The sequence below is a fragment of the Lysobacter soyae genome, from assembly GCF_019551435.1.
GTDB lineage: Bacteria > Pseudomonadota > Gammaproteobacteria > Xanthomonadales > Xanthomonadaceae > Solilutibacter > Solilutibacter soyae.
The window spans coordinates 1,885,210-1,940,378 of record NZ_CP080544.1 but is presented as its reverse complement, the minus strand read 5'-3'; the positions used below and the strand labels follow the sequence as shown (position 1 = coordinate 1,940,378).

Sequence of the window (55,169 nt, the reverse complement as noted above, 5' to 3'; positions counted from 1 at the left end):
TTCTCGCCTTTGTCGGTTACGCACTGGACCGTGCGTTTGAGCAGGCGGCCGAACAAAGCGTCAAAAGCCGTATGCAGGGCTATGCCATCGCTTACGCGGCCGGGATTGACGTTGACGTCACCGGCGCTTTATTGCCCCCCGCGTTGGCGCCGGACCGTCGCTTGGAAATGCCGGGCAGCGGGTTATATGTACAAATCGTCCAGCCGGGCGGCACGTGGAGTTCGATTTCCGCAATGCGGGTGAACTTGCCGCAAGGCAAGTTGCTGCCGCTGCAGGAAGAGGTGTTTGACGGTCCTTTGCGCATCACAGCCGATGGTGATGTGTTGGGTACGCAGGTCTATCGCTACGGCCGCAGCTTCGCCATGGAATATGGCAACGGCCAGCAAGCCCGGTACACCGTGTACGTGATCGAAGACACGCGACCATTCCGTGCGCTCATGAATGTCTTCCGACAATACATGTGGCGCTATTTGTTGTTGGCGGGACTTGTCTTGATCCTGCTGCAGATGTTGACCCTGCGTTGGAGCCTGCAACCCTTGCGGCGTGTGGTGGCAGAGTTGTCGAACGTGCGGCAAGGTCGCGCACGCCAAATGACCGGCGCCCATCCGCGTGAACTCGCGCCGCTCGTGGGCAGCATCAACGAATTGATTGAAAGCGAACGCAACAATTTGCAACGCCAGCGCAATGTCATGTCGGATTTGGCGCACAGCCTGAAAACACCTCTGGCGGTGATGCGCACGCAGTTGGAAGCCAATGATGATGAAGCCGCCTTGCGCGCGGGCTTCAACACACAGTTGAATCGCATGAATGACATCGTCGGCTATCAGCTCGGCCGGGCGCGTTCCGGCGGACATTCGCTGTACGCTGCGCCGATCGAAATCATGCGCTACGCCGAGGAGATCTCGCGCGGATTGGAAAAGGTCTATGCGCAAAAAGGCATCTTCTGCGAATTCGACGTGGACGAAAACGCGCGGTTCTACGGCGAGCCGGGTGATCTGCAGGAGTTGCTCGGCAACTTGCTTGAGAATGCCTTCAAGTGGGCCGAATCACGCGTCTTGCTGACCGTCGCCGGCATGGCCTCATCCAATGGCCTGCGGCCAGGTGTCCTGATTGCGGTGGAGGATGACGGTCCCGGAATCGAACAAGAGAAAATCCACCTTGTACTTCAGCGCGGCGTACGCGGCGACGAGCGGGTGCAGGGCCATGGCATCGGCTTGTCGATTGTGCAAGACATCATTCACAACTATGCCGGCCTGTTGAATGTGGGCCGTTCTCAAGAGTTGGGTGGTGCGCGCTTTGAAGCCAGAATTCCGCCGGAGGGCGAAGACTCAGCGAAACATGCCCGGTAGAAAACTCTGTGCGCGCGAAGCAGGGCGTGCAGTGGTGCGGGCAGGGCGGCGGGTGCGCGAATCCGTGCTTGTGCTGCGCGGTGCAGTTTGGCGTTCGCTACTGTCTTGCGACTCGTCCGCCGGATTACCGTTGTTTTGCACTTCACCTTGCGTATTCGTCGGCACCGCTTGCGCGGGCATCGCAAACGCGAACGCCGGAGCAATGGCCAAAACAAAGAGTGCGACAATTCGACGCATGGGTCAGTCGGCTGCACAAGGAACACCGAATATACATGGAATCCGGACGGCCGTGGGTGTCGGGACATGAATGGGGCGAACGAATCACGGGCCCTCTCCGCCGAGGACATCCTCGTCAAGCTGCAGCCGCATGCAAGCGAGGCGATCCACCGTCTGCGCGTCTTGGAAGAGACCGATTCGACGAATGCGCGGCTTTTGGCCGAGGCGCCGCGGTCGGGTTTCGACGTGTTGTTTGCCGAAACGCAAACCGCGGGACGGGGTCGGCGCGGACGCAGTTGGCACTCCCCCAAAGGCGCACATCTATATATGTCTTTGGGATACGTCTACGCCGGCAATCTGTCGCAGTTGCCTCCCTTGGCATTGGCGGTCGGTCTTGCCTGCGCCCAAGCCGTGACAGAGTTGACGGCGTTGCCGGTCCGGCTCAAATGGCCGAACGATCTGTATTTGGACGGGCGCAAACTGGGCGGCATATTGATCGAGACGCAACCGCTTGGGAATGGCCAAGTCCATGTTGTCGTCGGGATCGGACTCAACGTCCGCATGCCGGCAGAAGCCGCGGCAATGATCGATCAGCCTTGGAGTGATCTGCAGTCCGCGGCAACGATCGTCGACCGCAACAGGTTGGCGGCGCAGATACTGGATTCACTCGTGACCACCCTTTACAAATTCGCGTCCGACGGCTTTGCGGCATTCAGGGCCGACTTTGAACGCCATGATCTGTTGTTGAACAGGGAGGTCGACATCCACGATGCTAGCGGTGTTCAGCGCGCACGCGCACGCGGTGTCGATGCCAACGGTGCGTTACTGGTCGAGATGGCCGGCGACGGCGTGTTGCGCCCACTGCATGCAGGCGAAGTGAGCATCAGATTGTGACTGATTTTCTTTTCGATCTTGGTAATACCCGTTTGAAATGGGCAACGGCCGATGCACCGGGTGATGCGCGTGCCGTGGCGCATTCGGGTGAAGAAATCTCGCTGCCACCGGAAGTCAGTGGCGATGCGGCCTGGGTGGCCTGCGTGGCGCCGGAATCGCTTAAGGTGACGCTCCTCGACCAGCTGTCACGCCGTTTTTCGCGTGTGCACTGCGCGCAGGTGAGGCGACAACAGGCTTGCTTGGCAATTGCCTACCCGGATCCCCGTCAGATGGGTGTGGATCGATTTCTCTCCCTGCTGGCCTGCGTGCCCGTCAGCGAGCCTTCCTTGGTGGTTAGTGTCGGCACCGCGTTGACCATCGATGGCTTGATGCCCGATGGCCAACATGTGGGCGGTCTGATCGCGCCTTCGCCCGACTTGATGCGCTCAGCCTTGCGCGGCGTATCGTCGCGTTTGCCGTCCGACGGCGGGGCGGTTTTTGACTTTGCCGACAACACGCTCGATGCCTTGGCCAGTGGATGCGCGCACGCCGCCACCAGCTTGATTGAAAGTCGTTGGCGCGCACTCGAGGCGCAGTCCGACACAAAGGCGCAGTGCATTCTGCATGGCGGTGGTGCGTCTGCCCTTCATGGATTTTTGCCGCGGGCAATCCTTCAAACCAATCTTGTGTTGCGCGGACTCGGTGTTTGGCGCAAGTCGGCATCGACACCTAGAATGTCTGCATGATTGCGCGCCCGGTTTTGGTTTTTCTCATTGTCCTGAATTTGGGTGCCGCCCTTTGGTGGGCGTTGCACACGGCGCGCGCGCCAGCACCGGCACGAGCGGACGCGTTGCCGCCGCTGGAGATTGCGAAAGACGTCGGCAACGCACCCGCCGTCGTCCCGGACAATGTCGCCGTGACGCCGCAAACGTCGGCTGCCGGCCTCGCCGATGCACGTTGTGTCTTGCTTGGTGCTTATGGCGAAGCGCGGGATGTGCAGCGAGCGCTGACGGCGCTTCGAGGCATTGGCCTGCAAGCCGACGCGGTTACGCGCCTGAACTCGCCGCGCGGATTCAATGTGTTGATTCCGCCTTTGTCGTCGCCTGAGGCCGCAGCCGACGTGCAAGCCAAGCTGCGCGCAGCCGGATTCCAGGATCAATTTCTGATCCGCCAAGGTGCACAGAGCAATGGCATCGCGTTGGGACGCTTCGGCACCGAGGCGGCCGCGCGCGCTTTGCTGGCGCGATTGAAGGCGGCAGGGTTTCAGGCCCAGTTGTCGCCCGTGGGTGCCAGCACCACCGAGTTGTGGATTCGCGCACTGCACGGTGGGGAACAAGACGAAACGTCGCTACGCAAGCTGGCGTCTGCGCCCCAAGCCAAATCGATTGCCTGCGATCAATAGCCGCCGATCGGGGTTTTCGGACGCGTGAATTGATAGAATAGCGTTCGCGCCGCTTTAGCTCAGTCGGTAGAGCAACTGATTTGTAATCAGTAGGTCGTCCGTTCGATTCGGACAAGCGGCACCAACCCATGACCGGTCACGGCCTGGAGTGTCACTTGAATCGAAAAATTCCGTCCGTCGTCATTTACGGCGTTCCCACTGATATCGGCTGCGCACATCGCGGCGCGTCCATGGGCCCGGAAGCCTTGCGTGTTGCAGGCATTGTCGAAAAGATCGCGCGTCGCGGCATCACCGTGGAAGATGCCGGCAATTTGACCGGTCCGCACAACCCCCTGCAAGGGCCGGTCGACGGCTACCGTCATTTGCAAGAAGTCACGGCTTGGAATCGGGCCGCGTTCGATAAGAGCACCGAAATTTTGGCGGATGGCAAATTGCCGATCATGTTGGGCGGTGACCATTGCCTCGGGATCGGCGCGATCGCCGCGGTGGCAGACCATTGTCGTGCGCAAGGCAAGAAACTCCGCGTGTTTTGGCTGGATGCCCACGCCGATTTCAATACCAGCGAGGCATCGCCCTCGGGCAATATCCACGGCATGCCAGTGGCGGTGCTGTGTGGCCTCGGTCCTGATGCCTTGGTCAACATGGGCAAGACCGCACCGGCACTGACGCCCGATCAGGTTCGCCAAATCGGCATCCGCTCCGTGGACCGTGCCGAGAAGCAGTTGGTCAAGCAACACGATCTCGATATTTACGACATGCGTTACATCGATGAAATCGGCATGCGCCGTGTCATGGATGAAGCCTTGGAAGGTATCGACGACGACACACATATCCATGTGAGTTTCGATGTGGACATGCTCGACCCGTCGATCGCGCCCGGCACCGGCACGCGTGTGCCCGGTGGTGTGAATTATCGCGAAGCGCAGCTGATGTTTGAAATGTTGGCCGATACCGGTCGCGTGGGTTCGGTCGACATCGTCGAAGTGAATCCCGCGTTGGACAAGCGCAATGCCACGGCTCGCTTGGCGGTGGCGTTGATGGAAAGCCTGTTCGGTAAATCAACGTTGGTTCGTGAATGAAGTCCTAATGCGCAACTGAACGACGCACAAATTCTGGCCGCCCATCCACAAGGGATTCACGGCCGCGAACGTTTCATGGATCGCGTACGGGGTGCAGCTTGCACGCCGTCCTTCCCCCACAAAGGAGACTCCACATGAAGAAGCGTTTTGTAGTGCTGTTGATGATGACCTTGTTCTCGATCGGTCTGAGCGCATGCAACACCGTCGCCGGCGCCGGCAAGGATGTGCAAAAGGTCGGTGAAAAGGTTGAAGACAAGGCTGTCGACTGCAAGGACGGTCGCTGCTGATTCGCTTCAACACCGTGACAAAAAGAAGCCGGCGCATGCCGGCTTCTTTCGTTCGGGGGTTCCATCGCGTGATCAGCGCGGCGGATCGGGAACAAAGCCCGGGAAGGGTTGCGGCGCCTGATGGTTCACCGTGCCGCGCCGCGGCAGAATGCCAAGCGCGACCAGCCTTGATCGATTGTCATAGCGGATCGCAACGACCTCGTCCGGCCTTGTCGACGCGCGTTCGAAGCGGGTCCGGCTGACGGCGGAATAGCGCGTCTCTCCGTGCCCGGTGCCGATGCGCTGCACAGCGGCATCACTGGTGGATTTCGACATCTCCATTTGGGGCGCGGGCGGGGCCGCACGGGACTCAGCCATCGCGGGTGCGTGGATGCGAACAGGCGGCACATACTTTTCGGTAAACACAGCTGCACCGATCACCCCGACGTTGTCGGGACGCCCGGTGCGCCCCGCGTAGCTGTCCGGCACCGAGGTGAAATAGAACTGCGCGCTGTGCTGCATCGATTTTCGCCAGCCGTCGATTTCGGCGGTTTGGTAAGGCTCGAGCACATAGCCCGATTGGCCGTAATTGGCACGATCACCCGTGATCAGATTGACGCCGTCGACAGAGAGCACCACCAGGACGCGGCGATCGCTGCGATTGACGAGCTGGACGTTGTAAATATGGCCCGGTGTGCCTTGCACCCAGGTATCGCCGCGGTGCCGGTACTCAGGCAGGGTGCCTTGTCCGCTGCGGTCCACGATGTTGATGTCGACCAAATTGCCGGCGGTGGCCGACCCGCAGGCGAGAAGGGCAGCGAGGCCAAGGGCGAGCGGGGATCGGAAATGCGCGATGGACATGGATTTTCTCCGTGGGTTTTCTAGTGCAACGCGCCAACCGGGAAAACGGGGTCAAGCTAAAATGCCTGTTCATCCAGTCCGTTTCATTTCACATGTCTGACAAAGCCCTCCGGGTACTGACCGGAATCACCACCTCAGGCACACCCCACCTCGGCAACTATGCCGGTGCCATACGACCCGCGATTGCGGCGTCACGCATGCCCGGCGTGGAAAGTTTCTACTTTCTGGCCGATTACCATGCCTTGATCAAGGTCCAGGATCCGGCGCGTGTCCAGCGCAGCACCTTGGAAATTGCGGCGACCTGGCTTGCCTGCGGCTTGGATCCGGCGGCGGTCTGGTTCTATCGGCAAAGTGATGTGCCGGAAATCGCCGAACTGAACTGGTTGCTCACCTGTGTGGCCGGCAAAGGCATCTTGAATCGCGCGCACGCGTACAAGGCCGCGGTGGATAAGAACGCCAGTGAAGGCGTGGATGAGGATGCGGGCATCAGCGCCGGCTTGTTCATGTATCCGGTCCTGATGGCCGCCGACATTTTGCTGTTCAACGCGAACAAGGTGCCGGTGGGTCGCGACCAGGTCCAGCACATCGAAATGGCGCGTGATTTCGCCCAGCGCTTCAATCATTTGTACGGCGAACATTTCGTCTTGCCCGAGGCGGCCATCGAAGACAGCGTGGCCACGTTGCCCGGATTGGACGGGCGGAAAATGTCGAAGAGCTACGACAACACGATCCCGTTGTTCGTGCCCAAGTCGGAGTTGAAAAAACTGATCGCCGGCATCGTCACCGATTCGCGTCTGCCGGGTGAAGCGAAAGACACCGAAGGCTCGGCGTTAATGGATATCTTCCGCGCCTTCGCCAATGCCGAAGAAAGCGCCGCGATGGCGGAAGCGTTCAAGCAAGGCATCGGCTGGGGCGACGCGAAAACCAAACTCGTCGAGCAAATTGATCGCGAAGTGGCGCCGATGCGGGAGCGTTATGAGGCACTGATGGCCAAACCGCAGGACATCGAGGCATTGTTGCGTGATGGCGCTGCGCGCATGCGTGCGCAATACGCCACGCCGTTCATGGGGGCTTTGCGTGAGGCTGTCGGCCTGCGTGATCTGTCTCGAGCCACCGTCGAAAAAGCGGCCGCGACGGTCAAGCAAGACGTGCTGCCGGTATTCAAGCAATACCGTGAAGCCGACGGCAGCTTCAAATTCAAGTTGACCGACGGCGATCGGGTGTTGCTGCAAAGCGCGAGCTTCGACTCGCCGAAGGCTTGCGCCGAATGCATTGCCGCATTGAAGACGTCGCAGCATGTGTCAGATACGACGCTGCTGGCCGAGGGTGCCGATGTTGAAAGCGCCGATGCCGCCCTGCAACGATTGGTTGCCGCGGAATTGGCGCGCAAAGAGGCGAAGTCGTGAATCCGGCACAATTTCCGCTGCTAGCGCTGGTGCTGTTTGCCCCTTGGTTCGCCATTGTCGGCACCTTGTTCTGGAAATTTCCGAGGCAGCCGCGCAACGCGCGTCGGCGCGGTTTCGACGCGGCCGCTTTGGTGTTGGCGGCGGTGGTTTTCGTGGTGGCGACGTGGTGGGCATTCCATCATGCCGACGGCACGCACAACTTATGGAAGCAGGTGTTCGCCACCAGCGTCGGTTACGGCAGTTTTCTCGCCGTGATGGCGGTGGCGTTCGGCATTCGCCGCCGCTGGCTCAAAAGAACCTGACAAAAAACGGCGCGTCATCGCTGACGCGCCGGAGGTCTGTTCGCGCGCCACTCAGTTCGGACGCGCCAAATCGTCCAGTAAGGCTTTCAAGAAGCGAGCCGCTTCGCCGCCAGTGCAGGCGCGATGATCGAAGGTCAGCGAAATGGGCATGCGGCGGTGCACTTCAATGCCGCCCATCACCGCCACCACGTCATGGCACAACTTTCCGGCGCCGATGATGGCTACGCAAGGCGGCACAACGACCGGTGTCGCATAGCGACCGGCGAACATGCCGAAGTTGGAGAGCGAGATGGTGTATCCGGACAATTCGGTTGACGGAATCGAGCGATCCTCGACTTGTGTGCGAAGGCGTTTGATCGCGGCGCGAACACCGTGCGCGTCGAGCATGTCGGCGTTGCGCAGCGCCGGCACAAACAAGCCGTCGTCGGTGTCGACGGCGATGCCGATGTCCACATGCGGATGCAAGGTGCGCGTCAATGCCTGACCGTCGAACCAAGCGTTAAGTGCCGGCACCTCTTTGCATGCGGCGACAATCGAACGCACCAACCTGGCGGTGATGTCTTGCTTGCCGATCCATTGGTGCAGATCGGCATCATCCACAAGCGTGGTCGGCACAACATTGGCATGCGCATCCGCCATGACCCGCGCCATATTGCGGCGAACGCCTTTCAATTGCTCCGGCTGACCGCTCGCGACGACGCCCGGCGGCTGTGTCCGCATCGGTTTGCCGGCCTGCGACACGGTGCTGCGGCGATTTGCGTCGGCTGTCGGAAGCGTTTGCGCGGGTGCCGCGTGCGCCGGCGTCCCATTGTGTTGCGAGGCCTGCGCGGGCATCAACAATGACGCATCCGCGGCGGCGTTTTTGACATCCTGCATGGTGACCACGCCGTCCGGACCGGTTGCCCGCACGCGAGCAATATCCACGCCCAACTTACGCGCTGTCGCGCGCACGGCAGGCACGGCCTTGACGCCACCGACAGCAACAGCTGCTTCGCTACGAACGGCATCGCCGACCTGCATCGCGCCGACTACGGTGCCCGCATCCTTTTTGGCTGTGGCATTGGCATTGGCAGCTTCGGGCTGTGCTGCGTTGCTTGCCGCAATCGCCCCGCCTTCGCTTGATGCCACGACCTTGTTGTCGGGGGCAGGGTCCTGCGTGCCGACGCTGTGGCCGCCGCCATGATGGTGACCGGTGTCTTGTCCTTCCGCGCGTTGCGGCATGGACATGTCCATCTCGAACTCGGCAAGCATGTGACCGGTCACAACAATGTCGCCCGCCGCGCCGGCGAGTTTGAGCAACTTGCCCGACACGGGCGAAGGCACATCCACAACGGCCTTGGCCGTTTCCATCGACACCAGGTTGTCATCCAACTTGATGACATCGCCTTCTTTGACATACCACTCGACAATGGTGGCGTCCGGCAAGCCTTCGCCGAGATCGGGGAGATTGAAAGTCTTCTTCGTCATGCGTGATCCTCAGCGATGCGCCATGGCGCGCTTAGCGGCGGCGACAATCTTGTCGACGCTGGGCAGATATTTCATTTCAAGGCGGAACAAGGGAATGTGCGTGTCGTAGCCGGTCACGCGTTCCACCGGTGCCAACAAATCGAACAAGCATTCCTCGGCCACACGGGCGGCGATTTCCGCGCCGAAACCGGCGGTTTTCGCGGCTTCGTGCACGATGACACAACGACCGGTTTTGGCAACACTTTCCGCAATGGTTGCGAAGTCGAGCGGTGTCAGTGTCGCGACATCGATGACTTCCGCTTGGATGCCGTCTTTCGCCAACATTTCGGCAGCTTCCAGTGTTTCTTTCACTTGCGCGCCCCAGGTCACCAAGGTGATGTCAGCGCCGTCGCGCAGTACGTAACACACGTCGAGCGGCAGGGCTTCGCCGTCATCCGGTACCAATTCCTTGTATTGGCGATAGATGCGCTTGGGCTCCATGTACACCACCGGATCCGGATCGCGAATCGCAGCGAGCAAAAGTCCGTAAGCGCGCGCGGGCGACGAAGGCATCACCACACGGATGCCCGGCACGTTGGTAAAGATCGATTCATTGGCTTCGCTGTGATGTTCGGGTGCACGAATGCCGCCGCCCCACGGCACGCGCAAGACCATCGGGCAGGTCAGGCGGCCACGGGTGCGATAGCGCATGCGTGCCGCGTGACATACGAGAAAGTCGACCATCGGATACATGAAGCCGTCAAATTGGGCTTCGGCCACCGGCTTCATGCCTTGCGACGCCATGCCGACTGTGAGGCCGGCAATCGTGGTTTCGTCCAACGGGGTGTCGAGAACCCGCATGTCGCCGAAGGTTTGCTGCAGACCGGCGGTGGCGCGAAACACGCCGCCATTCACGCCGACGTCTTCACCCAACACCACGACATCTTTGTCGTGGCGCATTTCATAGGCCAGCGCTTGCGTGATGGCTTCGATCAAGCAGATCGGTTGTGCGGTTTGTTCGCTCATGCGCGTTTCTCCAAAGCCAGCGCCGCATCGCGTTGTTCGGCCAAATCGGCCGGCATGTCGGCATACAAATAATCAAACATCGCCTCGACCGGTTGCACCGGGGTTTCGAGGTAGGCGTTGATTTCGACGTCGACTTTCTTGCCGCATTCTTCGATCCAAGCCTTTTCTTTGTCCTCGTCCCAAAGCTTCAGGCCGGTCAGGTACTTGCGAAGACGGATGAACGGCTCACGCGTCCATGCGTCTTTGACTTCGTCTTCGCCGCGATAACGACGCGCGTCATCGGCGGTGGTGTGGTCGTGCAGACGATAGGTCATGAATTCGATCACCGATCCGCCATCGCCGTTGCGCGCGCGTTCGGTGGCGCGACGCATCGCTTCCAGCACGGCGACGATGTCATTTCCGTCCACCTGCAAGCAATGCAAGCCACCCGCCAAGCCTTTCTGCGCCAAGGTGGTGGCGCCCGTTTGCGCCTTACGCGGTACCGAAATCGCCCAACCGTTGTTGATGACGCACAAGACCAACGGCAGTTTGTAGGCGCCGGCGGAGTTCACTGCCGCATAGAAGTCGGTTTTGGAAGAGCCACCATCACCGCAACAGGCCACCGCGACGCTCGACTTGTTCTTCAATTTGAAACTCAAGGCGGCACCGGCGGCCATCAGCATCTGGGTGGAAATCGGCACGCACCAGGGATAGTCGTTCTTCGGTCCTTCGAAATCGTTGCCGCGTTCATCGCCACCCCAATACATCAACACCTCGCGCGGACGCACACCGCGCATGAATTGCGCGCCGTATTCACGATAGCTGGGGGCGAACACGTCTTCCGGCGCCATCGAGGCCCCGATGCCGACGTGTGTGGCTTCATGGCCGAGGCAGGCGGCATAGGTTCCAAGCTTGCCCGTGCGTTGCAGGGCGATCGCCTTGGTATCGAAGGTGCGCACGAACAGCATTTGCTTGAACAATTCGACCAAGCGTCCGGGATCCGGCACCGCTGGCGGCAAGGGTCCGGTCAGTACGCCCTCCGGGTTCAGACATTGCAGATATTCGATTTCGTAACTTGCCGCGAGGGTCATGGGCACGTCATTCCATATCAGGTGAAACGACCATGATAAGGCCGAAGGCGCCATTCACTTTTGCGCAGTGCGGCATGAAACCGCTGCGTGCAGTGCCATACAGGCGCCCGGCGGACGTGTGAAAATCCCCCCATGAGCATTGAAAAGAACACGCGCCCACTTGAGTCCGGCATCTACACCGATCTGGACGGACAACTGACGTATGCAGGCTATTTGGATTTGGGCCGATTGCTATCGGCCCAACACCCGCTGTCCTCGCCGCCGCATCACGATGAGATGTTGTTCATCATCCAACACCAGACAAGTGAGCTGTGGCTGAAACTGCTGATTCACGAGCTCACCGCGGCGATTGAGCACTTGCGCAACGATCGCGTCTGGCAATTCGGCAAGGTGGTGGCGCGCTGCAAGCGCGTGCTCGACCAATTGACCAACCAATGGTCGGTGCTGGAGACGCTGACCCCGTCCGAATACATGGAATTCCGTGAAATTCTGGGGCCGTCCAGCGGCTTTCAGTCATTGCAATACCGGCAAGTCGAATTCCTGCTCGGCAACAAGAATGCCGGCATGGTGAAAGTGTTCAAACACGACCCTGGCGCACAGCAAACCTTGCAGTCGGCGCTGGATGCGCCGAGTCTCTATGACGAATTCCTGCGCTATCTCGCCCGCTGGGGTCATGCCGTTCCTGCTGCGCATCTGCAACGTGATTGGTCGGAGCCGCATGCGCGCAATGATGATTTGCTCCCTGTGTTCGAACGCATCTACGAAGACACCAACAATTTTTATCGCGAGTACGCGCTTTGCGAAGACCTCGTCGATCTCGAGACGCAGTTCCAGTTGTGGCGTTACCGCCATATGCGCACGGTGATGCGCATCATCGGCTTCAAACGCGGCACCGGCGGTTCGAGCGGTGTCGATTTTCTAAAACGTGCGCTCGATCTCACCTTCTTCCCCGAATTGTTTGAAGTACGCACGAGCATCGGTCGGGATTGACGACTGCGCCGGCCTTCTGCTGAATGCGGGTCATTTGACGCCCGCCGACAAAATAAGGGATGCTCGCCGGAATGCGCAGCACGGGGTTGCGCTGCCAACTCGATTCACGGGAAGCATTTGATGAGTACACCAATTCCAAACCAAGTGGAACCGTCGGGCGCGTCTGTCGCCACGCCGGTCGATGGCAATCCGCCACCGTTCGACACGATGATGGGTCACCCCAAGCCGTTGTGGATGTTGTTCATGACGGAGTTCTGGGAACGCTTTGCGTTCTACGGCATCCGTTGGGCACTCGTGTTGTACGTCGTTGCCCAGTTCTATAACGGCGACGCCGGCGGTGAAGCCCCGGCGGGCAAGTTGTATGGCGCCTATTTGGCTTTGGTGTATGCGGGTGCGATTTTCGGCGGGTATGCCGCCGACAAGATTTTGGGTTACCAACGCTCGATCCTGATCGGTGCGGTCATCATGGCGGCCGGCTTGTTCATGATCGCGATGCCGAATCAAGAAGTCTTCAAGTTGGGTCTGGCCACCGTGGTGGTCGGCAACGGCATGTTCAAACCGATCATTTCAACCATGGTCGGCAAGCTGTATTCGACGGGCGATGAGCGTCGCGATTCCGGCTTCACGATCTTCTACATGGGCATCAACATGGGCGCGATGATCGCGCCGATCGTCACGCAAATCCTTGCGCAAAAAGTGTTCGGCTCGGATGCGATGCCGGCCTACAAAGTGGTCTTCATGGCGGCCGGTGTCGGCATGATCATCAGCTTCTTGTGGTTCTGGTTCGGCCGCAAGCAACTGAAGGGCATCGGCTTGCCGGCGCTTGACCAAGGCAGCATGGGCAAGACGCTGATGGTGGTTGCCGTGGCACTCGCCGCCATCCCGTTGGTGTACTTCCTGTTGACCATCGATGCGACCACCTTGCAATGGTGGGTGCTGACGCCGATGTTCGTCTTGCTGTGCATCCTGCTGTTGGTGGAAGGCATCCGTAACGGCATGGTCGCGCGCGACAAAGTCATCGCGATGTTGATCATTTTCACTTTCAACATCGTGTTCTGGATGTTCTTCGAACAAGCAGGTAGCTCTTTCACCTTCTTGGCCGACAAGATCGTGGACCGTGACCTCGGCTTCATGACCTTCCCGAATGCATGGTTCCAATCGGTGAACTCGGTGGCCATCATCACCTTGGCACCGATCATTGCGTGGCTGTGGGTGCGCATGGGCAAAGCCAATCCGTCCATTCCGCGCAAATTCTCGCTCGGCATCATCTTCAATGGTCTGGCGTTCCTGTTGCTGATGTTCGCCCTGTCCAAGCTGGTGGATCCGGGCACGAACAAAATTCCGTTCTGGACTTTGTTCGCCGTGTATTGGATTCAATCCATCGGTGAGCTGTGCTTGTCGCCGATCGGCTTGTCGATGGTGACCAAATTGGCACCGCTGCGTTTGGTCGGCTTCGGCATGGGCGGCTGGTTCCTGTCGACCGGCATCGGCAACAACTTGTCGGGCCTGTTCGCGAGCGAAGCCAGCGGCGAAGGTGGCATGACCGTGGTCAGCGCACTGGATGCTTACACCAAGGGCTTCTGGATCTTGCTGGTGTGCGGCGTGGTGTTGTTCTTGGTCGCACCCCTGGTGCAAAAACTGATGCACGGCGTGAAGTAAGGTCGCGATCATCAGGTTCAACAGAAAAGGCCCGCTGCGAAGCGGGCCTTTTTCTTTCGTTCGGCATGTGGGTGCTCAGGACAAGGAAGCCAGTCCGGACTCGAGCTTGTCGAACAGTGCCTCGAGCGCCTCATGTTCCAGGGTATTGAATCCGGATAGCAGGCGCGCTTCCAGTGCCAGGGCCAACGGCGCGATTTGCGCATGCAGGCGCGTTCCCGAAGCACTCAGATCCAAAATGGACTTGCGGCGATCACCGGCGTCGAATTTGCGCTTGAGCAGCTTGCGCTCGAGCAGTCGCGCGACCGTTCGGCTGACGGTGACTTTGTCCATCGCGGTACGGGCGGCGACCTCGTTGGCAGACAGGGCATGGAAGCGTCCCAACACCGCGATGATGCGCCATTCTGTCACCGACAAATCGAACTCGGCCTGGTACAGCTCGGCGATCCGTGCACTGATACGGTTAGATAGCACCGACAACCGGTAGGGCACGAATTCCTCCAGCACCAACGCCGCATCCGCATTCATTTTCCGAGGTTTTGCTGCCATCCGCCCGCGTCTCTTGAAATTGGTTTCATTTGAAACTATAAAGACTGTCTTCGCAACCATTTCTGGAGACCGCCATGTCCATCCAACGCGCCAAACCCGACCTCGACCTCGGCATGGTGCCGACCACCTTCGACAATCCGATGGGCATCGCTGGTTTCGAATTCGTTGAATTCGCCGCGCCCAAAGGTGAAGGCGCGCGCATGCGCGAATACCTGGAGGGCATGGGTTTCACGGCGATCGGCAAACATGCAACGCGCGACATCACCTTGTTCCGTCAAGGCGGCATCAACTTCCTGTTGAATGAAACACAAGACTCGTTCGCCTCGGACTTCGCCGAGAAGCACGGTCCTTCCGCCTGCGGTTTTGCCGTGAACTTCAACCAGCCCACGGAAACGGTCTTGGCCCATGTCATTGCCAACGGTGGCGAGGCGATGGATTTCAAGGCGGAGACCAAGGCGGTGGACGCGCCGGTGATCAAAGGCATCGGCGATTGCATGTTGTATCTGATCGATAGCAACAACGATGCCCTGTATGCCGACTTTGTAGCGTTTGAAGGTGTCGACACGCAGCCCAAGGGTTTCGGTCTGACCTTCATCGACCATCTCACGCACAATCTGTTCCTCGGCAACATGCAGAAGTGGTCGGATTATTACGAGAAGTTGTTCAACTTCCGCGAAATTCGCTACTTCGACATCAAGGGTTCGAAGACCGGCCTGCTCTCCAAGGCCATGACCGCACCCGACGGCGTCGTGCGTATTCCGCTCAACGAGTCTTCGGATGAAAAGAGCCAAATCAACGAATACCTGCGTGACTACAAGGGCGAGGGCATCCAACACATCGCCCTGTTCACCAACAACATTTACGAATCGATCGAAGCCATGCATGCCAAGGGCGTGAAATTCCTCGACACGCCGGACACCTATTTCGATGTGATTGACGTGCGCGTGCCGAACCACGGTGAAGACGTCGAGCGCTTGCGCAAGAACTCGATCCTGATCGATGCCGACATGGAAACCAAGCAACGCAAGTTGTTGCAGATCTTCACCCAGAACGCATTCGGACCGATCTTTTTCGAGATCATCCAACGCAAGGGCAACGAAGGCTTCGGTGAGGGCAATTTCCAAGCCTTGTTCGAGTCGATCGAGCGCGACCAGATGAAGCGCGGCGTGCTGTAAGCCATCGGGAGCAGCGGAATGGTGAAGCAAACGGGTTATATGAGCGGATTCGGCAACGAATTCGCCACGGAAGCCTTGGCAGGCACCTTGCCGGACGGCCGTAACAGTCCGCAACGGGTGGCGCACGGGTTGTATGCCGAACAGATCAGCGGGACGGCGTTCACCGCGCCGCGCAACAGCAATCGCCGCACCTGGACCTATCGCATCCGTCCGGCGGCGATGCACGGAAAGTTCACGCCCTTCACCCAAGCGCACTTCCATAACGACTTCGGTCAAGGGCCGGTGACGCCCGAGCAACTACGTTGGAGTCCGATGCCGATGCCGGCATCGAAGGTTGACTTCATCGAGGGTCTTTTCACGATGGGCGGCAATGGCTCGCCGGCTGCCGGCAGCGGTATCGGCATCCATTTGTATTCGGCTAACGCCGACATGTCCGGCCGTTACTTCTACAACGCCGATGGCGAAATGTTGATCGTCCCGCAGCAAGGGCGATTGGTGATCTGCACCGAGTTGGGCGTGTTGGAAGTGACGCCGCAAGAAGTGGCGGTGATTCCGCGCGGCATCCGCTTCAAGGTGAATTTGCCGGACCGGGAATCCCGTGGCTATGTCTGCGAGAATTTCGGCGCGTTCTTGCGATTGCCGGATCTCGGCCCCATCGGCAGCAATGGATTGGCGCAACCGCGTGATTTCCTGACGCCCTGCGCAAGCTACGAAGACCAGGAAGGCGACTTCGAACTGGTCGCGAAGTTCCAAGGCCACTTGTGGCGTGCCGACATCGGCCACTCACCGCTGGATGTGGTCGGTTGGCATGGCAATCATGTGCCGTACAAATACGATTTGCGCAAATTCAATACGATCGGCTCGATCAGCTTCGATCATCCCGACCCGTCAATTTTCCTCGTGCTGCATTCGCCGTCGGATACGCCGGGTGTCGGCAATCTCGATTTTGTCGTGTTCGGACCGCGCATTTTGGCGATGCAAGATACCTTCCGCCCGCCGTGGTTCCATCGCAATATCGCCAGCGAATGCATGGGCTTGATTCACGGAGCCTACGACGCGAAAGCCGAAGGCTTTGCACCGGGCGGCTGCTCGATCCATAACTGCATGACCGGTCACGGCCCGGATGCGGCCACCTTTGAAAAGGCGAGCCAAGCGGACACCACCAAGCCGGACTACATCCGGGACACCATGGCCTTCATGTTCGAGTCGCGCCATGTCATCCGTCCTTCGCAGCAGGCGATGGATGCCGCACATCGCCAAGCCGAATACATTGAATGCTGGGCGGGTTTGGAAAAGCACTTCAAGCCGGCCTGACATGGATGCGGAGATGAACGGTCTTGTCCGTCTGGACAAGCCGTTCATGTGCATTCCGCGAAGGTGTAAGCAAGTTCATGCACAGGAGCGCACGATGCGCCGACTGATTCTTGCCACCTTGGTTTCCGCCCTTGCGGCATGCACGCAACCCCAAGCCCCGGCACCGACCTCGGATGCCACCCCGTCACCGGCGACGTCGACCCCACCGGTCAATGCGCAGGATTCAACACCTGCATCAGATCTCCCTCCGGCAGACAGCACGCCCGCACCGGCGCCCGCCGAACCGGAGGCGCGAGGCCTGGCCCAATGGGGTGGCTATGGCGATACGCGTTTCGGAATGGACGAAGCCGCGTTTACCCGCGCGTGGGGCGGTGAGTTGAAAAACTTGAAGGAAGATCCGGCCTGCTTCCACCTCATGCCGAAATCCGCGAAGACCAGCGCGGCATTGGCCTTCATGTTCGTTGACGGAAAATTCGCCCGCTACAGCACCGAGAGTGCAAAAGAAGTCGCGCCCGGTGGCGGCAAAGTCGGCGCTTCCATGGCCGACATCGAGTCCATGTACGGCAAGACCATCGACGTTCAACCGCACAAGTACACAGACGGCAAATATCTGCGCATCAAGCACGGTGACGACGTCTTGATTTTCGCCACCGACAAGGCCGGTGTGGTTCAAGACTGGCGCGTGGGGCGTCCGCCCGCGATTGATTACGTCGAAGGCTGTGCCTGAGTCGCCAGCGTTGCGGTCGCAGACATCGCGGCCGCGGCATCAACATCCTGCGCATTCAAGGCGACCCAAGCTGCATTGACGCGATCCACATGTGCTTCAGGCAAAACTTCCATCAGACGTTCCGCGACGCGCACCGCCATGCTGACTTTGGTGTGACCGTGGATGAAACACATGCCGGCAATCATCGCGTCCACCAATTCGTCTTCCTGCGTGGTCGTCTGCATTTCGACCGCGATGGAAGACGCGTGCATGTCGCGTTGCAGTTGCAGCATGTCCACCATGTACATTTTCGCCGCCGCAATGGAACGGCGTTGCGCAGGGCGCGTGGTGTTCACGGGCGCGGTTGCTGCTGGTGCGGGCGTGGAATGCGCAGAATCGATCAGCGTGGTGACGGTCGTGGCGGATTTCGCTGCGCGGGCTTGTGCGATGGACTCGGTCGCCAAGGACACCTGTTTGGCGACTTCATCGCGTTTGCTGCGCAGTGAGCCGAGCAGTTGCTTGACGCCGTTTTCGGGGCGGCTACGAATCTGTTCGCCGGCACTTTGCGCATCGTGGGAAAGGAACCCCTGCTTCACCAGGCCGTCGATATCCGCGAGGGCGCCCATTCCGAGCATGCCGACGATGCGGTCGATCGAGCGCTCACCATCACAGAGGATCAGCACCCGCCGCTGCGCTTGAGACAGCTCGGCACCGTGACGCGCCAACACTTCTTTAGCAAGCGAGGTCTTGTGCAATTGCATAATGGCCACTGCCTTCTGAAAACAACCGGTACTCTTGAGGAAGGCGGTGACAGTGCGATTACGAAACTTTCGCAGTTTCAATTTTGATATGGCATCTGTGACGAAGCGCACAAAAGCATAGGAAGCTGGATGGAACAGAAAAACGCAGGCAACGAAACCCGTCTCGCCCAACGCGCAGCCCGATTGGCGGCAGATTTTCTACGCCTTGAGGCGGCCGGCGGCATTTTGTTGATCGGCGCGGCGTTGCTTGCATTGATTTGTGCGAATTCACCGCTTGAGCAGTTTTACGAACACTTCCGTGAAATGCCGTTGCAGATCCGGGTGGGTTCGCTCGATATCGCCAAGCCGATGTTGTTGTGGATCAACGATGGCTTGATGGCGGTCTTTTTTCTCTTGGTGGCCCTCGAAATCAAACGTGAGGCCATTTCCGGACAATTGTCGAAGAAGGGCCAATTGGTCTTGCCGCTGATGTGTGCGGCAGGCGGTGTCGCCGTGCCGGCATTGATCTACACGGCATTCAATCGCGGTGATGCGGCGCTGATGCGAGGTTGGGCCATTCCCACCGCGACGGACATCGCCTTTGCGCTGGGCGTGTTGTCCTTGTTGGGTTCGCGCGTGCCGAACAGCATGAAGGTGCTGCTGTCGGCCATCGCGGTGATCGACGACCTGGTGGCGATTTTGATCATCGCCATTTTCTATACCAACGAGCTCTCCATGCTGGCGTTGGGCTTTGCCGCCATCGCCGTGGCCACCATGATCGTGCTCAATCGTTGCGGCGTCCGTGCCATCACGCCGTACTTGATTCTCGGTTGTGTGGTTTGGGTGTGCGTCTTGAAATCCGGTGTCCATGCCACCTTGGCCGGTGTAGTCACCGGCTTGTGCATCCCGCACACGCGCGCGGATTCGGATCGTGCGGCATCGTCGCAAACCCCGCTCGAGTCCCTGGAGCACATCTTGCATCCATGGGTGGCGTATTTGATCTTGCCCCTGTTTGCATTCGTCAATGCCGGACTCATGATTGCCGACTTCAGCTTGGCGGACCTGGCAACGCCGCTGTCGCTCGGCGTGTTGGTGGGTCTCGTGTTGGGCAAGCCGATCGGCGTGGTCACGGTCGCCTTATTGTGTCATACCACCCGTATTGCGCGCTTGCCTTCGGATCTCAACTTCAGTGCTTTGTTGGGTCTGGGCGTTTTGTGCGGCATCGGTTTTACGATGAGCTTGTTTATTTCAGGCTTGGCCTTCGGCGAAGTCGGCGCCAATTTCGATCACAGTGTCCTGGCGATTCTCGCAGCCTCCTGTGTTGCCGCTGTGCTCGGCTATCTCTGGTTGTTTTTCACGCTGCCCAAGCGCTCAGCTTGAAGCACGCGCCAGTCGCCGCAGGGCGATGTAGAACACGCCGCCCAAGATCATCGCGCCGCCCATCCATACGCGAGACCCCGGCTGGTCACCCCACAAGAAGACGCCCAGCGCGGCGGTGATCACGGGTACCAACAGCATCCACGGCATCAATTGCGCCACCGGGTGACGCTTCACCAAGGCGAAATAAAGGCCGTGGCCCAAGAGTGAAGATACGAACGCGGAGTACGCAGCGCCGACCCAAACGCGCCATGTGAAATCCGGCAATTTCGCCAGCTGTCCCGGTTCGAATATCGCGCTGATGATCAGTAGCGGAACGATACTGAGCACCGCCATCCATCCCTGCTGCGTCCAAACGTCAATCCCTTGCAGCCCCTTCATCAGCACAGTGGCAATGGCCAGCATCAAGGCGGCGACCAACATCGTGTAGAGGGCGGCCGGGTTCGCCAACACTGCCGGATCCAAGCCCAAGACCAACACGCCCAGAAATGCGATGCCGATGGAAAGACCGGTGCGCCAGCCGAAGTGTTCGCCCAAGAAAAAGCGCCCCAAGATGACGGTCATCGGAACGTAGGATTGCGTGACGATGGCGGGCGAGGTGAGTTGTCCTGCCATGTGCAAGGCCAGAAAGCTCAACCCGAAGTGCGCCACGCCGATCAACAAGCTGACGATGGCGAGCCGCAGCCGCTGACCCTTGGGCGGCAGCTTCATCAAGAACAGCATCGGCAGCAACAGCAAGCCGAAGCGCATTGCCGTGAAAAGGAACGGTGCGGCTTCGCGCATCGCCCAGGCAGAGGTGAGGAAGTTGAACGCCCATGCAAGAACTACGAGCATCAACAGGCCGAGGTCTTTCAGGCCAAGAACGGGCTTGTGATCCATGGTCTGCGCGGCGTCAGTACGGCAGATGCAGTTTTTTGAACAGCTTGGCCAGCACCCAAGCCGGGCCGATCAAGAGATAGGTCAGATCGGTGAAGAAACTCGGTTTGCGCCCTTCGATCTTGTGACCGATGAACTGGCCGATCCATGCCAAAACGAACACCACGATCCCCATTAGCAAAAAGTTTCGCGTGCCCATTTGCGGATAGAGCCAACGCGAACTCCAAGAGATCGCCATGAAAAACACCAAGGCGCCAAAGGCCAAGGGTTTGGACAGGCGCCAATAAAACATCCACACGCCGAACATGCACAGCGCCGCCCACGTGCCCGTGCGGAACCAGGTGCCGGGAACGGGAATGCACCAGATCATGATCATGATCGACCAGAAAATCAGCGGGACACAAAACACATGGATCCACTGATTTACGGTGTTGACGTGGTCGGCGCCGTAATTGGCGAACCATCGATCGACCGGTCGCATGTTGCTGTCTGCGATTTCCACCGAGTTGTTCCCCTTCAGTCGAGGCGTATGCCCGCGATGCGATCCAAGGCTTCAGCATACTTGGCGCGGGTGCGTTCAATCACGTCGTCCGGCACTTCCGGCCCAGGCGCGGTCTTGTTCCAATCCAAGGTCTCGAGATAGTCACGGACGAACTGCTTGTCGAAACTCGGCGGGCTGGTACCGACTTGGTAGCCGTCTGCCGGCCAATAGCGCGATGAATCGGGCGTCAGCATTTCGTCCATGACATACAAAGTGCCTTGTTCGTCCAGGCCGAATTCAAACTTGGTGTCGGCAAGGATGATGCCGCGTTCCGCCGCAAAGTCGCGCGCGAAACTGTACAGCGCGAGTGTGGCCTCACGAACGCGCTCCGCAAGGTCTTGACCGATCAGTGCAACCACATCATCGAAACTGATGTTTTCGTCATGATCACCGACCGCCGCTTTGGAAGACGGGGTGAATATCGGCGCCGGCAACTGTTCGGCTTGACGCAAACCTTCGGGCAACGTGATTCCGCTCACCGCACCGGTTTTTTGATAGTCCTTCCAGCCACTCCCGATCAAGTAGCCGCGCGCGATGGCTTCGACGGGCAAGGGTTTCAGCTTCTTGGTGATGACCGATCGCAAGGCATACAGCGACGGATCGACACCCTCGGGCAAGACGGTCTCCACCGCGCGACCGGTGAGATGGTTGGGAAGAATGTGTGCGGTTTTTTCAAACCAGAAATTGCTGATCTGGCACAGCATTTCGCCCTTGCCCGGGATGGGTTTTGGCAACACCACGTCGAAGGCCGACAAGCGATCGGATGCCACCATGAGCAGGCAGCCGTCTTTCAAGTCGTACACATCGCGCACCTTGCCGCGGTGCATGAGATCGAGGCCGGGCAGGTCGGACTGCGAAAGCGTGGTGGGCACAGGCGAAGGCTCCGCAAAACGCCATTGTAATTCAGCCTCTGCGCGGGCTGGTGCCGCGAGAGGCTAAAATGCGCAGTCACCCCCGTTGCGCCAGACGCCATGCACAAGAACGCTGTGATTGCACCTTCCATCCTGTCGGCGAATTTCGCGCGTTTGGGCGAGGAAGTGGATGCGGTGCTCGCCGCGGGTGCGGATTGGGTCCATTTCGATGTGATGGACAACCACTACGTCCCCAATCTGACGATCGGGCCGTTGGTGTGTGAAGCGCTGCGCAAGCATGGTGTCACGGCGCCCATCGATGTCCACTTGATGGTCGAACCGGTGGATCGCATCGTTCCCGACTTTGCCAAGGCAGGGGCTTCGATGATCAGCTTCCATCCCGAAGCTAGCCGCCACGTCCATCGCACCGTGCAACTCATCAAGCACGAAGGCTGCAAGGCGGGTTTGGTGTTGAATCCGGCGACCCCCGTCGAGGTGCTCGATTATGTGTTGGACGAGCTGGACTATGTCTTATTGATGTCGGTGAATCCCGGCTTCGGCGGTCAGGCGTTCATTGACAGCACCTTGCAAAAACTCAAAGCGGTGCGCGAACGTATCGATCGCAGTGGGCGCGACATCCGTTTGGAAGTGGATGGCGGGGTCAAGATCGACAACATCGGCGCGATCGCCGCCGCCGGTGCCGACGCCTTTGTGGCCGGCAGCGCGATCTTCGGCGCGAAGGATTACGCGGACGTCATCTCACGGATGCGCGCGGAAATCGACGCTGCGATGGCGGCCTGATTCGCCGACAAATGAAAAGCCGACCTGCGCGCAGATCGGCTTTTGGAAAGTTGGAGGCTCCGTCCCCCGCGTTTCATCCTTGGCTATGACTTTCCATTTTGCCGACGCCCTGTGACATTTCCGTGACCGCCGAATGATTCTTGTACTCGACAACTACGACAGCTTCACGTGGAATCTCGTGCAGTACTTGCAAGGCTTGGGCGCCGATACCGAGGTGCATCGCAATGATGCGATTTCTGTGGAAGAGATCGCGGCAAAACAGCCCTCGCACATCGTGATTTCGCCGGGACCCTGTACGCCGGACGAAGCGGGAATTTCCATGGAGACCATTCGTCGCCTGGGGCCGAACATTCCGATTCTCGGCGTGTGTTTGGGGCATCAAGCAATCGGGCAAGTCTATGGCGGCAGGGTGGTGCGGGCGCGACACATCATGCATGGCAAGACTTCGCTGATGACGCATGATGGCAGTGGCGTCTTCAAGGGTTTGCCGGTGCCGTTCACCGCAACGCGTTATCACTCCTTGGTGGTGGCGCCCGACAGCTTGCCTTCCGTGTTGGAGGTCAATGCTTGGACAGACGAAGGCGATGCGCGCGTCATCATGGGGATGCGACATCAAACCCATCCCGTGCATGGGGTACAGTTCCATCCGGAGGCGATCCTGACCGAAAACGGGCACGCGCTGCTCCGTAATTTTCTAGAGATGGATGCCTGATGTCCGCTGCACAAAACCGCTTCGTCGTCTTTGATTTCGATCACACCTTGTACGAGGGTGATTCCGGTTCGCACCTGTATGCATGGCTGATTCGCCGAAGTGTCTGGCGCTGTTTGTTGGCGCTGCTGGTTGCCCCGATTGCGGCGCCGATGATTGCTTTCATGCCGACGCGTCGCACCGGGATTTCCGTGTTCGTGTGGATCGGCAGTTTGGGCGTTCATTCGATCAAAGCGTTCAACCGCTTGGTTGACGACTATGTGTTGACGCACACGGCCATGATTGATGCGCGCATTCTTCCGATCGCTTTCCGCGTGTTGAAGGAACACTTGGAGGCCGGCGACGAAGTGGTCATCGCCACGGGTGCGCCACCGGAGCTTGCCAGTGCGATCTTTAGATTCGTCGAGCACACCCCGGTGCCGGTGATCGGGACGGTGATGAAGCCGTTCCTGGGTGGCATGGTCGCGGGGCAGCACTGCCATTTCGAAAACAAAATGGTCATGCTGCGTGCGGCCGGGCATACCCGTGACGTGGATCGTGCTTATTCGGACAGTCGGGCGGATTTGCCGCTGCTGCGCGCGGCCAAATCCCCCGTGGTGGTGAATCCCAATGCATCGTCGGTGGATGACTTCAAGCGTGTGTTGGGTGCCGACACACCGGTGTTGAATTGGGGTTGCAAGGATCGCGCAGGTGATCCGGTCGCCGCTTAAGCGGTCAGATATTTAACGAAGCGGACGGTGCCGTCGCTATAGCCGTTGTCGCGGTAGAACTTGTGTGCGTCCGTGCGTTGCGAGCCGCTGGTGATTTCAATGCGCGCCGCGCCGCCGGCGCGACCGCGACGTTCCGCTTCGCGCAGGAGCTGTTTGCCCAGGCCGCGGCCTTGTGCCTCCGGTGTGACCACCATCGCCGTGATCCGGCAGGTGGTGGTGTCGAGCGGCAGGTAATACATGAAGTCCAATGAAATCAGACCGCAAACCACGCCACCGCAACGCGCCAACAACAGCACCTGACGGTGGTTGTCGGTGATGGCGAGAATCCGGTTGGCGGCATCTTCGCGCGCACAGGGGTAGCCGAGCGTCTCCAACAAATGCGCCACGTCCTCCGCATCCATGAGCGTCGCGACGCTGACGTCGGCGTCAGGGAGGCTACCCGTGTGCGCCCAGTCGGTCATATCAGCGCGTGGCGTACAACACGATGGTCTTGCCGCGTGCGTGCAACATGCCGTCGGCCTGCAGTTTCTTCAGCACGCGTCCTGCCATTTCGCGGGAACAGCCGACCAAACGCGCGATCTCCTGCCGTGAAATCCGCAATTGCGTACCCTGCGGATGGCTCATGGCATCGGGTTCCAGCGCCAAATCATGCAAGGTGCGAACAATACGGTCGGTGACATCCAGGAACGCCAAACGACCCGCTTTGCGGCCGGTGTCGCGCAAGCGACGCGTCAGTTGCGCCCCGATCGCGAACAGGATTTTGGCCGCATCCTGCGCCAGCGGGCCGGTCAACAAGTTCATCAGGTTTTCGTAGCTGATCTCTGCCAATTCGGTTTGCACGCGGGTGCGCAAGGTCACTTCGCGTTGCGGAGATTGGATATACAACCCCATTTCGCCGACGAATTCGCCCTTGCCGTAATAGCCGAGGATCAATTCACGGCCATCTTCCTCTTCGGTCAGAATGCTGACTGAACCGCTCAGAACAAAGTACATGGTCGAGGCCGGATCGCCGGGACGAAACACGTCCACGCGCGCCGGATAGCGATGACGTTGGCATTTCGCCAGCAGCCTGTCGAGCGCGGCGGTGTCGAGAACAAGCGGGCCTGACGGCGGACGTGTGCCCAATTGGCCTGCAGAAAGCGGATAGATCATGCGTTACCGTATGGAATGTGTGCCACGTCCCATTATTGCACCCCTGTGCGCCCATACATAGTGCAGGGCCATCTCTCTTACACCTTCAGCAGGGATGCCGCATAATTGGCGACTCCAACAAGACCTAGAGACACGACATTGGTGAAGCCACTTCCGCGCCTGAAGCTGCAAGGTTTCAACAACCTGACGAAGTCCTTGAGCTTCAACATCTATGACGTTTGCTATGCGTCTTCCGAGGACGAGCGCCAGCGCTACATCGAATATATCGATGAAGAATACAACGCCGACCGTCTGACCCAGATCCTGACCGACGTGGCCGAGATCATCGGTGCCAACATCCTGAACATCGCGCGCCAGGATTACGATCCGCAGGGCGCGTCGGTGACGATCCTGATTTCCGAACAGCCGGTGATCGACAAGGCCGATGCCAAGGGTGTCATCTCCGACGCGGTCGTGGCGCATTTGGATAAATCGCACATCACGGTGCACACCTATCCCGAGACCCATCCGGACAACGGCATCGCCACCTTCCGTGCCGATATCGATGTGTCGACCTGCGGCGTGATTTCACCGCTGAAGGCGCTGAACTATTTGATCGAGTCGCTGGAAAGCGACATCGTGGTGATGGACTACCGCGTCCGCGGCTTCACCCGCGACATCAAGGGCAAGAAGCATTTCATCGATCACAAGATCAATTCGATCCAGGACTATCTGGCGAAGAACGTGAAATCGCGTTATGAAATGCTCGACGTGAACGTCTACCAGGAAAACACCTTCCACACGAAGATGCACCTGAAGGACTTCGATTTGGATAACTACCTGTTCGAAGAGAAATCACGCAATTTGTCGTTCAAAGAACGCATGAAGATCGAAGCGCGATTGAAGCGCGAGATCGAAGAGCTGTATCACGGCCGCAATCTGATCGACTGATCAGTAAAAAAATGGGGTCAGAAGAAATTTTGCCGCCGATTGCAGGGCGAACCGATGGCTTCAATCGGCAAAATTTCTTCTGACCCCATTTTTTTATACGCGATAGGCGACTGTTTTCATCAGTCGCGATGCCAAGGACATCACGCCGGCGACAGGTCGCGGCAGGATTCGCGCACCGGCGGCTTCGGCATGGTCTGCATGGCGGGCTTCGTCTTCTTTCATGACCTGAAGGATTTTCCGGCTGCGGAGGTCTTCGGCCGGAAGGGTTTCCAGATGTTCTTGTAGATGCGCTTCTACCTGCCGCTCGGTCTCGACCACAAAACCGAGATTCCAGCCGTCCCCGCGCAAGCCGGCCAGCACGCCGATGGCATGGCTGCCGGCATACCAAAGGGGATTGAGCAGGCTGGGGCGACTTTCGAGCTCGTCGAGCCGCTCCGCGCACCAGGCCAAATGGTCGGTTTCTTCTTGGGCGGCGGCGAGCAGGTGGGCGCGCGTCTCGGGATCCCGTGCGACAGCGGCCTGGCCGAAATACAGCGCTTGGGCGCAGACTTCGCCGACGTGATTGATGCGCATTAGGCCGGCCGCATGGCGGCGCGCCGATTCATCCAAAACCACTTCAGGCTCAGGGTCTGCAGGATTTGCGCGTTCGGCGTGTGGACGCCCGAAGACGGTGACGAGGCCGTTCTGGGCGTCGGCCAGCCAGCGGTCCACGGGCCCCAAGGCTCGGAAGTCAGCGTGGCGATGCGAGGCGTTTTCACTCATGGCGCCATTATGCCCATGGCGGCCGACCGCACGACAACTTGCACGCGCCCGGAAAGGCGACTATAATTCCGCTTCTTTTGTTCCACCCCATCAGACATCGCGAGGCAAAATTCCGCCAACTTGGCGAAATCAGCCCGACCATGTACCGATACCCACACGAGTAAGCTCATGAAGACTTTTTCCGCCAAAGCTGACAACGTGCAGCAAGATTGGTACGTGGTAGATGCCGAAGGCCAAACCCTCGGCCGACTCTGCGTCGAAATCGCACACCGCCTCCGTGGCAAGCACAAGCCTGTCTACACCCCGCATATGGACACCGGCGACTACATCGTCGTGATCAATGCCGAGAAGATTGCCGTCACCGGCAACAAGCTCAAAGACAAGAAATATCACCGCTTCACCGGTTACATCGGTAACTTGAAGACCGAAAGCCTGGGCGAAGCGCTGGACCGTCATCCGGAACGCGTCATCGAAACCGGCGTGAAAGGCATGCTGCCGAAGAATCCGCTGGGCCGTGCGATGTACCGCAAGCTCAAAGTGTATGCAGGTCCGAACCACCCGCATGCTGCCCAACAACCGCAGCCGCTGCAATTCTGAGGTCCGTAGATCATGGCTATCCAACAAAACTACGGCACCGGCCGTCGCAAGTCCTCCACCGCTCGCGTGTTCCTGCGCAAGGGTGACGGCAAAATCACCATCAATGGCCGCAGCATCGAAGAATTCTTCGGTCGCGAAACCGCGCGCATGATTGTTCGCCAACCGCTGGAACTGACGCAGTCGACCGACAAGTTCGACGTGTTCGTGACCGCGGCAGGCGGTGGCACCACCGGTCAAGCCGGTGCCATTCGTCTCGGCATCGCACGCGCACTGGTTGAATACGACGAATCGCTGAAGAGCGAACTCCGCAAAGCAGGCTTCATGACCCGCGATGCGCGTGAAGTCGAACGTAAGAAGGTCGGTTTGCACAAAGCCCGCCGCGCAACCCAGTACTCGAAGCGTTAATCGGGTCGCGTTTGCGAATCAAGAAAACCCGCGTTTCCACGCGGGTTTTTTTGTGTCTGTTGTCTTAAAGTTGTGGGCATGAGCGAAGAGACTTTTTCACCGCCGTACAGCAGCTTGGCCGACTTCGAGCAAGACGTGCGCTTGCACGGGTATGCCGCTCTGGCGACGCCGGACTTCGAGCGCTTGACCGGCGTGCGCAGCCAAGAATTCAAAGCCTTGGAGCCGAGCTGGGAGAATCTTCCCGCCGACGAATGGCTGCGTGATGGTGGCAAGTACCGGTTCCGCCGGCATGCGAGCTTGGTGGTTGAGAACGGTGAGATCGCGTTGCAGCCGCATCGTGCCCACTTCCAGCCTGTGGATTACAACGCCTTGCATGGCGGCTTGCACCGCATGTTCGAACCCATTGACGCCGATACGCTGGCGCAAACGGCTTGGCAGCGAATGCTGTTGTCGCTCGCACGCGTGTGCGATGACGTTCGCGGGACATCGACAAAATGGTTTGTCGAAGCGCATCAATTTCGCATCGATACCGGCGATGGGTTGGGGCGCCCGACGCCGGAAGGCGCGCATCGGGATGGTGTGGATTTTGTTGCTGTGATTTTGGTGGATCGCGTCAACATCACCGGCGGGGAAACCCGCGTGTTTGATTACAACGGACCGAACGGCCAACGTTTCGTACTTCGCGCGCCATGGAGTTTGTTGTTCATGGAAGACGCGCGGGTAATTCATGAGAGCACGCCGATTCGCCGCGAGGTTGAGGAGCGGGCGGGGCATCGGGATACGTTGGTGCTGACGTTTCGGGCGAAGGGGTTTATTGGGGAGGGGTGAGGGGAGCTTTCCCTTCTCCACACAGTGGAGAAGGTGGCGCGCAGCGCCGGATGAGGCGCTTTTCTGGGACAATACGTTTTTCGAAAGCATTGGATCTTGGATGAAACTCGGTTCTTTGAAAGAAGGCGGTCGTGACGGCACTTTGATTGTGGTGTCGCGTGATTTGACGCGCGCCGTTCGCGCCACCGGCATTGTCGACACGATGCAACATGCCTTGGAAGATTGGTCGAATATCGCGCCGCGTTTGAATGCCCTCTCGGAGCAATTGAATGCTGGGAACGCGGAAGGTGCATTCGACGTTGATTTCAATGCGCTGGCCGCGCCGATGCCGCGCGCCTATGAATTTGTCGACGGCAGTGCCTACCTTCCGCACGTCGAGCGCGTTCGTCGCGCCCGCGGTGCCGAAGTGCCGGAGAGTTTCTATGTCGATCCGTTGATGTACCAGGCCGTGAGCGCCGGCTTCTACGGGCCGCGCGATGCCGTCTTGGTGGCGTCGGAAGACTACGGCATCGACCTCGAGGCGGAAGTGGTCGTGGTCACCGATGACGTCCCGGCAGGCGCTTCTCCGGAAACCGCTGCAGGCCATATCCAGCTGGTCGGTTTGGTCAATGACGTCAGCTTGCGTGGTCTGATTCCGGGTGAATTGGCAAAAGGCTTCGGCTTCCTGCAATCCAAGCCGCGCTCGGCGCTGTCGCCGGTGTTCGTCACACCCGATGAGCTCGGCGACGCTTGGAAGGATGCCAAAGTCCATTTGCCGATGCTGACCCACATCAACGGCAAATGGTTCGGCGCGCCGGAAGCGGGCGTCGACATGCAATTCAATTTCGGACAACTGGTGGCGCACGCCGCGAAGACGCGTCCGCTCTCTGCCGGCACCATCGTTGGTTCGGGCACCGTCGCCAATCAAGACACCACGCTCGGGGCCTCTTGTTTCGCCGAGCAGCGCACCGTCGAAACCCTGCGTGATGGCAAGCCGTCGACGCCGTTCATGAAGTTCGGTGATACCGTTCGAATCGAGATGTTGGACAAATCCGGTGCCTCCGTCTTCGGCGCCATTGAACAGCGCATAGAAAAACAGCCATGAACCCAGATGCTCTCGTCCTGTATTCCTACTGGCGTTCCAGCGCGGCCTACCGCGTGCGGATCGGCCTGAACCTCAAAGGTTTGGCGTACGACATCGTGCCGGTGCATCTGGTGCGGGGCGGGGGAGAGCAACACTCGGCGGAACACGCGCAACGCAATCCGCAGGAATTGGTGCCGGTACTCGCGCACGGGGATCGCCTGCTGACTCAGTCGATGGCAATCCTTGAATACCTGGATGAAACCTATCCTGATTCGCCGGCGCTGCTGCCGGTGAATGCCCGCGAACGCGCGCTGGTGCGTGCGCTCGCACAAGTGATCGCCTGCGATATCCATCCGCTCGGCAACTTGCGCGTTTTGCAGTATTTGACCGACCCGTTGGGGATCGAAGAATCGCAACGTACGGAATGGTCACGCCATTGGATCGGTGTCGGATTGGATGCGTTCGAAGCATTGCTGGAACAACATGGCATCGAAGGCGATTTCTGCGCCGGTGACCGACCGGGCTTGGCGGAATGTTTCTTGATCCCGCAGATGTATAACGCACGTCGCGTCGGTTTGGATTTCGCGCGCTGGCCGACACTGGCGCGCATCGAAGCCGCATGTGCGGATTTGCCGGCGTTCAAGGACGCGCATCCGGCCGCGCAAACGGATGCGCAGCCGGCGTGATTCAAATCTAATGATGCTTACTGGAATTCTTCGAAACTATTGGTGAATTCAGTCGGCTTCGGCATCGGCAAGTCGTCATCTTCTTTGACGGCATCGGCGGCTTGGGTGGCGAAGACTTCGGCATAGGCATCATGCTCCGCGCTGGCGCCATCCGACAGGCGGAACTTGACCGCGAGGCCGTCGCGTGAATCCGCCGCGCGCAGCGCATCTTCCTCACTGATTTTGCCGGCCTTGGTCAGTCGGAACAAGGATTGGTCGAAGGTGTGCATGCCGTCTTGCAGTGACTCTTCCATCGCCTGCTTGATCGCGTGCACTTGACCGCGGCGCATCAGATCACGGATGAGCTGCGTGTTGATCAATACTTCCGTCGCCGGCAAGCGACGACCATCGCTGCCGATGATCAGGCGCAGTGCAACCACCGCATGCAGATTCAGTGACAGGTTCATCAGCACGTTCTTGTGTGCCGTTTCCGGGAAGAAGTTCAAGATGCGTTCGATGGCCTGATCGGCGTTGTTTGCATGCAGAGTTGCGAGACAAAGATGCCCCGTTTCCGCGAACGCAATTGCCGATTCCATTGTGTGCGCATCGAGAATTTCACCGATCAAGATGACGTCGGGGGTCTCACGCATCGCGTTTTTCAGCGCATTGTGGAAACCGAGGGTGTCGATGCCGACTTCGCGTTGATTGACCAGCGAGCGTTTGTGGCGATGCAAGTATTCAATCGGATCCTCGATAGTGAGGATATGCCCGCTCATGTGGCTGTTGCGGTGATCAATCATCGACGCGAGGGTGGTGGATTTGCCCGAGCCGGTGGAGCCGACCACCAGGATCAAACCGCGCGGCGCCGAAATCAATGACTTCAAGGTGTCGGGCAATTGCAGTTCGGCGATGGTGGGGATTTCCGTGCGGATGGCGCGGATGACCATGCCCACTTCACCGCGCTGCTTGAACACATTGACGCGGAATCGACCGATGTTCTCAACCATCAAGCCCATGTTGAGTTCGAGATCGCGCTCGAAGGTCGCGCGTTGATCTTCATCCATCAAGGAATTGGCGATGCGTCGCACCAATCCGGGCGGCAAGGCAGTCGTGCCGAGCGGGTGCATCTTGCCTTCGATCTTTACGTGGATGGGTGCACCGGTCGTCAGGAACATGTCCGACCCGCGCTTTTGCATCATCAGTTTCAGAAAGTGACCGATATCCATCGTCTATCCCCAAGCTTCAACTCCCTATGGCAACAGGTATTGGGTCCGTGCGCAAGGGTTTTGAAGCCCGCGTGAACCCCGAAATGACCAATCCCGCAACCGGGCAACCTGAATGTGCGGTTCGCATTGCTTACCCGAGGGGAAGGGAGTAGGGTCAAGTTGTCGACATTGCATTGTTCCCGCGCGTAGCACCGCGCAATTGCTGATAGGAGGCAATGATGTTTGAAGGCCAATCGCAAGACTCGCTGGAATCCATGATGAAAGCGAACCCGGAATTCCGGCAGCTTTACTACCGGCACCGCGAACTCGACAAGAAGGCTGCGGATGCTTCGCTGGGCGTACTTCCCCTGGATGACCAGAGCCTGGCGGAAATGAAGCGACAAAAGCTTGCGTTGAAGTCACAGTTGCAATCGATGTACGAACGCATCACCAACTGACCCAACAAATGTCCCCCCCCTCTCCACTAAAGTGGAGAGGGTGCCGCAAAGCGGCGGGTGAGGCGCTCTTCAGAGCCCAGCCCCCATCCCCGCCCGCGTTATCATGCAAGTTCCCTCCAGCGCCAAAGGCTCGCGGACACGCATGACCCTTCACACCTCTGTTTTGGAACTGATTGGCGGTACGCCGATCGTTGAAGCGCGCAATCTGGATGCCGGCAAGTGCCGCGTCTTTCTGAAGCTTGAAAGCCAGAATCCCGGGGGGTCCATCAAGGACCGGATCGGACTGGCCATGATCGAGGCAGCAGAAAAGCGTGGCGACATCAAGCCGGGCGCCACCTTGGTTGAGGGGACCGCGGGCAACACCGGCATCGGCTTGGCGCTGGTGGCTCAGCAAAAAGGCTATCGCCTGATCTTGGTCGTGCCGGACAAAATGAGCCGGGAGAAGATTTTCAATTTGAAAGCGATGGGCGCCGAAGTGGTGCTCACCCGCTCGGACGTGGCGAAAGGTCATCCGGACTATTACCAAGACCTGGCGGAGCGCATCGCCAATGAGACGCCGGGCGCGTATTTCATCAATCAATTCGGCAATCCCGACAATCCGGCCGCGCACGAATTTGGTACCGGGCCGGAAATCCTGCAGCAAATGGCGGCCGCGGGCGGTGTGGATGCGGTGGTATTCGGGTGTGGGAGCTCTGGCACCATGACCGGACTGTCGCGCTGCTTCGCACAGCAATCGCCGCAAACCGAACTGATCTTGGCCGATCCAGTCGGTTCGATCCTGACCCAGTACATCAATGAAGGCGTCTTGAGCACGAAGTCCGGCAGCTGGCTGGTGGAAGGGATTGGCGAGGATTTCCTGCCGCCGATCTCCGATTTCACACGGGTCAAGAAAGCGTTTGCTGTCAGTGACAAGGAAAGTTTTTTGGCCGGTCGCAACCTGCTGGCCCGCGAAGGGGTGCTCGGCGGGTCGTCGACCGGAACGCTTGTCGCGGCAGCGCTCAAGTATTGCAAGGAACAAACCGAACCGAAGAACGTGTTGGTGCTGGTCTGCGATACCGGCAACAAGTACTTGTCGAAGATGTACAACGACTACTGGATGCTGGACAACGGTTTCCTAGAACGCGAGCAACACGGCGATTTGCGCGATTTGATCCTTCGGCCGTATTCGCTGCGCGACACGGTGGTGGTGGGGCCGAACGATCTGCTGCTGACCGCCTATCAACGGATGAAGCTCTACGACGTGTCGCAGTTGCCGGTTATGGAAGGCGATGCTTTGGTCGGCATCCTCGATGAAAGCGACATGCTGCTGCACGTTTACGGTGATGAAGCACGTTTCCGTGACCCGGTATCCACAGCAATGGTGAGCCATTTGGATCGGGTGGACGTCACGGCCCCGGTGGAGGATTTGCTGCCGATGTTCAATCGGGGGCATGTGGCGATTGTGATGGAAGGCGAGAAATTCTTGGGCCTCATTACCCGTATCGACTTGTTGAACTACCTGCGGCGGCGCGTGGCCTGAACGGGCGGTCCCGGGCCGCCGAATGCAGATAATCCTGACAACAGTGATAAAATCGGGGGCCGTGCAAGCCCCCGATTGGATGGATCCATGACACAGAATACGAAGGACGCAAGCCAGACAGCGCTTGCACTGGGTACGCTCGCCATCCACGGCGGTCAGTCTCCCGACCCGACCACCGGCGCCGTCATGCCGCCGATTTACGCGACCAGTACCTACGCACAGTCGAGCCCAGGGGTGCACCAAGGATTCGAGTATTCGCGGACCCACAATCCAACGCGATTTGCGTATGAGCGCTGCGTCGCCGCTCTGGAAGGGGGCACCCGCGGGTTTGCTTTCGCTTCGGGCATGGCGGCAACCTCCACGCTGCTGGAAATGTTGGACAGCGGAGACCATGTGGTGGCCGTCGACGATTTGTACGGCGGCACCTACCGATTATTCGAGCGTGTGCGCCGTCGGAGCGCAGGCTTGGATTTCAGCTTTGTCGATTTGACCGATCTGGCGGCCTTCGAGGCGGCCATCACGCCGAAAACCAAATTGGTGTGGATCGAGACACCGACGAACCCGTTGTTGAAGATCATTGATATCGCCGCTGTTTGTGCCGTTGCCAAAAAGCACGGACTCATTGTGGTCGTTGACAACACGTTTGCGTCGCCGATGTTGCAGCGCCCTCTGGAATTGGGTGCTGACATCGTGATGCATTCCGCCACCAAGTATCTCAATGGCCACTCAGACATGGTGGGGGGCATGTTGGTGGTGGGCGACAACGCCGATTTGGCGGAACAACTGGCGTTCCTGCAAAACTCAATTGGCGGGGTGCAAGGGCCGTTTGACAGCTTCTTGGCCTTACGTGGCTTGAAGACTTTGCATTTGCGCATGAAGGCACATTGCGAGAATGCAATGGCGATCGCGGAGATGTTGGAAAAGCATCCCAACGTTGAAAAGGTCTTGTATCCAGGTCTGCCAAGCCACCCGCAGCATGCTTTGGCAAAAAGCCAGATGGACGGCTTTGGGGGGATGGTTTCAGTCTATGTGAAAGGTGGCTTGCCCGAAGCTTCGCGATTCTGTGAGCGGCTGGAACTGTTTACGCTGGCGGAATCATTGGGTGGCGTTGAAAGCTTGGTCAACCATCCGGCGGTGATGACGCATGCGAGTGTGCCGTCGGAGCGGCGGGCGGCGCTGGGTATTTCCGATAATTTGGTGCGGTTGAGTGTGGGGGTGGAGTCTGTGGATGATCTGAGTGCGGACCTGTTCCAGGCGCTGAGCTGAAACAGATAGTCAACGGCGGCCTCGTCCATGCGAGGGCGAAAATTGCAATCAAAAAAAGTCGGAGAATCTATGTCAGCGAATGTGTGGAACCAGTTGAATGCGCGTCGCTACCAGCCTTCCCTGCCGTTGCCGCCAGGCTTTGACAAAGAGTCGATTTTGAAAACGCTCGCCAGCCTCTCCATCGACGGAAGTGCTACGGGCGAGCTGAAGGGTTATGCGACTGCGGACTGCGAGCGATTTCTCCACACTCTGGCGCTCATTCCGGAGAATGCCGAGGGTGAATTACTTGAAATCGGCTCGAATCCTTACTTCACCACTTTGTTGCTGATGTACTTTCGGCCGAAGCTTTCGCTGACACTTGTCAACTATTTCGGCGGCGAATCTTTTGAAAGCGAGCAGGTTCTTGAGTACGTGGGTTTTGACGGGCAATTCCACCGCCAAACTTTGAAATATCTCAATTGCAATACCGAAACCACGCCTCTCCCGTTTGAAAAGCATCGTTTCGACTGGGTCATCTATTGCGAAGTTCTGGAGCACATGACGCAAGATCCAGCGCGGGTGCTTCTAGAGTTGAAGCGAGTCATGAAAGAGGGTGCGCAAATGGTGCTTACCACGCCAAATGCGGCCAGGCTCGAAAACGTGGTTGCGTTCATCGAGGGTCGGAACATCTACGATCCCTATTCCGGTTACGGTCCGTACGGCAGACACAATCGAGAATATACACGGCATGAACTGCACCAATTGATGGTGCACTGCGGTTTCGAAAATGCCGCGAGCTTTACGGCGAACGTTCATGACGACATCCCGGGAGTCACTCCTGAAAGCATGCTTCAACCTGTTCTTCTGAACATTCCGAATCGAGAACACGATCTCGGCCAGTATCTTTTCTCGAAATGGCTAAATACGGGTAACGCCAGCAGTCTCAAGCCTTCCTGGTTGTATCGAAGCTATCCCGCAGATGCGCTTGACTAATCATACAATTTTGAGTCAGGGAAATATGTCAAGCAAGACCAGCGGCCATCGGACATTTGGGTCTTGGGTGTCGATGCTAAAGAGGTTTTGGCTCAGACTCTTCGTTGCGCTCAGATCGATTTCTTTCGTAAGTCGCACGTATTCGTTGCTGCCCGAATCGCTTCGGTATCGGATTGCATTGGCCAACTTGTCCGCTGCGCGCGCTGAAAGTAATGCGCTTGGATTCGGAAAGCTGCCGCCAGGTCCCGTGGTGCCGCTTCGAAATGCTGGTCTCGAACGCTCGAAAGGCGCGAAGGCAGGTCGCGGAGTAAATTTGTTCGGTTTTTTTCTAGGTGATTTCGGTCTCGCGGAGAGCGCGAGGGCATATGCCCGCGCCTTGATTGGCGCAGGAATTCCTGTTGCTCTCAATAACATCAGTCTACCGATCGCGCATTCCAGTACTAACCGGGAACTCAAAGACCTCATTGTTGACAGTGCGCCTCACGACATAACATTGGTGTTCGCGAATCCAGACCAGATGTTGAGGCCTGAGTTTGATCCAGTTGCTTCGCGATATGCGGGCACTAAGGTTATTGGATGCTGGTTCTGGGAGCTTGAGCAAATTCCAGATGGCTGGTTGCCGGCGCTTGAGCACGTGGACGGATTGCTTGCTGCAAGTGAATTCGTAGAGCGTTCGTTCAAAGCTGCAACGACGAAACCCACGATTTGTGTTCCCATCCCTTTGACTGAGACGGCGGGAGGTGGATTAACACGCGGAGATTTCGGTCTTCCCGAAAACACATTCATATTTCTTACTTGCTTCGACTTTGCTTCTTCGATTCAACGAAAGAATCCTTTCGCAACAATCGAAGCATTCAAGCGAGCGTTCAATTCTGCAGAGAACGTCATGCTGCTGGTCAAGTGCAGCAACGGGTTCAAGTTTCCCGTGGAGCTTCGCGAGCTATTGAATGCTGCGGCAAGCGATCGAAGGATCCGAGTGGTTGATCAAATCATCGAGCATGCCCACATGGTTTCGCTCCAGAGGAGTTGTGATGTCTTTGTGTCTTTGCACTGCTCTGAAGGATTCGGACTTGCTCTGGCCGAATGCATGGCTATGGGAATGCCGGTAATCGCCACAGGATGGTCGGGAAATGTGGACTTCATGAAAAATGCATGGCCGGGCTTGGTGCGTTTCACGCTTGAGCCGGTGACGGGCGCGCAGTACGAGAGCGCAAACCCTGCTGCACTTTGGGCCGTCGCTGATCTTCAGGACGCGTCTTCGAAAATGCGGTTGGCATTCGACGCAAGATCAAACGAAAATGGCATTCAGAATCGACAAATAGTGAGGCAGTTTTTGGATCCGAAGCGGTGCGCAACCAACCTGTTGAACGCGATCCATGATCTGGAACTGAGAGGGGAGCTCAATTGAACGCAATGATGGACGCGCTTTGGCGATATCGCGGCTTTGTTTGGCTTGCGGTTATCAATGAGTACAAAGCGCGATTTGTACGGAGTCGTTTTGGGCTGGCTTGGGTTGTTCTGAATCCACTCGCGCAGGTGCTGATTTATGCAACCGTTCTTTCCTCAGTGCTTGCAACTCGGTTACCAGGGGTGGAAAGCAAGTTTTCTTATACGGCGTATCTGCTTTCCGGAATGATTTGTTGGAACACGTTTTCGGAAATTGTAAGTAGATCTTTGACCATGTTCATGGACAATTCCAGTTTATTGAAAAAAGTCAATTTTCCGCGAATTGCACTACCTGCCATCGTTGTCGTGAGCGCTCTGGTCGGTACCGTCGCGCTGAGCGTCGCATCATTTTTCATTTTATTGCTTGCAGGTTTTCCCTTGCACGCAACATGGATTTGGTTGCCTGTCCTTATCGCCATAACTGCCCTATTTGCGGTCGGCGTCGGCTTGTTGGCAGGAACGATAAACGTTTTCTCGCGAGATTTCGGTCAGGTTTTCGCAATCCTCTTGCAGTTCTGGTTCTGGCTAACGCCGGTGGTTTACCCGAGTAGCGTCTTGCCAGAGAGAATCTCATTCTTTGCGCAATTCAACCCAATGTACACGCTTGTGGAAGCCTTTCATTCCGTTGTCGTCTTCGGGCGCATACCAACGCCGGAGCCCATGTTGATCGTCTTCGTTTTGGCATGCGCTCTCCTTGCGTTCGGGACTCTTCTCTTCAGGCGCGCTTCACCGGATCTGGTTGATGAACTATGAATGAGGATTTGGTAAGGGTGCAGAATGCCGGTAAGGCATACACCAAATTTCGAAGTACGATCCATCGAATTTTGAGATGGTCAGGCTTCAACATTCTGCCCATTGAAGAGTCGTGGGTTCTTAGGCATGTGTCATTTAGTGTCCGACCGGGCGAGAGCTTGGGGATCATCGGCCAGAATGGCGCGGGGAAGAGCACGCTTCTCAAAATGATTGTCGGGACGTCTTGGCCAAGCGAAGGGCGGGTAGATGTGCGAGGCCGCGTCGCTGCGTTGTTAGAGCTAGGGTTGGGATTCAACCCGGAGCTCAGCGGACGCGAGAACTCAAGACACGTATGTGGAATGATGGGCATTACCGGTCAAGATATGGAAGCCTTGATCCCTGACATCGAAGCGTTTGCTGAGATCGGCGACTATTTTGACGAGCCGATGCGTTCATATTCGTCAGGTATGCAGATGCGCGTTGCGTTCAGTGTCGCAACCGCCATTCGGCCGGATTTGCTGATCGTCGACGAGGCGCTCTCAGTCGGTGATGCATATTTTGTGCACAAGTGTTTCAAGCGAATGAATGAATTCAGGGCGTTGGGCACGTCGCTGCTTTTCGTTTCTCACGATCCAGGGGCGATACAAGCACTGTGCGACAGAGCAATTGTTCTGGAGAAAGGAAGAATGATCCTGGACGCAGAACCCAAAGCCGCGCTGGATCTTTATAACGCCCTGATTGCAGAGAAAGAGCGCTCCACAATTTCCGTTCAGTCGGGAGAGCAAGGTATCTCTACGGCTTCAGGGACGAATGAAGCTGTCATAACGTCTTGCCGTCTGTTGGATTCGGACGGCAGCCAAATTGAATATGCCAAAGTGGGTGATCTAATACATCTGAGCGTTGCTACGGAAATCAGAGCCGAAATTCCGCAAATGGTTTTCGGATACATGATTAGAGACCGATTGGGGCAACCCGTTTTCGGAACGAACACTTCCTACACGCAGCAAGTCGTCAACTCCCTTAAGGCTGGAGACCGACTGACGTTCGATGTTTCCTTCAAAAACTCGCTGGGACCGGGCAGCTACTCCTTTTCCGTTGCATTGAGCAGTACCGAAACCCACTTGGTGGATAATTTCCACTGGAAAGATCTGGCCGTCGTCTTTACCGTCGCCAATACGGAGTATCCGTTTTTCATCGGGTGCGCACACATGCCCCCTACGATTCAGGTTGTCGAGTTCAGGGGGACGCATGCACACTGATACAGGATTCGTGAACGTCGAGCGAGTGATCCGCCAAGTTTCCCGGCGGGTGGCGCTTGACTCTCAAAGCGTGCATCAAGGGGCTGAGGTCGTCTGGAAGCCGACGATATTGAGTCGGCAGAATGAGTACGCCTTGTCTGATCTGATGGCCTTCCACGGTCCGGCTTTTGTCCGCAATGCTTACGTTGCAATTCTGCGACGTCTTCCTGATCCGGGGGGCTTCGCAATGAACTGCGAAGCGCTCGAGAGAGGTGCGAGAAGCCGGATCGAGATATTGGCCGAGCTCCGCTGGTCGCCGGAAGGGGAGGCCCATCGTGTTCACATAGATGGCTTGCTGGGCCCGACCCTGGTCGAGCGCTGGAAACGCAAGCGTTGGATTGGGCGATATATACGTCTTGCAGACCGGTTTGTCGGTTACACCGAACCAAACGTGCACATTACGCATGCATTGAACCGGATCGCGATAGAGCAAGAGGCTCAGTCACTGAAGCTCTTCAATATCGCCGACGCGGTACTGGACTTGAAAGACAACATGAGCGATCTCGTGAGTGAGCTGGCAACTTACCAAAATGGTCACGCGAATTTGGTGCGTGAAATCAATGAAATTGGTCGTTTCGTCGAACATGAACTGAAGTCTGCGTTGACTGTTGCGAAGTCGGAGATTTCTGATATACACACGCAACTCTCTGCTCATGGATACTGGATTGCGAAAGAGGATGACGCGCGCCGTACCGCCAAGGAGAAAGATCAGTCTCAGGACGCGATTTATGTGGACTTCGAGAAGGCGTTCAGGGGGTCCAGCGCGCTGATTCGGCAACGGCTCCAGCCCTATGTCGACCTCTTGAAGAGGCAAGGTGTGGGTGCAGGTGATTTATTGTTGGACGTTGGTTGCGGCAATGGCGAAATGCTGGAAGTGTTAGGCGACGCGGGTTTTGAAGCTGTCGGCGTGGATACGAACACGGCCTTCATTGATGGCTGCAAGGCGCGCAATTTATCAGTCGTCTTGCAAGACGGGATCGAATATCTTGAAGAGCAAGAAGCGGCGAGCGTCGCTGCCATTTCGGCGATACACTTGGCCGAACACCTTGACTTTTCCAAGCTCATCGAGCTGGTCGATGAGTCACTACGCGTTCTTCGACCCGGCGGTGTTTTAATTCTTGAAACCCCTAATCCGGAAAATCTTTTGGTTTCCAGCCGTTACTTCTATCTGGATCCAACCCACCGGAACCCGATTCCCCCGGAGACCTTGCAATGGCTGCTGAAAACACGTGGCTTCGGTCAAGTTGAGACCTTGCGACTGAGGGAAGCTCGCGGAGAAATGCCGGTCGCGCACGTTTCACCGGATCAACCGGGAGCGGATCCAATTAACAAGTTCGTTGAGCTATTGACGGCTGCGCCGGACTACGCAGTTATTGGAATCAAAGAGTGAATTCCGTTCGAACTTTACTTGTCACGGGTGCGTCCGGATTCGTTGGAAAGCATGTCTCCAATGCAGCTTTGGAAGAGCGGCTGGACTGGCGAGTGCTGCCCTTGAAAAAGGGACTTGACCTCAGGGATATGCGATCACTGAGCACATGGATCAAAGCCAATCATTTTGATGGCGTGCTGCATCTCGGCGCGCAAAGTTTTGTGCCTCGCGCATTCGAGAACCCGGAGGAGACTCTTGAAATCAACCTGCTGGGGACGCTCCACTTGCTGCAATCTCTTTCTCAGGTGGGTTTTTCGGGTCCATTTGTATACGTAAGCAGCGGCGACGTTTACGGGGCTGTCCCCGAGGGAACCTTACCCATTTCAGAAGAGCTAAGACCCGCGCCAAGAAATCCGTATGCGGTCAGCAAAGTCGCCGCAGAACACCTATGCCTGCAGTGGCAACGAACTGAAGGAATCAAGGCGATAATCGCCAGGCCGTTCAATCACATCGGCCCAATGCAAGGCAGCTCTTTCGTCGTTCCTTCTGTTGCATCGCAAATTATCGAAGCGAAGAGGAAGAAGTGTTCACGCGCTGAGATCAGTGTCGGAAACATTGACGTGACACGTGACTTCACTGACGTCCGTGACGTCGTGGCTGCGTACGCGAGACTTTTGGAAGACGGCAGGGCAGGGGAAATCTACAATGTCGCCAGCGGGAAAGAGAGAACCATCAGAGAGTTGATTGAATCACTTTCGGTATTGGCAGAATTGCCAGTGACACTACGCTCTGATCCGGCAAAAATGCGGTCCGGGGAGCAGCGACGCGTAGTTGCGGATACGAGCAAGATCCAACGCGATATTGGTTGGCGTGCTGCCATACCGATGGAACAAACCCTCAAAGACATACTTAGCCAACTGGAATGTAAATGACCAACAAATCTGCTCTCATTACAGGTATCACCGGTCAAGACGGTGCCTATCTTTCGAAGCTGCTCTTGGAAAAGGGCTACAAAGTTCACGGCATTCTCGCCCGAAGGAGCACTGACACCCTTTGGCGACTTCGTGAAGTGGGCGTTGAGAATGATGTGCATCTCATTGACGGCGACCTGACGGACTTGTCTTCAATGATTCGCGCCATGGAGATGTCGAAAGCCGAAGAAGTCTACAACCTCGGCGCGCAAAGCTTCGTTGGAAGCTCGTGGTCGCAACCGATTCTGACAGCACAAGTCGACGGCGTGGGGGCATTAAACGTCATTGAATCGGTCCGAATCGCAAACCCGGCGGCGAAGTTCTACCAGGCTTCAACCAGTGAAATGTTCGGCCTCATCCAGGCAGAGCGACAAGATGAAACGACGCCTTTTTATCCGAGAAGCCCTTACGGTGCTGCAAAACTCATGGCGCACTGGATGACAGTCAACTACCGTGAGAGTTTTGGACTTCACGCTTCAAGCGGAATTCTGTTCAATCACGAGTCTCCGTTGAGAGGCATCGAATTCGTGACGCGTAAGGTGACGCACGCCGTGGCGTCTATCAAGCTCGGCAAGTCGCGCGAGCTACGGTTGGGCAACATCGACGCAAAGCGGGATTGGGGCTTTGCAGGAGACTACGTGGAGGCGATGTGGCTCATGACCCAGCAAGATGTAGCTGATGATTACGTAGTCGCGACTGGCATAACCACCACAGTTCGCGAAATGTGCGAAATCGCATTCGAACACGTGGGGCTGAATATGGCGGATCATTTGGTGATTGATCCGAAGTTCTTCCGCCCTGCGGAGGTTGATGTGTTACTCGGCAATCCCGCAAAGGCCCAAGCCAATTTGGGCTGGACGCCAAAGACCAGCCTCAAGGAGCTGATTGTCATGATGGTTGAAGCTGATTTGCGCAGACTCAGCGCGTAACCAATCTTTGAAGGGGCTAACAACTGCCATGTTACTAACTGTCGACATGCAAGCATGCCAAACCGACTCGCGCGATCGTGGCATAGGGCGCTATGCGTTCAGCCTCGTAAGCGCCATGCTTGAGATGGGATTTCGAGATATCCATACAACACTGTTGTTGGACGGTGTCGAAGAGCATCGGCTCGGCGAATTGAGAAGAAAGCTGAGGGCGAGGGAAGTCGGCGCCAAGACGGCCACATACAGCTATCCATCGAGCGCAAGCTTCACCGACCTTCATCGCGAGCTGAGGGAGTCTGCGGCGTTGCTCAAAGCAAGAACTGCCGAAGCGCTCGAGAGTGACGTAATCCTTTGTACGAGTTTTTTCGAGGTCGGTGAACGATTTACGGCTGAGCTGAGCACCGATCGTTCGGTTGCAAAGGCAGTCATTGCTTATGACCTTATTCCGCTGTCATTCCCTGAAATGTATCTTCCGGAAGGCGAGTTCATTTCGACTTGGTATCGGGAGAAAGTCGGGCTGTTAGCCGACTTTGACCTGTTTCTTGCTATTTCGGAAGCAACCAAGCGTGATTTGATCGAGCATCTTGGAGTTGACGAAGCTAAGATTGTAGTAATCGGCGCGGGTTTGGACGTTCATCTGGCGAGCGTTGAGGGCATAGATGAAGACGACGTTCTTGGGAAATTTGGAATTGACCGCCCGTTTGTCCTGATGGTCGGAAACGCAGACTGGCGAAAGAATTGCATCGGCGCTCTGGAGGCATTCTCGATGCTCCCTGCCGACGTTCGGGACACGCACCAACTCGTGTTTACCCGTGTCGGCACTGACGTAACTGACGCGTTGAAGGCAGAGCACTCGAGCCTGAAAGACAGCGTAGTTGTTGCGGGGCAGGTTAGCGAAGAAGAGCTTGCCACGTTGTACAAGAGATGCGCAGTCTTCTATTTCCCCTCACATTATGAGGGCTTTGGTCTGCCTATTCTCGAAGCAATGGCTGCTGGCGCGCCCGTTCTCTCATCAAATGCGGGAGCGCTTCCGGAGGTCATACACACAGCCGAAGCGCTGTTCTCGCCAGACAATTCCAGCGAAGGAGCCGAACTCTTGGCGCGGGCACTCTCAGACGAGAGTTTTAGAAGCCGTCTCAAAGCGGGCGCAATCGAGCACGCACACGGCTTTACTTGGTCCAAATGCGCAACGCTCGCCATTGAAGCACTGCGAGGTTTGTCTGTCGTGCAGGCGCCCAAGGCAACCAAATGGTTGCCTAGCGAATCAGAGATTAGCACGCTCGCAGCAGCCGTCAGGCATTCCGATCGCGACGGCGTTGTAGAGCTGAAGCAAGCCTTAAGCCGGATAAACAAGAAGGCAAACCGAAGAATATTAGTCGATATTACCGAGGTGGTCCGACTGGACGCTCGGAGCGGAATTCAACGGGTTGTGCGGAATTTCTGCAGGGGTCTGCACAATGCGGCCACGCAAACCGGCCACCAGGTCGTACCGTTTTGCTGGACCGAAACGGGAATCATGGATGCTTCTGACTTTTTGGGTCAAGAGCGTACAAAGTCAAATGCTGATATCTCTCTTAACAATCTGCTTCGGCCGGAAGTTAATGACATTGTCTTCATGGTCGACTCTTCCTGGTGGCTGCCTCAAAGATTCGAGGCATTCCACGCAGAGATCAGGAGCTTGGGTGGAGAGGTCGTGTGGATGGTGTACGACTTGATCCCAATACGTGTTCCTGAGACTTGCGACCCTCAGGTACTTCCTGCATTCAAGGGTTGGATTGACTACGCGATTCAAACTGCCGACGGATTCATATGCATTTCTCATGCAACGGAAGCGGATCTTCTTGAATACATGAATGAAACCCTGCATCAAGCAACGCCTAGACCGTGGACGCGCAATGTGCACCTAGGGAGTGATCTCGAAATGGGCAGCGCGACGGCTGGTGACTCGGATCGAATAGTGGAATTGAAGAAGATCTTGGGCGCTAGCCCGGTTTTTCTCGCTATTGGCACTGTAGAACCAAGGAAAGATTACGAAACGATTTTGCGTGCCTTTGAAAGACTTTGGAGTGCGGACGAGGACGTACGTCTCGTCCTCGTCGGGAAGCAAGGATGGAACATTGAGCATTTCGCTAAGAAGCTGCGTACCCATTCTGAGCTACACAAACGCTTGTTTTGGCTGGAAAGTTTAAGCGACGAAGACTTGTCTTCGATTTTGGATCGATCCGACGCCCTGATTCAGGCGTCTGTAGCAGAAGGGTTTGGCTTGCCGGTTGTCGAGGCAGGTAGCTTGGGGAAGCCGTTGTTCCTTTCAGATTTGGTCGTTTTTCGTGAAATTGCAGAATGCGAAGCGACTTACTTTCCGGTGGGCAATGACAAAGAACTCTCGCGCGAAGTTTCGGCCTCTCTACTGCGTAGGAATTGGAAAGTTCCGAGAAATATCAAGACACTGACGTGGACTGAAGCTTCTCGTATTCTGTTTTCAACTTTGATTGAGCCTTAGTAGCGGCACGCTGCTATTTGATAGAGATGGCAATCAAGCCCACTCCGAGCCTTCGGTTATCGGGTGACAAATTTAGTTCAGCTGGCGAAGCTGGGTTTGCCACGTGAATGTCAATCGCAACTAAGCCGTTGGACTTGGCCAATAAAGCCGCCGGTAACTCGAGATTTATTTCGATCGGAATTTTCGCTGAAGAAATAGTAGTTGCCGCAATCTGCTTGCCGTTTACGAGAAAGCTGACGTCCACGGCTTGATGCGATAACGCGAAAAAGGACGTTAGTTTCAGGTATACGGCGACAGGATCAGTACCGTTTGCAATGCGGAATTTGAGCGAAGATTTCTTGCCAATGCTCCAGCTTCCCCATGGTTCCAGCTGACCCCAGTTTGTATCCTGGAACTGTCGGAACGAGGGCGACGATGTAGACGTGTAAACCTGACCTTTGTTGGCGATGACAGTTAGACGGTCAATGACGTCGGAGGAAATGCTGAAGTAGCGCTCATCTGTAGTGTTGAATTCCTGAGTAAAAGAAGCAATCGCGCGCGTTATTTCGGATTCACTCATGCTACAAAGACTTGATCCGACTACTTTCGGATGGCTTCCCGGACCCAAAAAGAGTGCTTTTCTGCAATTGGGTCCTAACACTACTGATGGGCGAATTGCTGCTACCTCGCCAAGTCCAGAATTGCGTTCGAAGAATACTTCGGCTGGCGGATCGTAGATATTCGGTAGAGATGAATAAATTAGTCGGGCCGCAGGAGAGGGCTCAGTAAACGTCTGCGGGAGGGCAGGCCAAAAATTCCATAGATTCCAGCAAGCCAGAATTGAAAAAACAACTGTGGCCAGAACTGTCTTTAGCCTACGCATGATGGGGTCGATCAAAGCTCTTGAACACTCTCAGAAGTGGAAAATAAAACAGCGGCAGATACCAGAGGCCGTATCTGGCCAAGTGCACGGTCGCGCCAGAATTCATATTCTGACTTGCATTGTGCGCCCATAGTGCGGAGGTGCAGTAGACGAGCACAAGCAAAACTGGGCCCATGTTCGCCTTTAGGCGTTCCCATCCATCATGAATAAGATAGAAAACAGAGACACCGAGCAGTAGCAAACCCAGTGGCCAGTTCGGAAACAGACCAATATCCGGATCTATCAAATAGCGAAAAGCGGTGAAATCACGGTTTAGATCAGCGCCGCCGGCCAACAGCTGAGGTGTAACCACGCCATATCGAGCGAAGTAATACCATGGATGAACAAGAACGATGATTGCGCTCAAAATCAAGAGGGCGGAATTGGAAAGCCGATTCGCTGGAATGCGAAAAAAGTCGTAAGCACCAATGATCCAGCAAAAAGCAGCTGGCAGGGCAAAGCTGATGTTTTGCGTGCTCACTAGACTGAATAGCAGCGCAGCAAACGCCCACTTTCTTGAGAACGCGCAGATAAACGCGGCTGTCGACAGTGTAGCGGTCCACCACTCCGTATGAACCTTCGTGAGAAACCAGAGCATCGGTGAAGTTAACAGTAATGCGGTAGCCGCGACCGCGCCCATTCGCCCATCAGTTCTGAGAGAGATACAGACAAGCAAGAGAAAGAGCGCCGCGTGAAGGGCCATAAAGCCAATATGCGCACCGCCAGGTAGAAATGTGTCTGATACAGCACCAGCTAGTGAATATGCCCAGAAGTGATTAAAATCGCTTGTGGATCCCACGCGCAACGCCGGAAACTTCTTTTTCAGTTGCCCTGTAGGTTCGAGGCCAGCGACTTCACCGGTCTCGCGTAGCCTTTGATATTTTTGCCAGCCAGAGTCTGTCATGTACGGAACTTTTGCCTGTGCTAGCGCAACCTCCATGGCGTAGTATTCCGCGCCATCCCCGACATTTGTCGCGTTGAACTGCAGTGCAAATCCGAAAAGCAGCGCGGTTGAAAAAACCAACGCGTAAAAGTCCGGCTTTAAAGCACACAGAGCTCTAAAAATGCTCACGGCTCGAGCATCATTTTGGCTAAGCGTCGCCCTTCCTTGACGGCATAGTTGGTTCCCCGATCTTCAGGATAGACTTGCGCCATGCTGGTCAAATATACGTTGGCGAGTGGGGTGTTATTACCGGGGACTAGGGAAGAATAAAATCTCTCCGCAATCGGCTGTGCGTAGTCGGCCTTCCAGACATGCGCGTCGACAATCCACGTTTTGTCGAACTCGGGAAACATCTTCTTCAAATGTGGAAGGGAAAATTCGACAAGCGCATCATCATCCATGTTGTACATGGGATGGTCGGTTGGCAGGTACTTTGACAGATAGACAATGTGTCGGCCGCCGTAGGAACTTGGCGGCTCGAAATTCGTATGCTCAATTACGCCCACATACGGAAATCCGGGGTCATTGACGTTCAGCCAATAGGTGTCTGAGAGACTTCGGTCGAGTGTCAACACAAGACAGACATTTGCCAAATAACGGATTCTTCTCAATTGGCTCAAGAAAGTCTCAGGCACCGAGCCTTCTAGCAAGTCTGCCGAGATTGGAAACGCGGTGGAGAGGACCACATTGTCAGATCGCACAACCTCACCATCGGCAAGTTCAACACCAGTCGCCTTTCCGTCGGACGTAAGGACTTTGCGTGCGGTAGTTGAAACCATGACCCGCCCGCCCAAACGGACGATCTCAGCCGCGAGTCGTTCGGCTAAAGCTGCAAATCCACCGCGGAAATAGGCTAACACCTCGTCGCCGGATGAACTTCGACTTCCGCCGCGTAATACCAGCTTTTTCCAGAACCAGACGGCGGAAATGTCGTTGGCCACGCTTCCGAATTTTCCTACCAAGAGCGGATCCCAAACGACGTGATATGCCCTTTGCCCGCAAAGCTTTATCAGCCATTCCTTGGCCGTCAGGCTTTCAAGCGTTTTCCAATCCTTTACCCGCTTTGCCCGCAATACGGCAATGCCGAGACGGATGCGATCATGAAACGGGAGTGCGTTAAACCTCAACAAATCGAGCGGGGTACTCAAACGAAAGAACTGGTTGGAGTAGTACATGCCTGTTCGGGTCGGTCGCAGGACAACTTTGTCCTCCTCTCCCAGTTCCGAGATTATCCGCATGATGTCGAGATCATTGTTGAACCAGTGATGGTAAAACTTCTCTAACGTTTGCTGTTCTACATTGAAGCCGCCCGCCAAGCCTCCGACTTGCGAATCAGCTTCAACGACCACTACGGATTTTCCGGCTTTGGCCAATTCATAGGCAACCGCGAGCCCTGCGAATCCCCCACCGACGACAGCGGTGTGAAAGCTGCTTTGTTCAATATCCTGTTGCATTTAGCTGGCGCTTCCTTCAGTTGTGCGAAACGTGACTGCTTTGTTGATTGAGAATTGAAGAACCAGTACCACACCCAAGGTTGCGATTTTGGCGACGAAAGGTGAGAAATTCAGCTTGGAAATCAGCACCCACAGCAATGCGCTGGAGACTATGTAACCCAGCAGGGCGGTACCTAAAAACAACGCGAGTCTTTCAAAGGGGCGATCTTTCGCGTCAAAAGTGAATTTTCGGTTTAGCAAGAAGCTTATAAGCGTGCCTGCTGCATACCCTGCGAAATTTGCAAGCTGGTAATTTGCGCCATTTGAAACAAGCGCTCCGAATATCGCCAGATCGGTTAACACGCCGCTGCCGCCACAAATTGCGTATAGAACGAACTGTCGTATCGCAGCGGAATTGCTCTTGAGAAGGTCAAACACTTTCAGCTTCGCCGAGATTTAGTGATTCACCGATGACGGCCTGAGGGCGACCGTTCACATGAAGCAGAACGCGCCCCAAGTACTCACCGATAATGCCAACAGACATAAGTTGGATTCCACCCAGAATCATTGACGAGACCATTAGTGAAGACCACCCGATCGGCATCGCATTAATCGTGAATCTCTGAATGACGAACGCAAGCGCACCCACAAGTCCTATCACCGAGAATGCCAGACCAGTCAGTGACGCCATTCTCAAGGGGGCGACCGAAAACCCAGTTGCCATTTTCAGCCAGAGTGAGATGGATTTTCTGAGACTGTATCCGGACTGACCATCTGCGCGTTCATGATGGTCTATTAGCGCGCTGGTTATGCGGTCAGTGGATTGCAGTATCAATCCGTCCAAGTACACATTGGGACCTACAAAGCGCACCAACTCGTTCCGCACGCCACCCACCATCGCCTTGAATGGAGAGAGGTACAGGTTTTTGGGTTTCCCAAGCAGAATCGCTGCAACTGAATCATTGAAACGACTGCCTAGCCGCTTCCACAACACGTGCTTTCTGGCTTTGAACGATCCGTAACAAACGTCGTACCCTTTGGCGAGCGACTCGACCAACACTTGGATGTCGGAAGGAGAGTGCTGCAAGTCGTCATCCATGGTGACGACAACTTGACCTCGTGTATTGCGCATTCCGCAGAGAACAGCGTTGTGCTGTCCGGCGTTTTTCCTGAGATTGATTGCTTTCAACCACGGTCTATCTCTGGCCAGACCTTTGAGTACGTGCCAGGATTTGTCTGGACTGCAATCGTTTACCATCACGACTTCGAACGAGTCCCCGTAATTTTTTGCAAGCTCCCGCTCCAATTGTTTGACGAGTTCCGGCAAGATGGATTCACTGCGATATACCGGAATGACGACGGAAATGGCTGGCTTCATTGTTTGCTACCGTAATATTTCTGAAGGACGCGAAATGTATAGCCCGGCGATACGTCAATCTCCAATTCGTTTGACCAACGGACCATCATTGCCGAGTCGGGCGTGGAGCCGCCGCCCGAATCCACAACGTCGAAGTTGGCGGTTCGCCGTAAAACGCTCTCCATCAGGCCGACCAGTTCAAGCATGGAGACGACTTCCGGTGGCGCAATTTCGCTGATGCCAGATGAAGTTGCTTGCGCAGTGTGCTGGACGGAAATTCGCGCGACGTCTTCCACATCCACGAGGCATCGAACGGCATTCCCCCAAATTGCGAAACGCTCGCCGCTTTGAAGATGGGTTGCGATGAAATTAGTAAGCGTGTGCGGGTTGGGGGTTAGGCCCACAACTTGAGGAAGTCTGAAAATTTGATGCTTTGGATGTTGTCCCACCAAGCGTTCCATATTCAACTTGTGCTTGACGTAAGGACTGTTCGCGCGGTCCGGATCACTAATACTGCAAGTGCTGAAATAGACCACCGAGGCCGGGTACTCTTCCAGATGCGTGCACAACATCGCATACTCACGATCAAACTCAGAGGCTCTGGTTTCGGATGAGTTGGAAACCCCTGACGCAAAGACGACAGCATCGAATTCCTCACCGCAAGCGCGAACCGCATTCGCCAACAGTCCATTGCCGACTATCTTCACTAAACTTCCATTATTGAATAAGGGCCTACGGTTGCAGGCAGGGCGGGGATCGTCACCAGCCGGATAACGACCCCGGTGAATGGATTACTTGGCCGTATCCAATCGGTACCCCGTAATATCGACTTTCGCGCCCTCGGGAACATTTACGCGGACTTCGACTTTTGCAGTATCGACAGGCAACGTAACATCAAACTCGGTCAGGGCTGCCCCGGCTTGCGTCGGCGCGGCAATCTCTTGTTTTTGAATAATGTTCTTGCCCGCGTCTGAAGCAACGTCTACGACAATGGTTTTGCCCTCGGGAACCGTTGCGACCGAACCATCAATTTTGAGGTGGTATCGGCCGGCTTTCAAACCAATGTAGGGTCCGAACATCAGGAAACCGGCCTTTCCAGTGGATTCCAAGCGGCCGTTTGTCAGAGTGCCTACGCCTTCTTGCATGTTCAGCGCATCGGTCGCAGCCGACTTCACAATGGTCGTTTCGTAGGAAATCGCCTCCGCAGCATCGCTTTGCGGAGGAGCACCTGCCTCGGCGGGTGCACTTGAAGGTGCTGTTGCAACGTCAGCGGGGGTCATAGTTTCCTGCTTTTGGCAGCCGCTAAGGGTAGCGATTATCAGGGTCGTGGCAAAGGCGACGTTACGCATGGTGGCAATCCTTGGTTTGGGTTTTAGGTGAAGCGAGAATCAGTGCAGAATCGATTATTCGTTAAAAGAAAATGCCCAATCTGAAGGGAGCGGGGAATGAAATAGTGTTCCCTCTTTACATAGGCAGTGTGCCGCGGAGAGGCGAGCCGTCTCGCGCCAAATCGCCCCGTCACCTGCTGCATTTGTACAGTTTCACTCAAGACAATAACCGCGTTGGTGCTGCTTAGCCAGCCGAAACTCTAATGCGATCGGCGAGACCCACCCGCATTCAAGGAATTTGCGCCTGCAGCTCAGGCAGCACCTGAAACAAGTCTCCGACCAGTCCCAAATCCGCGACTTCGAAAATCGGTGCGTCCGCATCCTTGTTGATCGCAACAATCGTTCCTGCGTCCTTTATACCGGTCAGATGTTGGATGGCGCCGGAAATGCCGATGGCGACGTATAGCTCCGGGGCAATGATCTTTCCTGTTTGTCCAACCTGCATGTCGTTGGGCACGTATCCGGCATCGACGGCAGCGCGCGATGCGCCGACCGCTGCCCCCAATTTGTCTGCCAGGTCGTACACGATCTTGAAGTTTTCAGCACTTCCGACGCCGCGACCACCCGAAATCACGCGGCGGGCACTTTGGAGGTCGGGGCGATCGCTCGACCCGGCAGAAAGCTTCACGAAGCGGGTATGCGAAGGCAACGGTACGTCGACGGAGACTTGCTCAACCTCGGCATTCCCACCGTGTTCTGCCTGCGGCCAAGACGCAGTACGGACCGTTGCGACGACCACTGAACCCGCCGGCGCTTCCACTGTAACAATGGCGTTGCCGGCGTAGATCGGCCGTTTGAATGTGTGTGATCCCTCGACCGCCATCAGGTCGGAGACCTGTGACACTCCCAAAATTGCGGCAATGCACGGCATCAGGTCTTTGCCGAAGGTTGTGCTCGGGCCGAATATATGGCTATAGCCCTCGGCCAGCCGGACGACTTGGGGTGCTTGAACTTGCGCAAGGGCGTGGGCGTTGGCTTCGCTGGCGACCGCCCGCACTTTGCTGACGCCGCTGATTCGGGCAGCTTCTGCCGCAACTGCTGTCGGATCGGCCGCGAGCACGACCACATCGATGGCTTCCGGATTCAACGCCTTTGCCGCCGAAACGCACTTTGCTGTCGCGGCATTCAATTTGCCGTCAAGATGTTCTGCGACGATGAGGACCTTTGACATCACAACAACCCCTTTTCTTTGAGCTTGGCAACCAATTCAGCAGCATCCTTCACCATAACGCCGCGGCCTCGCTGGGCCGGTGCGGCGAAGTGGGTGGTCTTCAGGCCCTCATGGGCATCCACGCCCAATTCGGCCAGCTGAATCGTTTCCAGCGGTTTGCTTTTCGCCTTCATGATGTCCGGCAATTTGATGAAGCGCGGCTCGTTCAATCGCAAATCGGCCGTCACCACGCCGGGCAAATCGATTTCCAACGTTTCCAAGCCTGCGTCTACTTCGCGCGTCACCGTCGCTTTTCCATCCACCACAGCGAGCTTGCTGGCAAACGTCGCTTGCGGGCGCCCCCATAGCGTTGCCAACATCTGGCCGGTTTGGCTGGCGTCATCATCGATAGCCTGCTTGCCAAGCAACACGAGTTCGGGCTGCTCCTTCTCGACCAGCTTGAGAAGAACGCGTGCGGCGGTAAGCGAATGGACCGGGCCCTCGGAAACGACGTGAATCGCCCGATTAGCGCCCATGGCCAAACCATTGCGCAGATGCGGTTGTGCATCCGCAGGCGCAATGGTGACGATGACAACTTCGGTAGCTTTGCCGGAATCGCGCAGACGCAATGCCTCTTCAAGGGCGATATCGTCAAAAGGGTTTGCGGAGAGCTTTACCCCGTCAGTCACGACCCCGGTACCGTCGGGCTTCACCTGCACCCGTACGTTCGCGTCAACGACACGCTTGTAACCGACAAGAATTTTCATGTCCAATCCCTCGAAAACAGCCTTCTATTGTAACGAACGCCGCTCAATTCGGCAGCCCGGGAGGGTGCTAACGTATCATGGGGTGGTCTCCAATCTCTCACTTTCAAGAAGGACCCTGCATGGCAACTTGGCTCGTTACCGGCGGCGCCGGATTCATCGGCGGCAATTTCGTGCTGGACGCGGTCGGGCGGGGTGTGAAAGTCGTCAATCTGGATGCCCTCACCTATGCCGGCAACAAAGACACCTTGGCTTCCATCGAAGGGAACCCGAATCATGTTTTCGTTGAAGGTGATATCGGTGATAGAACACTCGTCGCCGAATTGCTCGCCGAGCATCAGCCGGATGCCGTGATCAATTTTGCAGCGGAAAGCCATGTGGATCGGTCGATCGATGGGCCCGCAGAATTCATCCAGACCAACGTCGTCGGAACGCTGGGGTTGCTGGAAGCGACGCGCGACTATTGGAAACTTTTGGAAGATGAGCGTCAATCGGCATTTCGCTTCTTGCACGTGTCCACGGACGAGGTTTACGGCTCGCTGGGAGAGACGGGCCTGTTCACGGAAACAACGCCTTACGCGCCGAATTCCCCGTATTCGGCGTCCAAGGCGGCCTCTGATCATTTGGTGCGCGCGTTTCATCACACCTATGGTCTGCCCGTCCTCACCACCAATTGTTCGAACAATTACGGTGAATACCAATTTCCTGAAAAATTGATCCCGCTCATTATTGCCAAGGCCTTGGCCGGCGCGCCGCTGCCAATCTACGGCGACGGAAAGAACGTGCGCGACTGGCTGTATGTAGGCGACCATTGCAGTGCCATTCGACGCGTACTCGAAGCGGGCAAGGTGGGAGAGACATACAACGTCGGTGGCAACTCTGAAAAACAGAATATCGAAGTTGTCCGAACCATTTGCGGGCTGCTCGACCAACGCCGTCCCAAAGCGGACGGTACGCAATATGTATCCCAGATCACCTATGTGCAGGACCGCCCAGGACATGACCGGCGGTACGCCATCGATGCGTCCAAGTTGAAACGTGAGCTCGGATGGGAACCTGCTCATACCTTCGAGCAGGGGATTGCGGCAACCGTCGACTGGTATCTGGCCAACCAACAGTGGGTGAATCGCGTGCTCGATGGCAGTTACCGCCTTGAGCGCATTGGGCAAGTCTGAGGAGCAGCGCATGGATCGCAAAGGCATTATCCTCGCCGGGGGTTCCGGCACCCGGCTGTATCCAATTACGCAAGGCATCAGCAAACAACTGTTGCCTGTCTATGACAAGCCGATGATCTATTACCCGCTGAGCGTCCTGATGCTGGCGGGCATCCGCGAGGTGCTGATCATCAACACGCCGCACGAGCAAGCGCTGTTCAAGACACTGTTGGGCGATGGCAGCCAATGGGGTATGAAATTTGAATATGTCGCCCAGCCGAGCCCGGATGGCTTGGCGCAAGCGTTCATTCTGGGAGAGGCATTTCTTGCCGGTGCCCCAAGTTGCCTGGTTCTCGGAGACAACATCTTCCACGGTCCGGGACTCACAGCGATGTTGAAACGCGCAGGCGCCAGATCTGAAGGGGCGACGGTATTCGGGTATTGGGTGCAGGATCCTGAACGTTACGGCGTGGCAGAATTCGATGGCGAAGGAAAAGTGGTCGGGCTTGAGGAAAAGCCCGCGAAGCCGCGTTCAAACTATGCAGTGACCGGCTTGTATTTCTACGACGGCAATGCACCTGAAATCGCCAAGGCCCTGAAGCCCTCGCCTCGAGGCGAACTGGAAATCACCGATTTGAATACGGTGTATTTGCAAAAGAACGCATTGCATCTGGAGCAATTGGGGCGCGGATACGCATGGTTGGACACGGGTACCCACCAATCT

The 55,169-nt window shown here is 56.8% G+C and carries 59 protein-coding genes and 1 tRNA gene (2 of these 60 only partly in view); 37 read left to right on the top strand and 23 right to left on the bottom strand.

What is annotated here, in order from left to right; genetic code table 11:
• On the top strand, positions 1–1,349 hold the 3' portion of the coding sequence (locus H8L67_RS09385; protein ID WP_220380810.1) for an ATP-binding protein. The gene continues 46 nt to the left of window position 1, outside the view; 1,349 of the gene's 1,395 nt are visible here — the last part of the coding sequence; the start codon falls outside the window, past its left edge; the stop codon is at positions 1,347–1,349.
• Here the strand turns inward: H8L67_RS09385 and H8L67_RS09380 are convergent.
• Positions 1,329–1,586, bottom strand: a complete 258-nt coding sequence (locus H8L67_RS09380; protein ID WP_220379575.1) for a hypothetical protein — start codon at positions 1,584–1,586, stop codon at positions 1,329–1,331. The two genes, H8L67_RS09385 and H8L67_RS09380, sit on opposite strands and share 21 nt — an antisense overlap.
• Positions 1,587–1,652: 66 nt before the next feature.
• Here H8L67_RS09380 and H8L67_RS09375 point away from each other — a divergent pair, with 66 nt between their 5' ends.
• From H8L67_RS09375 to H8L67_RS09350, 6 genes are all read left to right on the top strand, one after another.
• A complete protein-coding gene (locus H8L67_RS09375) occupies positions 1,653–2,459 on the top strand; it encodes a biotin--[acetyl-CoA-carboxylase] ligase (protein ID WP_220379573.1) in 807 nt (268 codons plus the stop codon).
• The gene (locus tag H8L67_RS09370) at positions 2,456–3,184 is read left to right on the top strand and encodes a type III pantothenate kinase (protein WP_220379572.1); all 729 of its coding nucleotides are present in this window, start codon (positions 2,456–2,458) and stop codon (positions 3,182–3,184) included. Before H8L67_RS09375 ends, H8L67_RS09370 begins: the two co-directional genes overlap by 4 nt.
• Complete coding sequence (locus H8L67_RS09365) at positions 3,181–3,840, top strand: SPOR domain-containing protein (protein WP_220379571.1); 660 nt, start codon at positions 3,181–3,183, stop codon at positions 3,838–3,840. The genes H8L67_RS09370 and H8L67_RS09365 overlap by 4 nt, the downstream gene beginning before the upstream one ends.
• A 48-nt stretch (positions 3,841–3,888) precedes the next feature.
• Positions 3,889–3,964, top strand: a tRNA-Thr gene (locus tag H8L67_RS09360).
• A gap of 31 nt (positions 3,965–3,995) precedes the next feature.
• Positions 3,996–4,919, top strand: coding sequence for an arginase (gene rocF / locus H8L67_RS09355; protein ID WP_255555963.1), 924 nt, complete (start codon positions 3,996–3,998; stop codon positions 4,917–4,919).
• Between the two features lie 134 nt (positions 4,920–5,053).
• Positions 5,054–5,206, top strand: coding sequence for an entericidin A/B family lipoprotein (locus tag H8L67_RS09350; protein WP_220379567.1), 153 nt, complete (start codon positions 5,054–5,056; stop codon positions 5,204–5,206).
• 72 nt (positions 5,207–5,278) lie between these two features.
• On the opposite strand, the gene H8L67_RS09345 is transcribed toward H8L67_RS09350, so the two are convergent.
• Positions 5,279–6,046 (bottom strand): hypothetical protein, encoded by a 768-nt coding sequence (locus H8L67_RS09345; RefSeq protein ID WP_220379566.1) that lies wholly within the window; start codon positions 6,044–6,046, stop codon positions 5,279–5,281.
• 92 nt (positions 6,047–6,138) lie between these two features.
• Here H8L67_RS09345 and H8L67_RS09340 point away from each other — a divergent pair, with 92 nt between their 5' ends.
• Both H8L67_RS09340 and H8L67_RS09335 read left to right on the top strand, forming a co-directional pair.
• Positions 6,139–7,452, top strand: a complete 1,314-nt coding sequence (locus H8L67_RS09340; RefSeq protein ID WP_220379564.1) for a tryptophan--tRNA ligase — start codon at positions 6,139–6,141, stop codon at positions 7,450–7,452.
• Positions 7,449–7,754 (top strand): hypothetical protein, encoded by a 306-nt coding sequence (locus tag H8L67_RS09335; RefSeq protein ID WP_220379563.1) that lies wholly within the window; start codon positions 7,449–7,451, stop codon positions 7,752–7,754. Before H8L67_RS09340 ends, H8L67_RS09335 begins: the two co-directional genes overlap by 4 nt.
• Before the next feature lie 51 nt (positions 7,755–7,805).
• Here H8L67_RS09335 and H8L67_RS09330 read toward each other — a convergent pair whose 3' ends face one another.
• From H8L67_RS09330 to pdhA, 3 genes are read right to left on the bottom strand one after another with little or no spacing between them, the layout of a single operon-like run.
• Positions 7,806–9,221, bottom strand: a complete 1,416-nt coding sequence (locus H8L67_RS09330) for a dihydrolipoamide acetyltransferase family protein (RefSeq protein WP_220379562.1) — start codon at positions 9,219–9,221, stop codon at positions 7,806–7,808.
• Positions 9,222–9,230: 9 nt separating this feature from the next.
• A complete protein-coding gene (locus tag H8L67_RS09325; RefSeq protein WP_220379561.1) occupies positions 9,231–10,226 on the bottom strand; it encodes an alpha-ketoacid dehydrogenase subunit beta in 996 nt (331 codons plus the stop codon).
• Entirely contained in the window at positions 10,223–11,296 is a 1,074-nt protein-coding gene (pdhA, locus tag H8L67_RS09320; RefSeq protein ID WP_220379560.1) for a pyruvate dehydrogenase (acetyl-transferring) E1 component subunit alpha, read from the bottom strand. Before pdhA ends, H8L67_RS09325 begins: the two co-directional genes overlap by 4 nt.
• Positions 11,297–11,428: 132 nt before the next feature.
• On the opposite strand from pdhA, the gene H8L67_RS09315 reads away from it, so the two are divergent.
• Positions 11,429–12,286: a tryptophan 2,3-dioxygenase gene (locus tag H8L67_RS09315; protein WP_220379558.1), complete on the top strand. Its 858-nt coding sequence runs from the start codon at positions 11,429–11,431 to the stop codon at positions 12,284–12,286.
• Positions 12,287–12,493: 207 nt separating this feature from the next.
• Positions 12,494–13,945: a peptide MFS transporter gene (locus tag H8L67_RS09310; protein WP_255556078.1), complete on the top strand. Its 1,452-nt coding sequence runs from the start codon at positions 12,494–12,496 to the stop codon at positions 13,943–13,945.
• A 75-nt stretch (positions 13,946–14,020) separates the two neighbouring features.
• Here H8L67_RS09310 and H8L67_RS09305 read toward each other — a convergent pair whose 3' ends face one another.
• Positions 14,021–14,491 carry a MarR family winged helix-turn-helix transcriptional regulator gene (locus tag H8L67_RS09305; protein WP_220379555.1) on the bottom strand — a complete coding sequence of 157 codons (471 nt, stop codon included), beginning with the start codon at positions 14,489–14,491 and terminating at the stop codon, positions 14,021–14,023.
• 74 nt (positions 14,492–14,565) lie between these two features.
• Between H8L67_RS09305 and hppD the strand changes: the two genes are divergently transcribed.
• The 3 genes from hppD to H8L67_RS09290 all read left to right on the top strand — a co-directional run bounded on the left by hppD (position 14,566) and on the right by H8L67_RS09290 (position 17,707).
• Positions 14,566–15,666, top strand: a complete 1,101-nt coding sequence (gene hppD, locus H8L67_RS09300; RefSeq protein ID WP_343222344.1) for a 4-hydroxyphenylpyruvate dioxygenase — start codon at positions 14,566–14,568, stop codon at positions 15,664–15,666.
• Positions 15,667–15,684: 18 nt separating this feature from the next.
• Entirely contained in the window at positions 15,685–16,980 is a 1,296-nt protein-coding gene (hmgA, locus tag H8L67_RS09295) for a homogentisate 1,2-dioxygenase (protein WP_220379554.1), read from the top strand.
• A 94-nt stretch (positions 16,981–17,074) separates the two neighbouring features.
• Positions 17,075–17,707, top strand: coding sequence for a lectin (locus tag H8L67_RS09290; protein WP_220379553.1), 633 nt, complete (start codon positions 17,075–17,077; stop codon positions 17,705–17,707).
• Here the strand turns inward: H8L67_RS09290 and H8L67_RS09285 are convergent.
• Positions 17,686–18,447, bottom strand: coding sequence for a hypothetical protein (locus H8L67_RS09285; protein ID WP_220379552.1), 762 nt, complete (start codon positions 18,445–18,447; stop codon positions 17,686–17,688). The two genes, H8L67_RS09290 and H8L67_RS09285, sit on opposite strands and share 22 nt — an antisense overlap.
• 129 nt (positions 18,448–18,576) lie before the next feature.
• On the opposite strand from H8L67_RS09285, the gene nhaA reads away from it, so the two are divergent.
• Entirely contained in the window at positions 18,577–19,806 is a 1,230-nt protein-coding gene (nhaA, locus tag H8L67_RS09280) for a Na+/H+ antiporter NhaA (protein ID WP_220379550.1), read from the top strand.
• Here nhaA and H8L67_RS09275 read toward each other — a convergent pair.
• Genes H8L67_RS09275 through H8L67_RS09265 form a run of 3 tightly spaced genes read right to left on the bottom strand, consistent with a single transcriptional unit; the run spans position 19,798 to position 22,092 of the window.
• Positions 19,798–20,682, bottom strand: coding sequence for a DMT family transporter (locus H8L67_RS09275; RefSeq protein ID WP_220379549.1), 885 nt, complete (start codon positions 20,680–20,682; stop codon positions 19,798–19,800). The genes nhaA and H8L67_RS09275 overlap by 9 nt on opposite strands.
• A gap of 13 nt (positions 20,683–20,695) precedes the next feature.
• A complete protein-coding gene (locus H8L67_RS09270; RefSeq protein WP_434063400.1) occupies positions 20,696–21,181 on the bottom strand; it encodes an Mpo1 family 2-hydroxy fatty acid dioxygenase in 486 nt (161 codons plus the stop codon).
• Positions 21,182–21,195: 14 nt separating this feature from the next.
• A complete protein-coding gene (locus tag H8L67_RS09265) occupies positions 21,196–22,092 on the bottom strand; it encodes a phosphoribosylaminoimidazolesuccinocarboxamide synthase (protein ID WP_220379547.1) in 897 nt (298 codons plus the stop codon).
• Positions 22,093–22,191: 99 nt separating this feature from the next.
• Here H8L67_RS09265 and rpe point away from each other — a divergent pair, with 99 nt between their 5' ends.
• From rpe to H8L67_RS09250, 3 genes are all read left to right on the top strand, one after another.
• Positions 22,192–22,872 carry a ribulose-phosphate 3-epimerase gene (rpe, locus tag H8L67_RS09260; protein ID WP_220379544.1) on the top strand — a complete coding sequence of 227 codons (681 nt, stop codon included), beginning with the start codon at positions 22,192–22,194 and terminating at the stop codon, positions 22,870–22,872.
• Positions 22,873–23,005: 133 nt separating this feature from the next.
• Positions 23,006–23,584 (top strand): anthranilate synthase component II, encoded by a 579-nt coding sequence (locus H8L67_RS09255; protein ID WP_220379543.1) that lies wholly within the window; start codon positions 23,006–23,008, stop codon positions 23,582–23,584.
• Positions 23,584–24,291 (top strand): haloacid dehalogenase-like hydrolase, encoded by a 708-nt coding sequence (locus tag H8L67_RS09250; RefSeq protein WP_220379540.1) that lies wholly within the window; start codon positions 23,584–23,586, stop codon positions 24,289–24,291. Before H8L67_RS09255 ends, H8L67_RS09250 begins: the two co-directional genes overlap by 1 nt.
• Here H8L67_RS09250 and H8L67_RS09245 read toward each other — a convergent pair.
• Both H8L67_RS09245 and crp read right to left on the bottom strand, forming a co-directional pair.
• Complete coding sequence (locus H8L67_RS09245) at positions 24,288–24,752, bottom strand: GNAT family N-acetyltransferase (RefSeq protein ID WP_255555961.1); 465 nt, start codon at positions 24,750–24,752, stop codon at positions 24,288–24,290. The genes H8L67_RS09250 and H8L67_RS09245 overlap by 4 nt on opposite strands.
• Position 24,753: 1 nt before the next feature.
• The gene (gene crp, locus H8L67_RS09240; RefSeq protein WP_220379539.1) at positions 24,754–25,443 is read right to left on the bottom strand and encodes a cAMP-activated global transcriptional regulator CRP; all 690 of its coding nucleotides are present in this window, start codon (positions 25,441–25,443) and stop codon (positions 24,754–24,756) included.
• A gap of 138 nt (positions 25,444–25,581) precedes the next feature.
• On the opposite strand from crp, the gene speD reads away from it, so the two are divergent.
• Positions 25,582–26,373: an adenosylmethionine decarboxylase gene (gene speD, locus H8L67_RS09235; protein ID WP_220379537.1), complete on the top strand. Its 792-nt coding sequence runs from the start codon at positions 25,582–25,584 to the stop codon at positions 26,371–26,373.
• A 93-nt stretch (positions 26,374–26,466) separates the two neighbouring features.
• Here the strand turns inward: speD and coq7 are convergent, their stop codons facing one another.
• A complete protein-coding gene (gene coq7 / locus H8L67_RS09230) occupies positions 26,467–27,135 on the bottom strand; it encodes a 2-polyprenyl-3-methyl-6-methoxy-1,4-benzoquinone monooxygenase (protein WP_220379536.1) in 669 nt (222 codons plus the stop codon).
• Positions 27,136–27,303: 168 nt separating this feature from the next.
• On the opposite strand from coq7, the gene rplM reads away from it, so the two are divergent.
• The 5 genes from rplM to maiA all read left to right on the top strand — a co-directional run bounded on the left by rplM (position 27,304) and on the right by maiA (position 30,714).
• The gene (gene rplM, locus H8L67_RS09225; RefSeq protein WP_220379535.1) at positions 27,304–27,732 is read left to right on the top strand and encodes a 50S ribosomal protein L13; all 429 of its coding nucleotides are present in this window, start codon (positions 27,304–27,306) and stop codon (positions 27,730–27,732) included.
• A 12-nt stretch (positions 27,733–27,744) separates the two neighbouring features.
• Positions 27,745–28,137 carry a 30S ribosomal protein S9 gene (gene rpsI / locus H8L67_RS09220; protein ID WP_220379534.1) on the top strand — a complete coding sequence of 131 codons (393 nt, stop codon included), beginning with the start codon at positions 27,745–27,747 and terminating at the stop codon, positions 28,135–28,137.
• Positions 28,138–28,215: 78 nt separating this feature from the next.
• Positions 28,216–28,965 carry a 2OG-Fe dioxygenase family protein gene (locus H8L67_RS09215; protein WP_220379533.1) on the top strand — a complete coding sequence of 250 codons (750 nt, stop codon included), beginning with the start codon at positions 28,216–28,218 and terminating at the stop codon, positions 28,963–28,965.
• Between the two features lie 100 nt (positions 28,966–29,065).
• The gene (locus H8L67_RS09210) at positions 29,066–30,049 is read left to right on the top strand and encodes a fumarylacetoacetate hydrolase family protein (RefSeq protein WP_220379532.1); all 984 of its coding nucleotides are present in this window, start codon (positions 29,066–29,068) and stop codon (positions 30,047–30,049) included.
• Positions 30,046–30,714 carry a maleylacetoacetate isomerase gene (maiA, locus tag H8L67_RS09205; RefSeq protein ID WP_220379531.1) on the top strand — a complete coding sequence of 223 codons (669 nt, stop codon included), beginning with the start codon at positions 30,046–30,048 and terminating at the stop codon, positions 30,712–30,714. Before H8L67_RS09210 ends, maiA begins: the two co-directional genes overlap by 4 nt.
• Before the next feature lie 17 nt (positions 30,715–30,731).
• Here maiA and H8L67_RS09200 read toward each other — a convergent pair whose 3' ends face one another.
• A complete protein-coding gene (locus tag H8L67_RS09200) occupies positions 30,732–31,919 on the bottom strand; it encodes a PilT/PilU family type 4a pilus ATPase (RefSeq protein ID WP_220379530.1) in 1,188 nt (395 codons plus the stop codon).
• A 218-nt stretch (positions 31,920–32,137) separates the two neighbouring features.
• Between H8L67_RS09200 and H8L67_RS09195 the strand changes: the two genes are divergently transcribed.
• The 11 genes from H8L67_RS09195 to H8L67_RS09145 all read left to right on the top strand — a co-directional run bounded on the left by H8L67_RS09195 (position 32,138) and on the right by H8L67_RS09145 (position 45,355).
• Positions 32,138–32,356: an HP1242/YdcH family protein gene (locus tag H8L67_RS09195; protein WP_220379529.1), complete on the top strand. Its 219-nt coding sequence runs from the start codon at positions 32,138–32,140 to the stop codon at positions 32,354–32,356.
• Positions 32,357–32,498: 142 nt separating this feature from the next.
• Positions 32,499–33,875, top strand: a complete 1,377-nt coding sequence (locus H8L67_RS09190; protein ID WP_220379528.1) for a pyridoxal-phosphate dependent enzyme — start codon at positions 32,499–32,501, stop codon at positions 33,873–33,875.
• An 87-nt stretch (positions 33,876–33,962) separates the two neighbouring features.
• Positions 33,963–35,141 carry a cystathionine gamma-synthase gene (locus H8L67_RS09185; protein ID WP_220379527.1) on the top strand — a complete coding sequence of 393 codons (1,179 nt, stop codon included), beginning with the start codon at positions 33,963–33,965 and terminating at the stop codon, positions 35,139–35,141.
• Between the two features lie 69 nt (positions 35,142–35,210).
• Entirely contained in the window at positions 35,211–36,113 is a 903-nt protein-coding gene (locus tag H8L67_RS09180) for a class I SAM-dependent methyltransferase (RefSeq protein WP_220379526.1), read from the top strand.
• Between the two features lie 187 nt (positions 36,114–36,300).
• Positions 36,301–37,521, top strand: a complete 1,221-nt coding sequence (locus tag H8L67_RS09175; RefSeq protein ID WP_220379525.1) for a glycosyltransferase — start codon at positions 36,301–36,303, stop codon at positions 37,519–37,521.
• A 5-nt stretch (positions 37,522–37,526) separates the two neighbouring features.
• Positions 37,527–38,312 (top strand): ABC transporter permease, encoded by a 786-nt coding sequence (locus tag H8L67_RS09170; RefSeq protein WP_220379524.1) that lies wholly within the window; start codon positions 37,527–37,529, stop codon positions 38,310–38,312.
• Positions 38,309–39,550 carry an ABC transporter ATP-binding protein gene (locus tag H8L67_RS09165; protein ID WP_220379523.1) on the top strand — a complete coding sequence of 414 codons (1,242 nt, stop codon included), beginning with the start codon at positions 38,309–38,311 and terminating at the stop codon, positions 39,548–39,550. Before H8L67_RS09170 ends, H8L67_RS09165 begins: the two co-directional genes overlap by 4 nt.
• A complete protein-coding gene (locus tag H8L67_RS09160; protein ID WP_220379522.1) occupies positions 39,540–40,979 on the top strand; it encodes a class I SAM-dependent methyltransferase in 1,440 nt (479 codons plus the stop codon). Before H8L67_RS09165 ends, H8L67_RS09160 begins: the two co-directional genes overlap by 11 nt.
• A complete protein-coding gene (locus H8L67_RS09155) occupies positions 40,976–41,890 on the top strand; it encodes a GDP-mannose 4,6-dehydratase (protein ID WP_220379521.1) in 915 nt (304 codons plus the stop codon). Before H8L67_RS09160 ends, H8L67_RS09155 begins: the two co-directional genes overlap by 4 nt.
• Positions 41,887–42,858 (top strand): GDP-mannose 4,6-dehydratase, encoded by a 972-nt coding sequence (gmd, locus tag H8L67_RS09150; RefSeq protein ID WP_220379520.1) that lies wholly within the window; start codon positions 41,887–41,889, stop codon positions 42,856–42,858. Before H8L67_RS09155 ends, gmd begins: the two co-directional genes overlap by 4 nt.
• 28 nt (positions 42,859–42,886) lie before the next feature.
• On the top strand, positions 42,887–45,355 hold the full coding sequence (locus H8L67_RS09145) for a glycosyltransferase family 4 protein (protein ID WP_255555960.1): 2,469 nt from the start codon (positions 42,887–42,889) through the stop codon (positions 45,353–45,355).
• Positions 45,356–45,368: 13 nt separating this feature from the next.
• On the opposite strand, the gene H8L67_RS09140 is transcribed toward H8L67_RS09145, so the two are convergent.
• The 9 genes from H8L67_RS09140 to H8L67_RS09100 all read right to left on the bottom strand — a co-directional run bounded on the left by H8L67_RS09140 (position 45,369) and on the right by H8L67_RS09100 (position 53,294).
• Positions 45,369–45,914 carry a hypothetical protein gene (locus tag H8L67_RS09140; protein WP_220379519.1) on the bottom strand — a complete coding sequence of 182 codons (546 nt, stop codon included), beginning with the start codon at positions 45,912–45,914 and terminating at the stop codon, positions 45,369–45,371.
• A gap of 295 nt (positions 45,915–46,209) precedes the next feature.
• Positions 46,210–47,328 (bottom strand): hypothetical protein, encoded by a 1,119-nt coding sequence (locus H8L67_RS09135; protein ID WP_220379518.1) that lies wholly within the window; start codon positions 47,326–47,328, stop codon positions 46,210–46,212.
• A complete protein-coding gene (locus H8L67_RS09130) occupies positions 47,325–48,653 on the bottom strand; it encodes an NAD(P)/FAD-dependent oxidoreductase (protein ID WP_220379517.1) in 1,329 nt (442 codons plus the stop codon). Before H8L67_RS09130 ends, H8L67_RS09135 begins: the two co-directional genes overlap by 4 nt.
• Positions 48,654–49,070, bottom strand: coding sequence for a GtrA family protein (locus tag H8L67_RS09125; protein WP_220379516.1), 417 nt, complete (start codon positions 49,068–49,070; stop codon positions 48,654–48,656).
• On the bottom strand, positions 49,063–50,010 hold the full coding sequence (locus tag H8L67_RS09120; protein ID WP_220379515.1) for a glycosyltransferase family 2 protein: 948 nt from the start codon (positions 50,008–50,010) through the stop codon (positions 49,063–49,065). The genes H8L67_RS09125 and H8L67_RS09120 overlap by 8 nt, the downstream gene beginning before the upstream one ends.
• The gene (locus tag H8L67_RS09115) at positions 50,007–50,696 is read right to left on the bottom strand and encodes an NAD-dependent epimerase/dehydratase family protein (protein ID WP_220379514.1); all 690 of its coding nucleotides are present in this window, start codon (positions 50,694–50,696) and stop codon (positions 50,007–50,009) included. The genes H8L67_RS09120 and H8L67_RS09115 overlap by 4 nt, the downstream gene beginning before the upstream one ends.
• 84 nt (positions 50,697–50,780) lie before the next feature.
• A complete protein-coding gene (locus tag H8L67_RS09110) occupies positions 50,781–51,338 on the bottom strand; it encodes a hypothetical protein (RefSeq protein WP_220379513.1) in 558 nt (185 codons plus the stop codon).
• 268 nt (positions 51,339–51,606) lie between these two features.
• Positions 51,607–52,548, bottom strand: a complete 942-nt coding sequence (locus tag H8L67_RS09105; RefSeq protein WP_220379512.1) for an electron transfer flavoprotein subunit alpha/FixB family protein — start codon at positions 52,546–52,548, stop codon at positions 51,607–51,609.
• A complete protein-coding gene (locus tag H8L67_RS09100; protein WP_220379511.1) occupies positions 52,548–53,294 on the bottom strand; it encodes an electron transfer flavoprotein subunit beta/FixA family protein in 747 nt (248 codons plus the stop codon). The genes H8L67_RS09105 and H8L67_RS09100 overlap by 1 nt, the downstream gene beginning before the upstream one ends.
• 119 nt (positions 53,295–53,413) lie before the next feature.
• Between H8L67_RS09100 and rfbB the strand changes: the two genes are divergently transcribed.
• Both rfbB and rfbA read left to right on the top strand, forming a co-directional pair.
• Positions 53,414–54,466 carry a dTDP-glucose 4,6-dehydratase gene (gene rfbB, locus H8L67_RS09095; RefSeq protein ID WP_220379510.1) on the top strand — a complete coding sequence of 351 codons (1,053 nt, stop codon included), beginning with the start codon at positions 53,414–53,416 and terminating at the stop codon, positions 54,464–54,466.
• 10 nt (positions 54,467–54,476) lie between these two features.
• Positions 54,477–55,169 carry the 5' portion of a glucose-1-phosphate thymidylyltransferase RfbA gene (gene rfbA / locus H8L67_RS09090; protein ID WP_220380805.1) on the top strand. Its footprint extends 192 nt past the window's final position, so the window shows 693 of its 885 coding nt (coding positions 1–693); its start codon is at positions 54,477–54,479; the stop codon falls past the right edge of the window.

What these genes read in the sequence shown, in the direction of transcription:
- rfbB (WP_220379510.1), top strand. Translation starts at nt 53,414, where the DNA reads ATGGCAACTTGGCTCGTTACCGGCGGCGCCGGATTCATCGGCGGCAAT.
- H8L67_RS09330 (WP_220379562.1), bottom strand. Translation starts at nt 9,221, where the DNA reads ATGACGAAGAAGACTTTCAATCTCCCCGATCTCGGCGAAGGCTTGCCG.
- H8L67_RS09375 (WP_220379573.1), top strand. Translation starts at nt 1,653, where the DNA reads ATGAATGGGGCGAACGAATCACGGGCCCTCTCCGCCGAGGACATCCTC.
- H8L67_RS09290 (WP_220379553.1), top strand. Translation starts at nt 17,075, where the DNA reads ATGCGCCGACTGATTCTTGCCACCTTGGTTTCCGCCCTTGCGGCATGC.
- H8L67_RS09325 (WP_220379561.1), bottom strand. Translation starts at nt 10,226, where the DNA reads ATGAGCGAACAAACCGCACAACCGATCTGCTTGATCGAAGCCATCACG.
- gmd (WP_220379520.1), top strand. Translation starts at nt 41,887, where the DNA reads ATGACCAACAAATCTGCTCTCATTACAGGTATCACCGGTCAAGACGGT.
- H8L67_RS09170 (WP_220379524.1), top strand. Translation starts at nt 37,527, where the DNA reads ATGATGGACGCGCTTTGGCGATATCGCGGCTTTGTTTGGCTTGCGGTT.
- H8L67_RS09350 (WP_220379567.1), top strand. Translation starts at nt 5,054, where the DNA reads ATGAAGAAGCGTTTTGTAGTGCTGTTGATGATGACCTTGTTCTCGATC.
- H8L67_RS09180 (WP_220379526.1), top strand. Translation starts at nt 35,211, where the DNA reads ATGTCAGCGAATGTGTGGAACCAGTTGAATGCGCGTCGCTACCAGCCT.
- coq7 (WP_220379536.1), bottom strand. Translation starts at nt 27,135, where the DNA reads ATGAGTGAAAACGCCTCGCATCGCCACGCTGACTTCCGAGCCTTGGGG.
- H8L67_RS09315 (WP_220379558.1), top strand. Translation starts at nt 11,429, where the DNA reads ATGAGCATTGAAAAGAACACGCGCCCACTTGAGTCCGGCATCTACACC.
- nhaA (WP_220379550.1), top strand. Translation starts at nt 18,577, where the DNA reads ATGGAACAGAAAAACGCAGGCAACGAAACCCGTCTCGCCCAACGCGCA.
- H8L67_RS09250 (WP_220379540.1), top strand. Translation starts at nt 23,584, where the DNA reads ATGTCCGCTGCACAAAACCGCTTCGTCGTCTTTGATTTCGATCACACC.
- H8L67_RS09165 (WP_220379523.1), top strand. Translation starts at nt 38,309, where the DNA reads ATGAATGAGGATTTGGTAAGGGTGCAGAATGCCGGTAAGGCATACACC.
- H8L67_RS09245 (WP_255555961.1), bottom strand. Translation starts at nt 24,752, where the DNA reads ATGACCGACTGGGCGCACACGGGTAGCCTCCCTGACGCCGACGTCAGC.
- pdhA (WP_220379560.1), bottom strand. Translation starts at nt 11,296, where the DNA reads ATGACCCTCGCGGCAAGTTACGAAATCGAATATCTGCAATGTCTGAAC.
- rplM (WP_220379535.1), top strand. Translation starts at nt 27,304, where the DNA reads ATGAAGACTTTTTCCGCCAAAGCTGACAACGTGCAGCAAGATTGGTAC.
- H8L67_RS09210 (WP_220379532.1), top strand. Translation starts at nt 29,066, where the DNA reads ATGAAACTCGGTTCTTTGAAAGAAGGCGGTCGTGACGGCACTTTGATT.
- H8L67_RS09340 (WP_220379564.1), top strand. Translation starts at nt 6,139, where the DNA reads ATGTCTGACAAAGCCCTCCGGGTACTGACCGGAATCACCACCTCAGGC.
- H8L67_RS09130 (WP_220379517.1), bottom strand. Translation starts at nt 48,653, where the DNA reads ATGCAACAGGATATTGAACAAAGCAGCTTTCACACCGCTGTCGTCGGT.
- H8L67_RS09275 (WP_220379549.1), bottom strand. Translation starts at nt 20,682, where the DNA reads ATGGATCACAAGCCCGTTCTTGGCCTGAAAGACCTCGGCCTGTTGATG.
- H8L67_RS09285 (WP_220379552.1), bottom strand. Translation starts at nt 18,447, where the DNA reads ATGCAATTGCACAAGACCTCGCTTGCTAAAGAAGTGTTGGCGCGTCAC.
- hmgA (WP_220379554.1), top strand. Translation starts at nt 15,685, where the DNA reads ATGGTGAAGCAAACGGGTTATATGAGCGGATTCGGCAACGAATTCGCC.
- H8L67_RS09195 (WP_220379529.1), top strand. Translation starts at nt 32,138, where the DNA reads ATGTTTGAAGGCCAATCGCAAGACTCGCTGGAATCCATGATGAAAGCG.
- H8L67_RS09110 (WP_220379513.1), bottom strand. Translation starts at nt 51,338, where the DNA reads ATGCGTAACGTCGCCTTTGCCACGACCCTGATAATCGCTACCCTTAGC.
- rpe (WP_220379544.1), top strand. Translation starts at nt 22,192, where the DNA reads ATGCACAAGAACGCTGTGATTGCACCTTCCATCCTGTCGGCGAATTTC.
- H8L67_RS09100 (WP_220379511.1), bottom strand. Translation starts at nt 53,294, where the DNA reads ATGAAAATTCTTGTCGGTTACAAGCGTGTCGTTGACGCGAACGTACGG.
- H8L67_RS09200 (WP_220379530.1), bottom strand. Translation starts at nt 31,919, where the DNA reads ATGGATATCGGTCACTTTCTGAAACTGATGATGCAAAAGCGCGGGTCG.
- H8L67_RS09140 (WP_220379519.1), bottom strand. Translation starts at nt 45,914, where the DNA reads ATGAGTGAATCCGAAATAACGCGCGCGATTGCTTCTTTTACTCAGGAA.
- H8L67_RS09365 (WP_220379571.1), top strand. Translation starts at nt 3,181, where the DNA reads ATGATTGCGCGCCCGGTTTTGGTTTTTCTCATTGTCCTGAATTTGGGT.
- H8L67_RS09105 (WP_220379512.1), bottom strand. Translation starts at nt 52,548, where the DNA reads ATGTCAAAGGTCCTCATCGTCGCAGAACATCTTGACGGCAAATTGAAT.
- crp (WP_220379539.1), bottom strand. Translation starts at nt 25,443, where the DNA reads ATGATCTATCCGCTTTCTGCAGGCCAATTGGGCACACGTCCGCCGTCA.
- H8L67_RS09120 (WP_220379515.1), bottom strand. Translation starts at nt 50,010, where the DNA reads ATGAAGCCAGCCATTTCCGTCGTCATTCCGGTATATCGCAGTGAATCC.
- maiA (WP_220379531.1), top strand. Translation starts at nt 30,046, where the DNA reads ATGAACCCAGATGCTCTCGTCCTGTATTCCTACTGGCGTTCCAGCGCG.
- H8L67_RS09215 (WP_220379533.1), top strand. Translation starts at nt 28,216, where the DNA reads ATGAGCGAAGAGACTTTTTCACCGCCGTACAGCAGCTTGGCCGACTTC.
- rpsI (WP_220379534.1), top strand. Translation starts at nt 27,745, where the DNA reads ATGGCTATCCAACAAAACTACGGCACCGGCCGTCGCAAGTCCTCCACC.
- H8L67_RS09160 (WP_220379522.1), top strand. Translation starts at nt 39,540, where the DNA reads ATGCACACTGATACAGGATTCGTGAACGTCGAGCGAGTGATCCGCCAA.
- H8L67_RS09380 (WP_220379575.1), bottom strand. Translation starts at nt 1,586, where the DNA reads ATGCGTCGAATTGTCGCACTCTTTGTTTTGGCCATTGCTCCGGCGTTC.
- H8L67_RS09305 (WP_220379555.1), bottom strand. Translation starts at nt 14,491, where the DNA reads ATGGCAGCAAAACCTCGGAAAATGAATGCGGATGCGGCGTTGGTGCTG.
- H8L67_RS09310 (WP_255556078.1), top strand. Translation starts at nt 12,494, where the DNA reads ATGATGGGTCACCCCAAGCCGTTGTGGATGTTGTTCATGACGGAGTTC.
- H8L67_RS09255 (WP_220379543.1), top strand. Translation starts at nt 23,006, where the DNA reads ATGATTCTTGTACTCGACAACTACGACAGCTTCACGTGGAATCTCGTG.
- H8L67_RS09345 (WP_220379566.1), bottom strand. Translation starts at nt 6,046, where the DNA reads ATGTCCATCGCGCATTTCCGATCCCCGCTCGCCCTTGGCCTCGCTGCC.
- H8L67_RS09190 (WP_220379528.1), top strand. Translation starts at nt 32,499, where the DNA reads ATGACCCTTCACACCTCTGTTTTGGAACTGATTGGCGGTACGCCGATC.
- H8L67_RS09145 (WP_255555960.1), top strand. Translation starts at nt 42,887, where the DNA reads ATGTTACTAACTGTCGACATGCAAGCATGCCAAACCGACTCGCGCGAT.
- H8L67_RS09185 (WP_220379527.1), top strand. Translation starts at nt 33,963, where the DNA reads ATGACACAGAATACGAAGGACGCAAGCCAGACAGCGCTTGCACTGGGT.
- hppD (WP_343222344.1), top strand. Translation starts at nt 14,566, where the DNA reads ATGTCCATCCAACGCGCCAAACCCGACCTCGACCTCGGCATGGTGCCG.